The organism is Corynebacterium vitaeruminis DSM 20294 (genome assembly GCF_000550805.1).
GTDB lineage: Bacteria > Actinomycetota > Actinomycetes > Mycobacteriales > Mycobacteriaceae > Corynebacterium > Corynebacterium vitaeruminis.
Genome location: NZ_CP004353.1, coordinates 168,863 through 223,142 on the forward strand (window position 1 = coordinate 168,863; position 54,280 = coordinate 223,142).

Sequence of the window (54,280 nt, forward strand, 5' to 3'; positions counted from 1 at the left end):
CTCCCCGATCAACATCGACGACCTAGGCGCGGACATCCTCGCCCTCGACTGCGCCGCGATCGGCGGCCCGGACGTCTCGGCGCTGGTCTTCCGCGACACCACCATGTTCCCGCGCATCGACATGAGCGCCCTGCGCCTCGACGTCGCCCCGGGTCTGGCCGGCGGCGTCCCCGCGCTCGTCGACCACCTGGCCGGGCTCTCGGAGCAAAGCCGCGGCACCCGCTCGATGCGGCTGCACAGCTCGCTCGCCCAGACCGGCGCCTACCTCGAACGGCTCGGCGCCTACCTCGTCGACTCGCTGGGCGCCCTGCGCACCGTGCACATCTTCGGCGTCACCGGCGAGGCGGCGGCGGGCACGAGCGCGTCCCGCATCGCGCGCACGAGCTTCTGCATCGCCGGCGTGCCCGCGGCGACGATCTATCAGCGCTTGCTGTCGCACCGCCTCGTCACGTCGATCGCCGGTACAGATCCGCTTCTCGACGCCATGGGGGCCGCCGACACGGACGGAGTGATCACCATCGGGCTGTCGGCCTACAACACCACCAACGACGTCGATCAGCTCGTCCGGGCCGTGGCGTCGCTCGCCTAGGCGTCGATAAGCAAGACCACCTTGCCGGTGACCTCACCGGCCTTGAGCATGTCGTGGGCGCGCTGGGCGTCGGAAAGCGGCAGCGTGGCGTGGATCTGGTGTGTGATCGTGCCGTCCTCCAGCAGCGGCCAGATGTTCTCGACGGTGGAGGCGACGATGCGCGCCTTGTCCGCCCGGTCGCGCGAGCGCAGCGCCGTGGCCGAGATCGTGCCGCGCTTGGCCAGAAGCAGGCCGATGTTGAGCTCGCCCTTGACCCCGCCCTGCAGCCCGATGGTGACCTGGTGGCCGCCGGTGGCCAGCGCCTTGACGTTGCCCGGCAGGTACTTCGCGCCCATGATGTCGAGGATGCGGTCGCACTTGTTCTTCAGGATCTCCGCGAAGTCCTCCTCGCGGTAGTTGATGAGGATGTCCGCGCCGAGCGCCTTGCACGCTGCCAGCTTCTCCGCCGAGCCCGCCGTCACCGCGACGGTGGCGCCGACGTGCTTGGCCATCTGGATCGCGAACGTGCCGATCCCGCCCGCGCCGCCGTGGATGAGGATCGTCTGGCCCGCCTCGAGCCCGGTGAGCATGCCGATGTTCGACCACACCGTCGTGGCCACCTCCACCACGGCCGCGGCCTCGGCGAAGGAGTAGCCCTCGGGGATCGGCATGAGCTGGCCCTCCGGCACCGCCACGAACTCGGCGTAGCCGCCTCCGGCCAACAGGCAGGCGACCTTCTCGCCCGCCTTGCGCCCCGTGGTGCCCGGGTCCTCGATGACGCCCGCGCACTCGAGCCCCAGGATCTCCGACTCGCCCGCGGGCGGCGGGTAGTGGCCCGCGGCCTGGAGCAGGTCGGCGCGGTTGACGCCGGCGACGCGGACGCGGACGAGCACCTCGCCGTCCTTCAAGATGGGGGTGTCGGTCTCCTGCAGCTCGAGCGTGCGCTCGTCGGTTACGTGAATCGCCTTCATGACACCCTAGGTTAGAAGATTTTCACACCCGTCGGGTACAATTCCAAGCTGTTGCGCGCAGCGCCGAGGAGGTATGACAGAGCGGCCGAATGTACTGGTCTTGAAAACCAGCGTTGGGAAACCAACCCAGGGTTCAAATCCCTGTGCCTCCGCAATCAGCCCCGGACTTCACGGTCCGGGGTTTTCTCATTCTTCAGGCCTCCCTCGAGGCTTAGAAGGCCGCTCACGCCAGCGTCGGCAAGCAAGAAGCACGCCCGCGCCGAACGCACCCCGGCGGCGCAGTAGACGATCGCGCGGTCGGGGACGTCGCGGCGGCCCGACTCGATCTCGGACAGCGGCACGTTGCGCGCGCCGGGCAGGTGGCCCGCGGCGAACTCGTCGGCCTCGCGCACGTCGATGAGTGGGCGCGCCGGATCGATCACGTTCGTTGTCGCGACCGTCGCCGCAGGTGGTTGCGCTTTTAGCTTGTCGACGACTGCCTCACGGCCGCGGACCGGAATGTATTCCCACGTCCCGGCCAGCGAGTCGAAGTACCCGAGGCGGCCTACAAGCGGGGTGCCCAGCCCCGTCATCAGCTTGAGCGCCTCCATCGCCATCGCCGAGCCGACGATGCCCACGACGGGCCCGAGCACGCCGGCTTGGGCACAGCTGGGCACCGACCCGGGCGGCGGCGGGGCAGGGAAGAGGTCCTCGTAGACGGGGCCGTGGCCCGCCCAGAACACGCTCATCTGCGCCTCGAAGCCCAGGATGGAGCCCCACACGTGCGGGATGCCGAGCCGGGCGCAGGCGGTGGAGACGACGTGGCGGGTGTCGAAGTTGTCGGAGCCGTCGATGACCACGTCCGCGCCCTCAAGCAGCTCGAGCGCGTCGGGCCAGCGCAGCCGGGCGCGGACCGCGCGCACGGTGACCTCGGGGTTGAGCGCCCGGAGGGCGTCGGCGGCGGAGTCGACCTTGGGGCGCCCGACGGCGGCGTCGGCGTGGATGACCTGGCGGTGGAGGTTGGTGCGCTCGACCACGTCGTCGTCGATGACGGTGAGAGTGCCCACCCCCGCGGCGGCGAGGTAGAGCAGCGCGGGCGAGCCCAGCCCGCCGGCGCCGACGCAGCACACGTGGGCAGCCTCTAGCGCCGCCTGGCCTTGCTCGCCGAAGCCGGGCAGCCGTACCTGGCGGAGGTAGCGTTCGGAGACCACGGCGCTACTCCAGCCCGACCCACTGGGTGGATCCGTTAGCGAGCTCCTGCTCCTTCCAGATGGGCACCTCGGCCTTGACGGCGTCGGCGAGGGCGCAAGCCGCGGCGAAGGCGTGCGCGCGGTGCGCGGCGGCCGCGACCACCACGAACGCCGACTCGCCGATCGCGAGCGCGCCGGTGCGGTGGGCGGCCCACAGCCGCGCCTTGGGGTGTGCTGCGCTCACCCGCGCCGCGACCTCCTTGAGCACCTGGTCGGCGCTGGGGTGGCTGGAGTAGGTCAGTGAGGCCACGCGCTGCCCGCCGTCGTGATCGCGCACGACCCCGTTGAAGGTGACCACGGCCCCCATGGCAGGAGTCGTCGTCGCGGCGGTGCCGTCCGCGATGAGGTCCTCGAGCGGCTGGTCGGTCATGAACGCGTCGACCACCAGCCCCGTCTGGGCGTCGACGTAGTCCGGGTCCGGGGCATCCGAGTGGCAGCAGCCGTGCGCGGGGCCTGAGCAGGCGTCTCCCTCGCGCAGGCCGACGAGCGAGTCGAGGATCGGGTCGAGCACCGCGATCCCGTCCTTGCAGCCGCCGCGGGAGCCGGGCAGCGTCATCACGAAGCAGTTTCCGGCAAAGCCCGCCACGGCGCGGGAGGCCACCGCGAACGGCGTCGACTCCAGTCCCTTGGCCCAAAACGCGTGGGCGATCCCCGGCAAGGGGGTGTCGATGAGCGGGGCGATCGCGTCCACGGTGTTGTCGTCGGGGGCGGCGCCGGTGCCGCCGGTGGTCAGGAGCACCGAGGGCAGGTCGACAAGCCCCGCGACGTAGGCGGGGATGTCCCGGTCGGCCACGATGACCGCGTCCGGGGTGTCGAAGCCCTTGCCGCGGAGCCACTCGACCAGCAGCTTCCCGCTCGTGTCCTCGTACACGCCCGCCGCCGCGCGCGTCGATGCCACCACCACGAGTGCGCGTCGCGCCATGAGAGCCACCTTCCCGTCAGATTTTCACGACTTTTGCGAAGTTATTTTCCCCTCGAGGGTAGCGCGAAGACGGGGCCGCGGGGCATGCTGGGGGAGTGGAAATCCATTACTTTGCCGCGGCCCGGGCGGCGCGGGGCGTAGCCGTCGACAAGCGAGAAGAAGAATTCCCGACGCTCGGCGCGCTGCTGGAACGCCTCGCCAGCGAAAACGCCGGAACCACCGACGCCGGCATGAGCCTGGGGGAGGTGTTCGCGCGGTGCACCTTCTTGATCGACGGGCGCGCCGCGGCCCCGGAGGAATCGCTTGAGGGGGCAACCCGCGTCGACGTGCTGCCCCCGTTCGCCGGCGGTTAGGCGCCGAACGCGCGATCCCACGCCCGAAGCAGCGTCTGCGTCTCCGCGGCGTTGGTGATGGTGATGCGCACGCCCTCGGGGAAGGAGCGGACGATAACGCCCTCGGCGGCCATGGCGGCGGCGATCTCAGCGGAGCGCTCCGGCGTGGTCGGCAGCCAGATGAAGTTCGCCTGCGAGCGTGCGGCGCCGACGTGATCGGCCGCCTCATCGCGCACGGCGACGGTCTCCTCGGTGCGCGCCAGGAGCTCCTCGCGGGCGGCGAGCGAGGCGATGGCACCCGCCTGCGCCGCGACGTTGACGCCGAACGGCAGCGCCACCTTGTTGAGCGCGTCGATGACCTCCGCGTTGCCGAAGGCGTAGCCCACGCGCACGCCCGCCAGGCCGTACGCCTTGGAGAAGGTGCGCAGGCCGATCACGTTCGGGTGCGTGCGCACGTAGTCGGTGGACACGGGGCTATTCTCGTCGCGGTTGAACTCGAAGTAGGCCTCGTCGAAGGCCACAATGATGTGCGCCGGGACCTTCGCGAGGAACGCGTCGAAGGCGTCCCGGGACAGCGTGGTGCCGGTGGGGTTGTTGGGGTTGCAGACGAAGATGAGCTTGGTGTTGTCGTTGATCGCCGCCGCCATCGCGTCGAGGTCGTTGTAGCCGTTCTCGTCCAGCGGGATCGCGCGCGGGGTAGCACCCGTGACCTTGGTGAAGATCGGGTAGGCCTCGAAGCTGCGCCACGGGAAGACGACCTCGTCGCCTGCACCTGCGGTGATCTGCACCAGCTGCTGGCACAGCGCGGACGAGCCCACGCCGACCGCGACTTCCTCCAGCGACAGCCCGAGGTGCTCGCCGAGCTTGGTGCGCAGCTCCACCGCCGCCAGATCCGGGTAACGGTTCGCCTTCTCGGTCGCCTCGGCCATCGCCTGCTTGGCCGCCTCCAGCGGCTCGAAGGCCACCTCGTTGGAGGAGAGCTTGAGCGAGGTGTCGTCCCGCTTGCCGGGGACGTAGGAGGGAATGGTGGCCAGATCGGGTCGGATGTACACGGAGGAAGTCATTCCATCAGTGTAGACCTGACCTTTGCTTATGTTGCTTGTCGACGGCAAAAAGCGCCGCAACGTGTCGGTTTGTAGGAAACATCGGGCTGCCTGTAACATAGTCCGGGATTCTTGCAAGAGAATTGCTGGAGACGTGCCAGAGCGGCCGAATGGGGCTCCCTGCTAAGGAGTTGACTTGTTTACGCAGGTCCGGAGGTTCAAATCCTCTCGTCTCCGCCACAAAGAAAATCCCGGGTTTTGTGCCCGGGATTTTTTGCGTCTGGGGTCTTTTTGGGGGTTGAGGTGGGGAAATGCGAAAAGTTTTTAAGGTACGTTGCGTTCCTAAATGGCTCGGTGTACGGCAAGGTACGTTCCGTTCTTAAAAAGTGTATGAGGAGGGCATCATGCCAGCTTCTTCTGGCCCGTCTCGCCGGCCGCGCCGCACGCGCGCGGAGATCGATGCGGCCATTCTCGTCGCGGTGCGCCGGTGTCTGGTTGAGGGGGGCTACTCGCGATTGACCTTCGAGCGCGTCGCGGACTACGCGGAGGTCTCCAAGCACGTCATTTACCGCCGGCACACGACGCGGGCGGCGCTCGCCCTGACGGGCGTGAGCAGCTTCATGTTCGCGGCCATGGATCAGGATCCGGGCACAGGCAGCCTGCGATCGGACCTCATCGAGCTCTTCCGCCGCCGCGACGAGTCGCCGGTGGGGGACCCCTCCGAGGTGATTCGGGGGATCCTCGGGGAGGCGGGGCCGGAGGAGATGGCTCACATCGAGCGCATCGCACGTCATGGCCAAGAAAAGATGGACGCGAACATCCTCGCCCCCGCCCGCGAGCGCGGGGAAATCCCGGATACGCCTCCGCTTGTGCGCGATGCGGTGGGAAGGCTGTTCCGTGACACGGGGCTTTTTCCTTCGGAATCATTAAAGGTTTCGGAACTCATCGACGAAGTAATCCTCCCGATCCTCGGGTACGACAAGAAAGAAGATTAGAGAAATGTCAGCGATCAAGACTGAGGGGCTGGTGAAGAAGTTCGGCTCCTTCACTGCGCTCGACGGACTTAATTTGGACGTGGCAGAAGGGGAGGTGCACGGCTTCTTGGGCCCCAACGGTGCCGGAAAGTCCACGACCATCCGCGTGCTGCTCGGGCTTTTAAGGGCGAACGGCGGAAGCGTCGAGCTGCTCGGCGGCGACCCCTGGAAGGACACGATAGAGCTGCACAAGCGCCTGGCTTACGTGCCGGGCGATGTCACCCTGTGGCCCAGCCTCTCCGGCGGCGAGGCCATCGACCTGCTCGGCAACATGCGCGGCGGCCTCGACCGGACCCGCCGCAACGAGCTGATCGAGCGCTTCGAGCTCGACCCCACCAAGCGCGGGCGTCAGTACTCCAAGGGCAACCGTCAGAAAGTGGCCATCGTCGCCGCCCTAGCGTCCGACGTCGACCTTCTCATCCTCGACGAGCCCACCTCGGGCCTCGACCCGCTCATGGAGGCCATCTTCCAGGACGAGGTGGCCAAGCACAAGGCGCGCGGAACGACGATCCTGCTGTCCTCCCACATCCTCTCCGAGGTGGAGGCGTTGGGCGATCGGGTCTCCATCATCCGTGCCGGCCGCATCGTCGAGACCGGTACGCTCGACCAGCTGCGCGGCAAGTCTCGCTCCCACCTCGCGGTGACCCTTGAGCGGCCGCTGGCGGGGGCACAGATTCCGGGCCTTACCTCCGTGAGCGAGGACGGTGCGCGGATGACCGCCACCCTGGACCCGGCCAAGGTCGACGAGGCCCTCGCCGCCCTCCTTCCGCACGGCGTGTCCAACCTCTCGATCGAGCCCGCCTCGCTCGAGGAGCTGTTCCTCGATCTGTATGGGGAGGCATAATGCTCACCGGTGTCCGGCCACTGTTCGTGGCCACCATAAAGCACAATCGTTCGTTTATCGCCCCATGGGTGGGGATCGTCACGCTGCTGTCCGCCACCTCGATCATGGCCTATCGCTGGATCTTCCCCGATGTTGCTGATCGCCAGAGCCTGTCGATGGCAATGGGCACCAATCCGGCGCTCGACCTCGTGTTCGGCCCGGCAAGGAACCTGCTCACCAACGACGGGTTCAACTCCTGGCGTGCAGGACAGCTGGGCATGCTCTTCGCCGCGCTGCTAGGGATCATGCTCGTCGTGGGGGCTACCCGCGCGGACGAGGACTCGGGCAACGCCGAGCTCATCGCCTCCGGCGTTGTCTCGCGCCCCGCGCGGCTCGTCGTCCCGCTCCTCGTGTCGCTGGTTGCGGCAACGGCCGTCGCGATCGTCTGCTTCCTCGGCACGTGGGCGTTCGGAGGCGAGGTGGAGCCCACCGCGCTTCTCTCCCTCACCTTTGCCGGCTCGGTCCTCGTGTGGGCGGGCCTCGCCGCGGTCACCGCTCAGCTGGGTGCGGATGCCCGCACCGCGTCCTCGCTGGCCATGGGGCTCATGGGCATCTTCTACGTGATGAGGGGCTACTTCGATTCCGCGGACTACCCCGATTGGACCCAGTGGCTCACCCCCTTTGGCTGGGCCGAGCGCGTCGGGGCCGCCGTGGACAATAACTGGTGGCCGCTGCTCATCTTCGTCGCGGCATTTATCGTGCTCTCCGGCGTGGCCATCGCCTTGCAGCAGCGCCGCGACTTCGGGCAGGGGTTCATCGCCCCGCGCCCGGCGGCTCCGGAGGCGCCGAAGATCGGCGTCTTCGGCCTGGCCTGGCGTCTGCACCGCGGCGTGGTGATCACCTGGCTCGTGGCCTTCGCCGCCCTCGGATTCGTCTTCGGCGACCTGGCCACCTCGGTGGGATCGGTCTTCGCGGGCAACCCCGCTATCGCCTCCGTCATGGCGGCTGGCGCCACCACCGAAGACGAGCTGACCTTCGCCTTCGTCCGCATGATCTTGAGCATCGCGGGCATCATCGCCGCCATCGCGGGTGCCCAGATCATCCTGCGCCTGCACTCCGAGGAGACCGCGTACCGCGCCGAGCCGCTGCTTGCGGGCTCGCTGCGCCGCCGGAGCCTGTTCGGCAGCCACGTGCTGGTCGCCTACGGGCTCACCACGGTCGGCCTCTTGGTCCTCGGCACGGTCATGGGAATCGTCGCGCGCAACGACATCGCCACGTGGGACGTCATCCGCCAGGCCGCGGCGACGCTGCCTGCGGTGTGGGTGCTCAACGGAGTGGCCGTGGCGGTCGTGGGCGCGCGCCCTGCGGTTCGACTCGCATCGTGGGCGGTCATCGTGGCCACCTTCGGCATCACCCTGCTTGGCCCGACCTTCAACTTCCCCGACTGGGCCCTGGGCATCAGCCCGCTCTACCACGTGCCCACCGTGAACGCCGCGGATCCCGCGTGGACCCCGCTGGTGGTCCTAGTCGGAATCGCAGCCGTGTTCATCGCGATCGGCTTTGCCGGTTTCCGCCGTAGGGACGTCGGATAGCTGCTACCACCACATGCCCGTGGGCCGGACAACGAATCGTTGTCCGGCCCACGGGCATTTTTTTAAAGACGATCTTCGGGGAGCACGTGCTCGCCGGTCTTGTCCATCGTCAGCGCGAGGGAAGAGATGTAGCGCGGGGAGCCGTCGGGGTTGTCCACCGCGGAGCGGATGACGTCGGGGCGCTCGACCTCCTCGCCGGTGACGCAGCAGGTGAACAGCTCGTTGGAGGGGTTCTTCTCGCCGTCGAAAAGTGGGGTGTCGATGCCATCGCGGGTACGGCGGCGGTAGTACTTGCCCTTGGTGGCAACAGCGATGACCGGGGTGGCGACGACCGCGATGATGGCGGCAGCCAGGGCCGAGTACGGCTTCAGGGTGCTGCCGAAGGCTCCGAAGAACATGGCGACCGAGGTGACCGCGGACAGGGTGAGCGAGCCTAGGCCCACCGGGTTGAAGTTGTGGATCATGCCGCGTCGGAACTCCGGGTACATCGGAGAGACCTTGAGCAGCCACTTGTTGATGGCGATGTCCGCGGCGACGGTGAAGATCCAGGCGATGGCCAGGTTGGAGTAGAAGCCCAGGATGAAGCTCAAAACGGAGAACATGTTGAACTCCATGAGCGCCAGCGAGATCGCCAAGTTGACGAACACGAAGAAGGTGCGGCCGGGGTAGGACTTGGTGATGCGGGTGTAGGCGTTGGTCCAGGCCAGGGAGCCGGAGTAGGCGTTGGTGACGTTGATCTTGATCTGCGAGAGCACCACGAGGAGGACGGCTAGGGTGATGGCCAGCCAGCCCGGCATCATGGAGCCGTAGAGGGCGAAGAACTGCTGGACCGGCTCGGTGGCCTCGGCGGAGCTGCTTCCCAGATGTGCCATGACGTAGACGGCGAGGAAGACGCCTATGATCTGCTTGGCGGCGCCAAAGAGCACCCAGCCCGGGCCGGACATGATGACAGCTGCCCACCAGGAGCGGGAGTTCTCAGCGGTCTTGGGCGGCATGAAGCGGATGTAGTCGATGTTCTCGGCGATCTGCGCGGTCAGCGACAGGCACACGCCGGCGGAGAGCATCATGGCGGCGAAGCTGGTGGCTTCGCCCGACTCGCCCGCGTAGTTGAGGAAGTTGGACACGGAGTCCGGCTCCTGGGAAATGAGCACGATGAGCGGCAAGACGATGAGGAACAGCCACAGCGGGTTGGTCCACGACTGGAGCTTGGCCAGGATCTTCATACCTCGGATGACCAGCGGGATGATGATGACCGTGGTGATGAAGTACCCGAGCCACAGCGGAACCCCCAGCCCGAGCTTGAGGCCCTGCGCCATGATGGAGCCCTCGGTGGCGAAGAAGATGAAGGTGAAGCTGGCGAAGATGACGTTGGTGACGATCGATCCGTAGTAACCGAAGCCGGAGCCGCGGGTGAGCAGGTCGAGGTCGAGGTTGAACTTCGCCGCGTACACCGCGAGCGGCAGCGAGGAGAGGAAGATCAAGACCGCGGCGATGAGGATTCCGCCGACCGCGTTCGTGGTGCCGTGGGAGACGCCGATGCCCGCGCCGATGGAGAAGTCGGCAAGGTAGGCCATGCCGCCCAGCGCGGAACCTGCGACGGCCAGGGGCGTCCACTTGCGGTAGCTGCGCGGGGCGAAGCGCAGCGGGTAGTCGTCGCTGAGCTTTTGGGGTGAGTGGACTTCGGCGGTGGGGAGGGCGTCGACCCCCGGGCGGATTTGCACGCTCATGGCAATCTTGTTCCTTCTGTTGTCGCGCGCGGAATACCCAGCGCGCGAGGACGGGCGAAAGAGGCAGAATGTTTTTATCTGTCGACCGATAGGTTAATAGGCGCGCATGAAAATATCAATTGGCTGATAGAAATTAAGCTCGGGAATGAATTTTAACCCGACCATAAGAAGGGAAACGCCCAGCTCACCGAGTGAACTGGGCGCCAAGTTGAGCCGTTATCGCCGGAGCCCCGTCAGCGCGACGACGGCGTCGATGATCCACATGGCAATCGCCATGACGATCGCTCCGATGAACGCCGCGCCGAAACCCTCGACGCTCAGGCCGAGGCCTAGCGCGGTGGATACCTTGTCTGTGAGGAGGAAGAGGAGGGCGTTGATGACCAGCCCGAAGAGTCCGAGGGTAAGGAAGGTGATAGGGAAGCTGAAGAATCGAGCGATGGGCCCCACGACGGTGTTGATGGCGATGAAGACCAGCGCGACCCAGATGAACGCCCACGGGTTATCTGCCGGGGTGATACTCACGCCGGGGACGATAAGTGTGACCGCGTAGAGCGCCACGGCGGTGAGGACGACGTTGAGCGCGAGACGAAGGAAACCAGTCATGCCGCCATCCTACGTTCGTCAGCTGTGAGAAACCCGTTTATGGCAATTGAGCAGGGGATTTGTGAAGAATTAGGGCCGGGTGTATCGTTACTTTCCGTTGCAAGGCAACATGCGCCCGTAGCTCAACGGATAGAGCATCTGACTACGGATCAGAAGGTTGGGAGTTCGAATCTCTTCGGGCGCACAAGGTGAATCCCCAGCTAGGAAGCTATGAACGGCAGACTAGCTGGGGATTTTTCATGTTTACCCCGTCGGAAAAGTAGACCCATGTTTCCCAAGGTGGATATAGGTGGGTACGAACGTGGAACGAACAAACTGCGAACGGATTACGAACACGAGGGGGAAATACTTCCCCGCTGGATTGAACCGTTATTGAGAGCGATTGGTCATCAGGCCATCCGATAGGATTTATCGTTATGGGAGATCTAAACGCAGCCGAGAAAAGCACTTCATCGACTGAGGACGCAGTCGCTGAACGACTGATCGCTAAGAGCAAAGAGGCATTTGCCTTGGCAGTGGAACTCTACAATCGTCCAACACTCCGGTACCATGCGGAGGCCTGTTCGATCTTCTTATGCAATGCGTGGGAACTAATGCTGAAGGCCTACCTAGTTCAAACGGAAGGCATCAGCGCAATCTACTACAGCGATAATCCGGATCGGACGATCTCTCTCGAAGACTGCCTAAAGAAGATTTTTTCCAATGAAAAGTCTCCTCTACGGGTTAACATGCGAGAACTAATCGCATTCAGGAATACAAATACGCACTTCATAACCGACGAGTACGAATTGTTTTACGGGCCTTTCCTTCAAGCGGCCGTGACTAACTATGCGGAACAGCTAGAAAATCTTCATGAGCAGTCCGTAAGCGACATCATGCCAGAAAACCACCTGGCCCTTGCCGTACGACGGGGCTCCATTGAACCAGAAGTCATCCGAGCGAAATACGACCCAGCCGTCGCGGAAAAGCTCCTCCAAAGCCGACAAAATCTTGCAAAAACAGTGGGGGGAGAAGGAAACGGAGCAATTGCCGCTATTTTTGAGACGAACTTCCGCATCGTCAAGAAGGAAAAAGACGCGGACTTCAACGTCTTTGTCACTCCAGACGCGAGCGCCGGTGTGACTATCGTGAAGGACGTCAAAGACGCCATTAGTTATTATCCATTCCGAGTGAGTGCATGCGTTGATAAGGTAAACGGGAAGCTCAAAGGAAAAGGAACGAAAATTAGGTTCCGCGGAGACGAAGTTCCGCAATTCAATAAATTTCACTTTGATCTATTCGCGAAAGGCCATCACTTCAAAGGCGATCAGAGGTTCAGCTACAACCGTAACGGCCCAGACGAGACGCCATACTATGTCTACAGTCAACACACAGTAGAGTTCATCGTTCAGAGACTACGGGAAGAACCCGAGACATATCTCGATAAGCTCAGCCACCAGATACAAAACGAAAGATAGGAACACGGCTAGGCGCGCCACAGCACCGCAGAAAATGGTGTTGAAAGGGCATATGCTCCAAAACGAAAAACACCAACCCCCGGAGCAAAGGAATTCTCGGCCTTAAGCCTTACTCCCGTTCGGGAACCCAGCTTTATCCTTCTCGGGTTGGTGCCTCTACTAAAAACGATAACGCCTGGGGTAACAAGAAACAACCAGGAACAGTAAAAAAGAGCAAAAGCACAGGATAATGAGGTTTTACACGGGGGTAGGCTCTCACCTCACCACCCGGAGATGCCGCACCCCACTGTCCTTCTCCGCCTGCGCGCGCCGGGCTTGCTGCGCCTCGATCCGCTTGCGTTCGCGCTCTAGGTGTTCCTCGATGGCTTCTGCGGCCTGGTCGAGTCCTTGATCCCAGAGGTGGCCGTAGTGTTTGAGGGTCGTCGCGGCGCTCGCGTGCCCGCACATGCGCATGACGACGTAGACGTCGGCTCCGCCAGCGATGGCCATGGAGACGGCGGTGTGCCGTAGTTCGTGGGTTTTGAGGCTTTGGTCGATGCCGGTGAAGATGAGGAGGTTGCTCCAGACGACGCGCCATCGCGCGGTTGTCCAGACGCGGCCGTGCTCATCGGGTAGGAGCCATTCTTCGGGGTCTTTGCCCTCGGTAGCCTCGTTGAGGGCGAGGGCGATTACTTGGGAGATCGGGACTTCGCGGTGGTGTCGACTTTTCGTCTCATCGATGTGGCCGAGGTCGTCGACGTCGCGGCGGATCATGAGGCGCTTGCGGGTTAGGTCGAGGTCTTTGACTTTGAGGCCTTTCGCTTCTCCTATGCGTAGGCCGGTGCGGAGCAGGACTTCGAGCATGAGCTTTGCCTGTGGGTGCGGGGCCGCGGCGAGTAGGGCGTCGACTTCCTCGATGGTGAGGTAGCGGCGTTCGGCGGCCTTCTGCCGCGGCGCGGGTGCGGTGAGGGGGTTCGCATTGACGACTTTTAGTCGGACTGCGAGGTCGAGCATGGAGTGGAGAACTAGCGCGATCTTGCGACGCTGCGACGACCCAAGTGGCTCGCCCGCGTGCGCGCCTTTCTTGTTCTTGAGGTTGGCTAGCCATGCGACGACTTGGTGCTCTTGGATCTCGGAGACGCGGCGCCGTCCCCACTGGGGGCGGATATGCACTCGCCAGTTGGATAGGTAGTCTTTGCGGGTCTTCTCGGCGATCTCGGCTTTGGAATCGTACCACGGCTCCCAAAGCTCCTCGAGGGTGACCTCGGCCTTGTTCTTGGAGATGAGGACGCCCGCGTCTTTGTCGACGCGCACGCGCGCATCGAAGAGTTCGGCGGTCTCTTTGTTGTCGAAGCTCTTGGCGGTGCGGCGGCCTTCGAGGTCGGTGTAGGGGACTTGCCATCTGGAGCCGATGCCCCATCGTTTTGTCCGGATTCGTTTTCCGGGGTGATCGGGATCGGCTTTTGTCCAGAGATCGCGGACAGACATTGCTAGACTTCTTCCTTGTCAGGGCGAATAGTTTCCTAAAAGGAAAGTGTTCACCTGTCTGGGGCCCCTCTTCACGATCTGCCTGCAAGTTGAACGTGAAGAGGGGTCGTATTCTTTTATTCCTTCCTTCAACCCGACCTAGTGGATTGGCTACGGAACTAGGATCTATGGTTGGGCGGATTCTGCTTGTTGGATTTTCAGGCTCTCGCGGTATTGTTCAGCTTCGGGTTCATCGACGTACTCGAGGATGTTGCCAGCCACTTTGAGTAGCTCTTGCTTGACTTCTGCTGGCGTCACGTAGAAGAATTCGCGCCTGGAATTGATGCGGTTAACTTTGCGATCAGCAAAAATCCTGTGGAGCTCCGCTTCGATTCCGACGGCGTCTTCCGAGAAGTGCATGGCGTGGACATCGAAGTTGAATGGTACGGATGCATCGCTTAGTTCAGAGACGCGGTCATAAGGGTCGAGTCGACGCGTCATGCCGATCTTGACCATCCGCTCCCCAAACGAACCGATATTGGAGATTACATACACGTATCCAGTACGGACATTAGCTGCACGGTAGTCAACATCTTCAATCCCCTTGTTTACCTCGGCTAGTTTTGACTCGAGTTCCGTGAGCTCATCTAGCCGGCCCTGTTCGCGCAAGGAGGAAATCGCATTTTGATAGTGGGCTTGCTCCTTGAGCAGTCGCTTGCGTTCACGTTCCATTTCAGCCTGAGCTTTTGCTTCTTCGCGGAGCTTAGCTCTTTCTTCACGTTCGGCTTCTTTTGCAGCAGCCTTGGCTTGGAGATGCAGTGCTGCAAGTTCGAGCTCGCGTATGCGCAGTTGGTGGTATTCATAGGAGACTCGGAGACTGATCATTGAACCGAGCTTTTCGATTTGGTCTTTCGTCTTCGTGAGCCGCTCACGAGCCGTCTGTAGGTTTCCAGCTTTGACTCGGAGGATCGCATTCTCAGCTTCAGCGTTGTATGCGCGGAGCATCATTCGGGACATGCGGGATACAAACTTCTTTCCTTCCGCAGTGGAGTTGTTGAAGGTGAAATTTGTCGTTGCTTGGACAGCTGTCTTGTCTTTCACCATGTATTTGATCTGCTGGCGCACTTCCTTGAGCGCTGCTTCAAATTGCACAGAATCGTCCGCGGGATGCTCAAAATAGTAGAGCCCGGAAGCCTGGAGTGTCTCAACCTCGGAAAGGTCTACGACCTTCTGCTGAAGAGCTTGGAGTTCAGAGTTTTTCTGAAGGATGGCCTGGTCAAAATTTGCTATCTGTGCGCGCCGAGACTCGGAGAAGTTTTCAAATTCTTGAAGTGCGCGTTGATGTGCTTCCTTAACGGCCAAGACATCCTTTCCGCCAATGTCATTGATAACTTCCTCAAGAGAGGCAGCGTGTTGGCGGAGGGCTGCGTTTTCTTGTTCGAGGCGTTGGTTTTCCTGCTTTGCTTTTTTTCCAAACATTCTGACCTTCTATCAAATTGACTTTTACTGCAGCTGCTCTTGCTTTGGCTCAAGAGCTGAGTTCCATTAGGCAGTTACTTGATGGTGCACCATTCAGATGGTTTTTAATTCGTCCTTGCTCGTACATCGACATCCATAGATCGAGAAGTCCTGGTGTGACTCCAAGCTCGGCAGACATCGCCGACCGTGCGCCGTCGCATTCCCAGCCAGCTGCTTCTACTTCATCGATCTTTAGCAGTTTGCAAGCTGCCCATTCGTCAGCTTCTCGTTCGGCCCGTTGCGTGGAGCAGGAGTGGCCGTAGTGGGCGTGGCCGAGTTCGTGGGCAATGGCGCATGTGCGGGTGACTGGGTCGAGTCCGAGACGAACGAAGACGGTGCGGGTTGATGGGTGAAAGCAGGCGTTGAGGGAGCTTCCCAGCTTGCTCGTCTCGATGACCGTGATTCCCATGTCTTGGGCGAGGGCGTCGAGGTTTGCTTCCACACTGCTCATGGGGCCTCCTAGGTGAAGTTTTCGTCGAGGGGATCGGTTGCCTCCTGGGCGGCAACCTGTTCGGTGCCGGCATTGATTCCGGCGATGATGGCATCGTAGTCAGGCTCTTCGACATCGGGGGTAGTCTTTTCTGACTTTCTTGGTCTGCGCACTTCGCCGATCATGCGCGCATCTAGCTCGTTAAAGCGCGGGAAGTGTCCGATAAATAGACGTTGGCCATCGATGTCATCTGCGAGGGAGTCCCATTTTTCTGCGATTGTCGCTCCCTTGAGTGCTTGGCGAATCGCGAGACGCTCTGATGTCGCTTCCTCGGGCGTGAGGAAGCCCAGCTCAACGAGGGCGTCAACAGGCTTTACTCCGTAGGCGCGCGCAATTGCAATTACATTTTCAGCGGTCGTCTCCCCGCGCTCGATGTGGCGGAACAATGTGGCTTTCGAGAGGTGGGCCCTTTGAGCCACCTCAGTGGGGACGGGCGCGCCGGGCAGGGTCTCGAGCCAATCTGAGATGTTCATAGTCTCATTATGAGACTTCGAGATAGTTCGCGCAAGTCAATTTGAAACAACATGTTGACAGCTTGGCATGGATGTTTCATAATGGAACCTACAGGCCAGAATGAAACATGGAGGCGAAATGAAGTACCACCGGATTAGGCCAGGAGCAATCGAAGAGCTCGCCGCAGAGCTCGGAGCCAAGTCCAGCAAAGACACAGCACTCATGCTCGGCATCACGCCCGAGCAGCTCGAGGAACTCCGCTATGGAGACGTCACCAACGCGACCGCAATCGCGCTCGCAAACAGGGCGCAGCAGCTACGCCGCGCCGCGGAAATCATTGGCGACACGGCTGCCTAACGCGGAATGCCGTAGGCATCTACTGCCAGGAAGGAAGCGATCTAATGGGATGGATCAGGAAAAACGACCCCTTCGTAGGGGTTGATACGCCGCGCGCTGGCAATCAAGTCTATTGCGCGGCCAGCAAGAAGTACCGGCTTGTCCTGGGCGTCGAGAACGATGCAGCCATCAGTTTCATGCATGACCTCAAGGAGCTTCTCAACAAGCACGTCGTCAACGGGGAACTCAACATCGCCAGTAGTGATGCCGCGAACCCAAGTGAGGTTGTGGTCATCGATGAGATTCTCGCCTTCATCACCTCGGATCTCGGGCACGAAAACACTCACATCAACTTGGAGATAACCCCCGTTATCTCCGTCGAGAGCCGCGAGGGAAACGAACATCCCTTCATCCGAGCTCTGACGGACGACCTTCTCAACCGAGTGAACGTACTCGTCCGGAATTCCAAGCTCAAAACCGACGAACGGGCCGAAACGCAAAACACCCATCAAGAACCTCCAGGATCTGGAAAACAGTGACAACTGCAGTATCTCACCAGTAGCGGTGCTGGTGCTCGCAAATTAGGTACATCAGCTCGAGGTTTGGCGAGCAAACACAAGCGAAAGGAAGACACCAATGGAGAAGAAGATCGATCAGGTTATCAGGGCATTGAAGGAGGAGATCAGTCGCCTGGATCTCTCGATTCTCGATGAGATCGAAGATCAGACGGATCCTACCCGGATCGCGCTCTATTACGGACGGCAGCGCGCATATACGCATGCTCTTGAGCTTGTGATGGAGGCGTCGCGATGAAGATCAAGCAGATTTCAGCACCGAGGCCGGCCACCGTCATGGGCGGGACGGTCGAGGAGTACCGGGTCGGCTATTTGAAAGGGGACTTCGCGGTTGTCGTGTATCACCTGGGGCCGCAGAAGAAGCGCTCCTTCATGATCCACAACTGGCGGACGCGCCAGGAAGTCCGGGAAGGCCTGCTTCTCTTCGAGAAGATCGCTGAGGGGATGAACGCCTACCTCGACGGGGATGACCGGAACGCGGTCGCGTAAGACTTTCGCTCCTGTGCTCGGGGAAGGTGCAGGAGCTGTGAAAAGAAAAAAGCGCCTAGACGGCGGCCACCGTCTAGGCGGAGATCAAAAGAAAAGGTTCGATCTGAGATGAATACTACACCGAAGCTTCCAGCTTTCATCAGAGTCGCTGAGTTCGCCCACGAGTCGGGCTTCTCGAAGAAGAAGACGATCAGCATGATCCTTTCCGGGGAGCTGCGGGCACGCAAGCTCAAGCCGGGCGTGAGGAATAGCCCGTGGATGATCCCTGCCTCTGAGCTCACCCGGATTTATGAGGAGGTGGCAGCATGAGCCGCCGCAACAACCACATCCCGGAGATCATCGGCGTCCTCCTCGGCCTAGTCCTCGCCATCGGCCTGGTGTTCACGGGCAACGTCGAGCAGGTCTCGCCGGAGCAGGCGAGGATCCATGAGATGCAGAGGAGCATTCAAAATGAGTTCGAGTAAGCGCGACGAGCATATCCGCCTTTTCGACGCGACTGCCCGTGCTCTCGGGACAGCGGTCGGGGAGGCCTTCCAGCGCCGCGCCGCCGAGGTATTCGACTTCGATACGCGCCTGATCGCAAGCCAGCAGGCGGAGATCGCCAAGCTGCGCCAAGAAAAGCGCGCGCTCGAGGACATGCTCCGCCGCGACCGCGGCGACCACTCCGAGGCCGCCCGCCAGCTCGCCGACGCTCGCCGCATGACAAGCACCTACATCGACGCTGCACTCGAAGCGCTCATCGATGGGGAGCTGCGCCAGGCACGACGCAAGCTCCTCGCCATCAAGACCGGATTTTGCAAGGAAGGAAACGAAGAAGATGAATGACAACCAGCTGAATTACTGCAGGGTAGAAGGCGAAGAAGGCCTCATGTCCATTCAGCCGATCGACCAGCTCAAAACCGAGCACTCAAACATGGCGCTTTCCGACCTCCTCGAGGATCTCCTCAACGGCATCGACAGGCTCCTGGTCGACGAAGGCATCTGGTTCGGACTGACCCAATCAGCCGCATCACAGATGAAGCTCGCCATGAGCGGCATCATCGGCGCCTTCTGGAAAGACGCAGTCGAGACCGCACTCACCTGCCAGGAGAGGACACGACGATGATCATCAGACGCCAGTACCGCGGCCACCTCACATCACTGGCCATCGACCACCAGACCACCATGATCTCCATCGGAGACCTCGCCTCCCCAAACCTCGTCCCCCAATTCCACTACACGGAGAAGATGCACCGCCGCCCGCGCATCACGCGCGCCGGGGAGCAGTTCGTGAGTCTCCCGGTGTTGAGGGCGTGGATTCAGGATCTTGTCGAGCGGGATCGCACCGAGCAGGCGAAGGCGATGCAGCAGGTTTGCGAGTGGGCAGAAAGGACGGCGGAGAATGTACAGCTCCAGCGAGTCTCTGCGTGAGCATGAGAGCTATGAGGACATCAACGTCCTGGGCATGATCGGCCTCGCCTTGTTCGCGATCGCCATTTTCTTCGCCTTGATCCAGATCAGCGTCTTGGCTGGAGTGGGGGCATCGCTATGAAAACCGGGGCAAATCAGCTGCTTGCCGAGCGCAAGTGCCCGTTCTGCGAGCGTCTCGCGCGCACCGGCGTCTGCCAGCAGTGCAACGTGTATCTTCCATGGCCGGATGGTCAGCTGCGTGCGCTCGAGGCCTTGAGCCTGCGCCTTGCGCCGGCCGCGAAGGACGTCGTGGTGCAGACGACGACGCAGAGCGTGTACATGACCATTGACCAGGCGGAGGTGCTCGCGAATCAGCTTCTCTCATTGCTCACGATCGCGCGGGAAACGGATTTCCGACCGGAGACACCGTACGGCGGCGCTGGGCCGCTGCCGCAATTCCTTTCGCCGTCGGAGGAGGTGTATCGCGGTGAAGCGCAGGAAAGCGTTTTGTAAGCGCTGCGGAGATCCAATCCAGTGGGTGCCGCTGGCTGGCGGGCCGTCGATGGTTCCGCTGATGGATTCCCCGGATCCAGCAGGGAATTGGGAGATCATCGGCGGCGTTGCCCACCGGATCCCGCCGCACGTGGCCGAGGCCGTCATCCACGAGGGAGGCCTGCTTTTCAAGCAGCATCCGATGGACTGCGCGACGAAGGGCGTGCCATGCCCGGATCACCTGCGGGAAAAGCTCGGCTTGAAGCCGCGGGGTGAGCGTGGGGCCTGACGAGTGGTGGGCTGGCCTGCCGCCCAGGCGCCGCGAGCAGATTTATCACTGGATCCAGGGCCGCGAGGCCCATGTCCCGGAGGTACCGGGGCAGCTAGAAATTTTTGGAGAGGATGAAGGAAATGAGCGCATTGCGAGCGCCACGGTCGATGCCGCAGACGTCGAAGATCATCGTGTACCAGGAGGAATTCGTGCACGCTTTGAAAGCTGCGGGGAAGGTGTCCAAGAACGAATCCCCCTATGACGTCGTACAGATCCGGTGGGATGCGGAGGCTGAGACCCTGCAGGTCTGCGCGGTCAACGCGAAGGCAACGTTCGTCGCGTACATGTCGGTCGAAATGGGCGACGTCCTTGATCGCGATCAAGTCTTTGAGATCGAGAAGCGCCGAATCGCGGGAATCGCAGCTATGCGCTTCCCAAAGGCGAAGGATGAGGAGCCGCTCTTGGGCTTGATCGTCGCGGAGTCCTGGATTGAGATCACCGACGAGTCGGGGCTCGGTATCGGCGTTCATAAGCTGCGGATTCCGCGCTCGTCGGAGATCGCGCTACCAGGGGATCCGAGCCGCACAATCCAGGACGCGGCGGCCTCATCAAACCTAGAGTCGTGGGCTGTAAAGCCGTATCCTGACCAGTTGGGCCTCATCTCTGCGGTAGCAAAGGAGATCGGCGGCCGCGTGCGACTGCAGCAGCTCGCCCCTCCGAAGAACGCCGAGACGAACCCGAACCGTCTTCTCGCGTCGTCCGTCTCGTGGTCGATGACCGTAACGGCGCTTCCATCCGGTGATGAGGAAGACGATTCGCCAACGATCACCGTTGTGGATCAAGGCGACCTCGGCTTCGACGACGATCGAGACCAGGGCGAGGAGGCCACCACTCCAACAACGAGGATCGTCTCCGCCGAGCCGCCGGACGGTGCTGCATGATCGGCGACAAAATCGGCATTTGCCACGGCGCCACGGGCGACGAGAACGTCTGGTCGCATGCGCAATCGAAGCTGGATCCGGAGGTCAGAGAGCAGCGCTGGCAGGAAGCCAGACTACTCTGCGTGCAGTGCCCAGTCCTCGATGCCTGCGAGGCTTACGTCTCTGACCTAGAGGAGCAGGGGATCTACATCGACGGCGTCGTCGCCGGACGCTTCTCTGACGTCGACGCTGCGCACGTCATCAACGACTACCGCCAGGATCGCTGCTGTGGCTGCGGCCAACGCATGCTGCCGCGGCGCCGCCGCGGATCCTCAGACTTAGCGAAGCACGAGGGGATCGAGCGAGTCCACGTCGGTGAGGGGCTCTGCGATCAGTGCTGGCCAATCATGAGTAGGAAGGCCCGCGGACATGGGCAAGCAGCCTGAGCTACCTCGCCCAAGTGTCGGAGATCTCCTCCGCCATCGCACGGATGGAAGACTCGCCGAGGTCGTCAGAGAAGACGCCGACGGGATCGACCTCACAATCGTGGAGCCAGCAGATGAGGACAGCACCAGCGGCATCTTCGCGCCGACGTGGCACAAGAGCTGGGAGCCGATCGAGGTTCACGCCTCGATTGACGCCCTGGATCTCGGAGCCTGGATCGGCTTCAAAGTCTGGTCAAACGGCCAGGGCCACTCCCACAAGGACTACGGCTATCACGAGCTCCTCGACGTCTGGATCGAAGAGGACAAGTACGGCTACGAGCACGTCATCGGCACCATCCAGATGCACCAGGGGCAAGCACGCCACGAGTTCCCGAAAGGCGCATTCCTCATGGGAGTGCCAATCGACGAGGTCGAGGTCAACGACCTAGGAGGCGGGTACATCATCTACGACATACGAGGCCGGCCGAGGAAGAACCTCGAAAAGCGGGCAAAGAAACTCCCCGCATTCCCCACCGTAAAGAAAGGGGAGCAGGAATGGTACGCACTATTCGCGGTCTAAAACACTCAGGTAAGGAGCAAGGACAATGGCTTGGACGAGAACGGGCGACAACATCGTCACCCACCCGCTCATGTCGCGCCTGCTCACCGCCTGCGACTTCGACCACTCCCTCAAAAACGAGGCCTACGGCGTCCTCAGCCTCGCCGCGACCGTCGCCGGAGCACACCTGACGGACTACATCGTCGAATACGGCCTCATCGCCCAGCTCGCGCCGGGCCGCGAGAAGACGGTTATCGACGTATTAGTAGCCGCGGGAATGCTTTTCCGTGATGATGCCGACGGGCGCCAGGTACTCCGCATCGTCGATGATCCGGAGCTGATCCATAATCGCTCGCGCGAGGAGGTCGAGATCGACCGTAGGCGCGCCTCTGACAAGCGGAACCCCGAGCTTTACCCTGCTGTCCGGTACCGCGACGGCGACGTATGCCGCTGGTGCGGCCGCACGGTCAGCTGGGTTGATCGGAAAAGCTGGCGCTCTGCAACGATTGATTCACTGACCGCCCACAAAGACTCGACCGTCGACACGCTGGTCGTGGCCTGCAAGCACTGCAATTCCAAGCGCGGAGCTGGCGAGGAGCTGGAACTTCGCCCTGCGCCTTCGAGAGAGGACATTTTCTACACAAAGCATTCCATCGAGTACATCAATCGCTCGTCCTGGGCGAAAGAGCAAGGAATCCACATCGAGCCTAGACAGACCGAGCTTGACCTCGGGGATCGTGGGGCCGTGGCAGCGCCGTCGAGGCAGCAGCAGGTGGAGACGGGAGCAGCGCCTGAGATGGCAGCAGCGTCGTCACATCGAGCAGCGCCGGACGTTGAAGCGCCGGGCAACGACGATCCCCTGGAGGACGCTCCTGACTGGGTGAGAGAATCCCTTGCCGATCTTTCAGATCGTGGGGCCGTGGCAGCGCCGTCGAGGCAGCAGGTGGAGACGGGAGCAGCGCCTGAGATGGCAGCAGCGTCGTCGCATCGAGCAGCGCCGGATGTTGAAGCGCCGGGCAACGACGATCACGTTTATAACGAAACGGTAAAACCTAGTACGGATCTAGGTCGAATCACAGATCGGAGGGGTGACGGATCTAGATTCGTCGGGTCGGGACGGGACGGGAATGGTCTTGTCGGGAATGGCCGGGACGAGTCTGTAAAGCGTCGTCGCAGGCGGCGTGGTCGAAGAAGCGGGAAGAAGGGGTAGTCATGGATGATTTCTTGTTGCATTCTTTGGGGAAGTCTCTTCGTAGCCTTGAGCTTTGTGGGGATTCTCTTGATGAGCTGCTTTTGCCGCGTTCTGCTCCTGGAGCTGATGGCGCGGGGGTTGCTCCGTCACAGATGGGTTCGCGTCCTCCGTTGTCGATCCCAATCGTTGATCTCAAGGTAGAGACTGAGCGTGTGCTCTGCTTTTGGTCTGGGCTTTTGGCGCAGACGTTGGGGGTGCGCTGTGTGGAATCGCGGGCGGTGGCCGCGCGCGCGGAGTTTCTTTCTCATTGGCTTCTGGAACTAGAGCAGATGCCGTGGGCGGAGCGCTGCGCTTCGGAGGTGATAGCCCAGTCGCGGTTGGTCGTGGCCACGGTGGAGGATGCGGGCAGTGAGCCGGTTCGTGAGCCGATTGAGCTTGGCTCGGTGAGAGAAGTCGTTTCATGGGCACGGCTGCTTGGGTATCGGGTCTCGGTGAGGTCGGCGTATCGGTGGATCTCCGAGGGGAGGCTCGCATCCATCGGAGAGGAGGGCGCTGCCGCAGTGATTAGGCTGGACGATCTGCTCGAATGCTGCGGGAGACTTGGGAAGATAGACGTGGCACAGCGGGTTTGCTAGGCTGACGCACGAGGGAATTGGGGCTCAGACGCATGCAGCGTCTGGGCCTTTTCGCATGCCGAGGGGAGGTGCAGGCGTGGACACAACGCCGGGTGATCTTCGGGGTGAGAAGTTGAAGCTCTACTGGACGAAGGGCGAGGGGCTCGCTCGCTGGGCTGAGTCGCCGCATCCATGGACGACGCTGCGCGACTTGCTGTCGAAGCACATGTCACCGGCCCAGGCGGCGGGGCTCGCATCGGAGTACTTCCACTCGGTCTTTGGGATCTGGCCGGGCGAGCGCAAGGGCAAGAACCCAGTAGGAAAGGGGTGAGCGGGCATGGCTTGGAGCAACGGCAGCAGCCGAACATCCTCAAAGCACTGGCAGGCGCTGCGCGCATCGGCGAAGAAACAGTTGGGCTACTACTGCTGCGCGGTGTGCGGAATAACTCCAGCGGGCGGCGCGCGCCTGGAGCTCGACCACATCATTCCAGTCGCGGAGGGAGGATCGGACGAGATGGCCAATCTTCAATGGCTCTGTGCTCGACATCATGCGATCAAGACGCGGGCCGAGTCGAGACGGGGAGCGCAGCGGCGTGCCGCACGTCGGAGGCTGCCGCAGCGACCCCACCCGGGGCTCAGATGACGGCGACCGGGTACCGCAGGGGTGGGGGGTACCCCACGATCGACGCTTTCCCACCACGGCACCCATAGGGCCTCAAAGACTGTACGGGTTTCAGGTTTTTGCAGGTCAGAATATGTTTTGCTGAGTGGGGCGGCATTGGATAGGCCGGTGACCTGCAGGAATGCGGGACGGCGCAAGGGCCTCTAAGGGGCAAGCAGGAAAGTGGGATATAAAATGGGGAATTAGCGCAGGTAATAGGCACTAACCCATAACACATTTGATAGACTGTGGGCATGTACGGACGATGCGAGCAGTGCGGTGAGCGCGTGGAGATGAAGGCCTCGGGGCCTTCGGCGCGTTACTGCTCTGCGCGTTGCCGCCAGCGCGCTTACCGCGCACGCTGCAAGAAGCAGCTGCCAGCCCGCATGCGTGAGCTGCCGCGCTGGACGGCGGCGGCAGGGAAGCGGCCAGTCACCACGGACGGCGCGCCAGCCTCCTCGACGGACGCGCAGACATGGACTAGCCACGAAGAAGTCGTCGGTGGCCCACACGGGGTCATGCTCGGCGGCGGACTCGCCTGCATCGACCTCGACCACTGCCTGAGCGCGAGAGGGAAGCTCGCCCCCTGGGCGCGAGAGATCATCGACGCGGTTCCTGGAGCCGTGGTCGAGCGTTCTGTCAGCAAGCGGGGGATTCATATCTTTGGGCTTCTCCCAGAAGCGCCAGGGCGTCGCCGAGGCCGCGCCGAGGTCTACTCGCGTGCCCGCTTCATCAGAACGACAGAAGACATTTACCGAGTCGGAAAGATCATCGATCTACAGCCGGCCGTGACAAAGCTGAACTCCCTTGAACGAAGGGGGGAAATTCCAACCTAGGGGGTGAGCCATGCCAGGGCCGGTACCTAAGCGCAGCGATCAGCGCCGCCGTCGGAACAAGGACTCGGACGGAGTCCCCACGCTGCACGCCAGCGGGCAAGCCGTCGTGAAGCCACCGACCGAAGATAAGACGTGGCACATCTACGCGAAAAATTGGTTCCGCAGTCTCAAGAGGTCAGGGCAGGCCCAGTTCTACCAGGACTCAGACTGGCAGGAAGCGCGCCTAGTCGCCTACCTCATCTCCACCGAGATGAAGCGTGAAACCGGCCCGCGCGCCGGGATGATGGACGTGATCTTCTCTCGCGCAGACAACCTCATGACAACGGAGGGTGCGCGCAGGCGACTTCGAGTCGAGCTTCATGCGACGAAGGAGATCTCCGAGGGGGAGAACGCCACCGTCTCGATCCTGGCGGCTTACAGGGAGGAGATGAAGGGAGAGTAGAGGCAATGCCTAAGATCGCACCAGCGGACATGCTGGACACACTCCCGGCTGGAATCCCGGAGCGCACCTTAGGGTGGGAAGCATTAGCGTGGGCAGCCAAGTACCTTGTGCACCCGAACGGGATTCGCGCCGGGCTGCCTTGGAAGTTCACGAAGAGGCAGGCGCGATTTGTCTTGTGGTTTTATGCCGTAGATGACCGCGGGAGGTGGCTCTATGGCGTCGCACATCGGAGGCTTGCGAAGGGGTCGGGGAAGACTCCGTTCGCTGCAGCGATGTGTCTTATTGAGCTCTTGGCGCCGGTGAGATTGGATCGCTTCGACGATTCCCTTCCGGGTGGGTGCATCGGAAAGCCTGTGCCTATGGCGTGGGTGCAAATTGCAGCGGTATCTGAGGCGCAGACGAAGAACACGATGCGCATGGTGCGCGCGATGATCAACAAGTCCAGAAACAAGAAGATCCACCAGGACTACGCGCTTGATGTCGGAAAGACGCAGATCAACGCCGACATGGATCGCAAGCTCGAGGTCATTACCTCGTCCGCGGAAACCGCTGAGGGTGGCGAGGCGACGTTCATCATTGGCGATGAGCTCGAGCACTGGACAACATCGAACGGGGGTGCGGACTTGTATGCGACTTTGATGGATAACTTGGCTAAGACGGGTTCGCGGATCCTCTGCACGCTCAATGCTTGGAGGCCGGGGGTCGGATCCGTGGCCGAAAAGGTCTTTGGATCGTGGTCAGATCAGGCGCTCGGACGCTCAAAAGCTGAGCAAGAGATCCTAATGGATGTCGTTCAGGCGCCGGCCGACACAGACATGTCTGATCCACAGTCACTGCGCACTGCACTGGAGTACGTCTACGCGGATTGTCCTTGGGCAGATCTGGACTCGATCATGTCGCGAATTTGGACGTCGGATGCGGAGCCGGATGCCTCGAAACGCAAGTACCTGAATTGGCCGACGGCGGATATCCACGCTTGGGCTGATCCCAAGGATTGGGCACAGATGGCGCGCCCAGGACTCCAGCCGGCCGTTGGCGCCGAGATCGTCATGTTCTTCGACGGATCGCTGTCTCGCGATACGACGGCGCTGATCGGCTGCGAAGTCGCCAGCGGGCATATCTTCGAGATTGGGGCCTGGGATCCGGGTAATAGCCATGATGGTGATGGCCGAGTCGACGTAATGGACGTGGACGCAGTAGTCGCGCGGGCATTTGAGCGGTGGACGGTCGTCGGTTTCTTCGGCGATGTCCGCGAGTGGGAGAGTTTCACGAAGATCACGTGGCCGGAGCGCTACCGAGATCAGCTCGATATTTGGGCAGTGCCCTCGGGGGCGCACAAGGAGCCTATCGCTTGGGATATGCGCTCGAAGCTCTTCGACTTCACACGTGCATGCGAGCTGACCGAGCGCGAGATCCTCGAGCATTCATTCACCCATGACGGATCGGCCGTGCTGAGCGAGCAGGTCGCGAACGCGATGCGATCGCAGAACCGCTATGGCGTCTCGATCCGCAAAGAGTCTCCTTCCTCGGCGAGGAAGATAGACGCTGCGGTCTGCATGATCGGTGCCAGGATGGTGCGACGGTTGTACCTCGACGCGAGCGTAGACAGGACGAGGTTCGACGGGAAGGCGGTGTTTGTATGAACGAGCAGAAGGTCATCGAGGCCACCCGCGAGCTGCTTGCGCAGCACGCCCTGGAGCGGCCGCGCTTCGACAAGATCGATGCTGCCATGCGCCCGTGGTCGGACGAGCAAGCGCAGCGCCGCTTCGACATTGAGAATTACACGGGAAAGACGACGAAGCTCACCCGCCGGTTCACACAAATCGCGAGGGACTCACAGGCACTCTTCCTCCCGCTGGTGCTCGATACTTTTTCGCAGTCGATGAAGATCGACAACTACTTCGCGGGAGATCGGAAGACGGCGAGGTCGTGGGCGCACTGGCAGCGGAACTCTATGGATGCTGCACAGACGGGCATCACCCGCGCCGCGATGCAGTACGGCGTCTCCTACGCGGTCGTCACTTCGACGAATGCCAAGGGGGAGGATATCTCCCCACTTATCACGGGAGTCTCGCCGCGGAATTTCTCAGCTTTCTACGGTGAGGCCTATTCGTGGCCTGGAGAAGAGGGCGTATCGGCAGAGTGGCCGATCATCGCGCTAGAGGTCAAGCGGAACCGCCTTCGACTCTTCGACGAGGAGTTCGTCTACTACCTCGGCGCCGAGCATGTGCCGAAGGATCCGACAGCATGGAGGACTAGCGAGTACAACGGAGCCGCGAACTTGAAGCTGATCGATCGGCGCGAGCACCATGCTGGTGTTCCCCCGATCGTCCGATTCCGGGATCGGTGGGTCCTAGGCGGCGAGTACCACGGCGGTATGATTGAGCCCCTCCTGAGCCTTCAAGCCCGCATCGATAGGACGGCTTTCGAAATGGGAACCGTCCAGTACGTCGCAGCTTTCAAGCAGCGATATGTGATCGGTTGGACGCCAGATGATGAGCTAGAGGGCGCCAGGATGAAGGCCACCGATACCTGGTTCATCAACGCAGATGGGGCGAAAACAAAGGTCGGTCAGTTCGACGAATCGGATCTCACCCGATACATCGAGTCGCGCCAGGCAAGCGTCCGCGACCTGGCGGCCATCGCCCAGGTACCCGCGCAGTCGCTGGGAGCGAATGCGATCTCGAACATCTCTGCAGAAGGTCTTGCGGCCATGGAGTCCGCCAAGGACAGAAAGTCCGCGGAGATCCAAACCTCTCTGGGTGAGAGCTACGAGCAGCTGCTGCGGCTCTGCGCTCATGTCACCGGAGACGAGGAGGAGGCAAGCGACTTCGGCGGCGAGGTCAAGTGGCGCGACGCGACCGCTCGGAACTTCTCTCAGACCATCGACGCGCTCGGGAAGCTCGCAACGATGCTAAACGTCCCCGCGGACGCTCTCCTCGAAGACATCCCGGGATTCACTTCGGAGCGCATCGAGCGAATCAAGGCACAGTACAGTACGCAGATCCAAGCAGGCCAAGACTCCGCGGCTGCGCCCGCGCCGGGGACGTTCTGACCAGCGATTATTTGGGGGTGGTTAGGTGAGCATCGAGCAGTACTACAGCGATGACCAGGCAGCGAAGCTGCAGCTTATTGCTGCTGTCGAAGCTTTGATAGCCAAGTTCGGGGTGCCGGACTCTTTCGAGGCGATGTGGCGGCTGGTGAATTTGCTGCACCCGGAGATTAATGCAGCCAGGAAGGTCTTTTATGCGAACGCGGTGAGGTCAATGGGGCGGGCGATGCTCGCCCATGGGCTCGAGGTGTCTCCGGCTCCGATCCGCTCCTATAAGCCGAATGCGACGTGGAAGCTCATCGCCCGCGCGCTTGGATGGGACAAGAACGAATTCCCGATCCCTACGCCAATCACCGACCTAGCTGAGGAAGCGCAGCGCGAGATCGTCGAGAAAGTAATTCCTTTCCCCGATGATCCGTTTGATGAGCAGATCATGGAGCAGGTCTCGCGGAGAATTGCCGCGGCGGCAGCAACGCACGCCCAGCAGGCCGGCCGTGATGCAGTCAGCGATACGGCTAGGCGGAACAAGGTGAGGACGGCCGGATCCAAGACCATTGTGTCGAAGCCGTCGGGCGCGGCAGCAGAGCAGGGGCCGACGAGTGAGGCCACGGATGCCGTGAGTTTTAGCCAGCTTCCAAATCCGACTGATGAGGACTACATCCGCAGCGCAAAGGTTGGAAGGGGAGTAGAAATTGGGTGGGCGCGAGTCCTCACCGGTGAAGAGAACTGCCCGTTCTGTGCGATGCTAGCCAGCCGTGGCCCGGTCTACTCTGAGGACACAGTTCTCGCGCGAGAAGGCGACCGCGGCCGATATCACGATCACTGCGATTGCGTCGCCGTCCTGGTCATCAAGGGGAGACCGTGGGAGGGGGAAGAGCAGTTCAAATTGCTCCAGGATCTCTGGGATGACGCGAGGGACAACCCCACAGACGAAGAGCTTGACCGCGGCTTGGAAGAGCCGCAGCAGCGCTTCTCAGATAGGTACCGGAGCCTCGTCGAATCGGAGCCGGAGAAGTTTGCTATTGATGTCCACGAATCTGGAGTACCGGGTGTGCGCTTGCCAGATCTCGTGGACGATGAAGGAAACAAAGTCTCGTCGATTACCTACTTCGGCGGGAACGACAAAGCTCCATCCTTACGGGCGCTGGTAAAGCACTCTGCATGGGGGTGGAACCGCGGTGACGCTCCGATTGATCAAGACACCACAGAAAGAAAGGGCCATCACTTCGACTCGATCCGCAGAAAGGGAACGTTCTTCCCGGAGGATTGGGACGACCAGAAGATCGCAGATGCGATCGCTTCCACGCTCGCAGACCCAGAGAAGATTTTTGAAGAAGAGAACCTAGGAGAAAGGAAATTCCTTAAACGAATTGCGGCCAAGGAAGTAGATGGGGTTTGGATCAAGGTAGAATGGAAGCAATACCCGGATGGCCTAACACAGGCAACGTCTGCTTACCCTCTTGGCGGCCGCGGGGTCACCCAGTGGAGTAGGAAGCTAGGTAAGAGAATCGATGCTCCGGATCCAAAACCGCAAGAAATGTCCAAGCTAAAAGCCAGAAAGTGAGGAAGCCATGATCACCGACGAGGAAGCCACAGATATCGCGGAGAAGATCGCAACTTACCTCACAATTGAGAGTGAGCGAACCCATGTAGAGAATCTCATCTCCGCGGGTGAGGACGAATGGGCATGCAACTACGCAATCATCTACTTGGAATCAACTAAGACACCGATCCCAGCAAAGGATCTGCAGGACGCCTTCGACGTCGCCATGCTTGCCTTCGCCAAAGATCCATTCGAGCGCTCGAGCCTAGAAGAGGCCATGGCGACGATCCCAACCATCTGATCAAACAGCGTAATCGAAACCCGGCACCGGTCACTTGACCGCGCCGGGTTTTCTCATGCACGGGAAAGTACGGCTCATGGTGAGCAGGCGGCCTCGAAAGCCGCCGCGTGCGCAAGCACGGGGGTTCGATCCCTCTACTTTCCGCAGACCCCGCACCCAGGCTGGTGGCGGGGTTCATCCATAGACAGACACGGAAGACCCAGGAGGTACACATGTCTACGCCAATCACCAATGCCACCGGTGAGCAGGAACCGACTCCCACGCCACCAGCATCGCAGGAAGCGACGCCGACTCCAGGAGAGAAGGCGCCGGAGCAGCAGAAGCCAGAACCGTCGAAGGAGCTTAGCCCCGAGGACATGAAGGCAGAGATCAAGAAGCTGCGTGAGGAGAACGCGAAGCGCCGCGTCGAGTCGAAGGAGCTTCAAGCTCGAGCCCAGAAGTGGGACGAGTACGAGCAGTCGCAGAAGACGGAGCTCGAGAAGGCTCAAGATGAGCGCTTGAAGCTCGAGCAGGAGCTGGCTCAGACCAAGATCGAGAACACCCAGCTCTCGCTGGCGGCGGCCTATGGAATCAAGGCTGACGATATCAACCTACTCGGTACGGGGACGGCCGAGGAGATGGAGACGCGGGCGAAGCGGATCCAGGAGCTGTATGCCGGTGCCCAGGCGGCCCAGCAGACGCCACCTCCATCGCAGCGCCCACATGAGGGATTCATCCCCGGCAGCGGGCAGCGCCAGGAGCTCAATGACTCCGCCTACCCAACCTCATGGATGCCATCGGCGCTTCGTCAGAAGAACAAGTAACAGGAAGGAACGAAAATGAACATCACGAAGGTTCACTACAACCCTGCACAGCAGGTGACAGCCAAGGCGAAGAATGCGCTCGCCGCTGGCCAGTTCGTCGTCATCGCTGGCGCCATGGACGGCCGCAACCCAGTCGTTGATGTCGCTGGAGCAAACGCGACTCCGTTCGGCGTCATCGCCCACGACGTCGCAGCTGGCGACTACGCCGTCGTCTACCGCGCAGGCCACATCCTCGAGGCCACTGCATCCGCTTCGATCACTGCGGGAGCCCAGCTGTCGACCGCAGCATCCGGAAAGGTCGCTACCGCAAGCGACGGCCCCGCCGTTGCGCTCGCTCTGACCGACGCGACCGCAAACAACCCTGTCACCGTAGCCCTCCTCTAGGAAAGGATCTAGACAATGCTCAACACGGGATTTTTCCCTGGTGAGGCGCCGAAGGTAACCGCGGACGGCATCACCGTCTCGCTGATGCTCAAGGAGCCCACCCGAATCGCTCGGTACATCTCCGACATAACTGCGCTCGGCATGTTCACCGACCGGATCTTCGCCCACGGTACCGCTGAGGGCGGCGCCATCCTCTACGATGTGGCGACCAAGAACGCCATGCTCGCCGACGACCACATGGGCATCATCGCGCCGGGTGGCAACTACCCGATCGTCGATGCCTCGGATGGTGAGCCGAAGGTCACGAAGACCAAGAAGCTCGGCGGAAAGTTCGGCATCACCGATGAGGCGGCCTCGCGCAATGACATGGCGTACATGCAGCGCCGCGCTCAGCGGGTCGCGAACACGATGGTCTATGACACCGACTCCCAGGGCCTGGCGGCGATCACCGCCGCCTTGGCTGAGTACGACTCCGACATCATCAAGGTCGAGTCTGGTGGATGGGAGTCCATCAACAAGACCGCCAAGTCGGCGCAGACTGCTGAGAAGTCGATCCGCGCGGACATCAACAAGGCACTCGCGGAGGGGCAGAAGACCCTGATGGGGTACCAGTACGATGTGCTTGTCCTCCACACCGACGACAAGCTGCAGTACGACAACGCCTTTGAAGATGACGTGAAGGCAGCGGCCCTGGCAGCTTCGAAGGGGATCGAGATCATCGGCTCCCCGCTTGCGACGAAGGGCGAGGGCTGGCTGATCGCATCCAACTCGGTCGGCACCATGGGCGTCGAATCGCCTGTGACCTCGACGCCGTACCGCGATGAGGATCATGATCTGACGTGGGTCAAGACCCGCGCGATCATGGCTCACGCGATCACGGATCCTCTGGCAGTCATCCGTATCCAGAACCTCGGAGCGTAGGCCAATGGCTGGGTATGCGACGGCGACGGATCTGCGGAATCGGTGGCAGCGCTATCCAGCTGGCCTATCAAATGAGGCGGCGGAGGTGCTCCTTGAGGACGCGAGCACGTGGTTGGCGACGACCTTCCCGGAGATTCCAGAGGTCGCGAGCGGGCGGCTTGCGAGCGTCCTGAGGATCGTCGTGTGCGCGATGGTCAAGCGCTCGCTGATCGCCGACCGCACCGACAACGCGGAGCAAGTCAGCGATGCGGGCGGCCCTTTCACGACCTCAATGACGTTCAGGAATGCTGAGGGAAATTTCTTCATCACCGGCCAGGAGCGGGAGATGATCGAGAAGGCCCTCAACCCTGGAACAACCGCGTTCAAGAACGTTTCTTGCGGTGGGTGGTAGGCATGGCCACCGTCATCGTGGAGCGCTCAGCGGCAAAGGACAGGCACGGGGATACGACGGCGGCGGCATCAGAGCATGAGGAGCCAGGCGCTCGGATTGCATGGGCTGGCGCTCAGGAGAACCTCGACCACATGTCGGTTCTGACGACTGCCCCGACCGTCTACTTCAAGCGCCGCGCCCCGGACATCGTGCGCGGCGACGTCCTCATCGCCTGGGGGCGCCGTCTGCGGGTGAAGGACGTCCAGCCTTGGGAGCATCCTCGCATTGAGGATGAACTCATGGGCACAGTCGTGATCTGCGAGGAGGTGCGCTAATGGACGACGTGAGGATCCACGACATGAAGGGCTATCTGACAGGCCCAGAGGTCGAAGCCATGATGTACGCGGCGGGATATGAAGCGGAGGCGCTTTACAAAGCGATCGCACCTGTCTCTTCGACCGCACTCGTGGATTCGACGGTCGTCGACGTGGAGGTTACCAAGCCATATGGGCGCGGCGCCCCACGTCTAACTGCGACTCTGCTGGTGGAGGCTCCACATGCCGCCGCGGTCGAGTTCGGATACACGACGAAGTCCGGGGTCAAAGTACCTGGACAGCACCCGCTCTTGAAGGTGCTGCGAGCCATGTCGATCTAAGGAGGATCATGCAGATTCCAACGGACATCACCCCGCGACCGGACATCGAGGACATTCTCTGTGACCTTCTAGAGCAGAAGGTCACCCAGATCGTGCCGATGCCAAAGGTCGTGACAGAGCTGCCAGCGGATTATGAGCAGTACCTGGAGCAGACCCCTTTCCTCACCGTCAGGAAGACCACAGGGGCTGGTGCTGTAGAAGCGCAGGTAGATGTGTCCTTCATTGAGATCACGGTGATCTACCGATCTCGACGTGAGGCGTGGCAGCTGCTGAACTACCTCACGGCGTGGCTGACGTCTCTAGATGGGGCGGCGGATCTGGGGCCTGCGCGCCTGGTCTCGATCGAGGAGGTGCGCTCGCCGGTAATGCCGCAGTGGCTCAACCCAGAGCATCGTCGAGTGCAGGCGGATTTCAGAGTGGAGATTCGCCGCCCACGGTAGATGCCAATGACTTTTCGCGACCTCGCTACACGCGGGGTCTTTTGACTATCAACCTCTCTTGGAGAAAGGAACTCCAGTGGAAAACACCGATTTTTACACGCTCAAGGACAAGAATGACAAGCTTCTCCTTGCAGCGATCAACATCGCCGTTCTGATGAAGCCGTATGACGGCAAGCACCTCGAGCTCGATGACATCGTTGCCACCGACGGCTCTCTCAAGCAGCTGCCGGAAGGCTGGTTCTCGATGGGAGAGATCGAGAAGAAGGCCGGCGTTGACCTCGCCCCGGACATGAAGGTGGAAGGCCCCGAGGGCTACGGATCCCGTGGCCGCCGCCGCGACTTCATCACGGACGAGTCCTTCACGATCGACTTCACCGGCCAGGAGGCGCGCCTTAACACGATGGCCGCGTTCTACGATCTTGACGTCGACTCCATGCTCGCCAGCCAGGGCCGCTTCTTCGCGAAGAAGCGCCGCGCAGCGAAGGTACCTGAGTACTCCACCCTGCTCATCGGGTACGACGGCGCGCCGGGTAACGAGATCTACCCGATCTGGTACTACCCGAAGACCTCCATGGAGAAGAAGGGCAAGCAGTCCCTGGCTGACTCCTCGAGCATCACGTGGCCGATGACCCTCGCGGCGAAGGACGATGCTGCCTACGGATCGCTCTTCGGCTTCGGCATTGCTGGCAAGGGCTTCACCGCGGAGCTGGCTACTGAGATGGGCATTAGCATGACCTCCGATGCCGCCGCGGCGACCAAGAAGATCACCCTTCCCTCCGGAACCTCCGGCGGTACGTGGACTCTGACCGTCGACGGAAAGACCACGGAAGCAATCCAGTGGAATGCCACCGGCGAGGATGTCACCTCCGCGCTCTCCACCGTGGGCTCGACCGCAACCGCAGCCGGTACTGCGGGCGGCCCGTTCACGATCTCCGGTGCTACCAACGTCTCCGCCAACGGCTCCAGCCTTACTGGCGGCGACACCGCAATCGAAATCGCCTAGCGCTCTCCGCGCCGGGCCGGGGGAGTTCTTGGCAGGTCGCCTCCGGCCCTTCTACGGCTTGATCTGACCTGCCTACCTAGACTTTTGAAAGGATCTGCCAAATGTCCACTAAGAAGAACAAGACCGACAAGTTCGAGGAGTTCCGCTCCCGCGCTATGAAGATCGCGGAGAAGTCTGGTCAGAAGTCCAAGTCGACTGTCACCGATGAGCCTTTCATCCTCGGCGAGGAGTATGGCTTTGAGCCGCCGATCGAGATCGACAAGCCCGTCTACACGGATCGGCTTGCGCTCATGCAGGCTACTCAGCGCCAGGACGTCGTCTCTTGCTTGAAGATCTTCTTCAAGGCTGACTTCCCGCGCTTCTTGTCCGTCATGAACACAACTGGCGATGATGCTGAGCTGATCACCCTCGGCATCTCACAGGCCATCTTCGAGCACTTCTACGGCATCGACGTTGACCAGTTCGACGGGGGTTTTCCTATGCTGTCGATCTAGTCAATCGTGCTGGATCGCAAATAAGGTTCGATCTGCATCACTACCTGCAGATCGACCTAGATGACTTTTTCCTGGGACGCAGGTCGTGGGCGACTCTCGTGGAGCTTGTGCAGATGCTCCCGCAGGGAAGCGCCTACTGGGCGGCCGTCGCCGACGATGAGGAGCTCGCTGCTGCGGTGATCGACGACCTCAAGCCAAATGCTCGGCCGCCGCTGCACGGCTGGACGCAGCTGCAGGAAACTCTCACGGCCTTAGTCGACTATGCCGATGCAATTCTCATAGCCGTAGCGCGCCAGGACAGGACGTTCTCGCCGTCGCCGAGGCCAGAGAAAGCGATCGACAGAATCAAGGCAAGACGCTTGAAGAAGAAGGGCGATTCGCTGCTCAAGAGGCTACTCGGGGATCGCCAAGACCTGTGAAAGGGGGCTGTCCATGGCTGAGTACTCGGCAGGCACCGCGAAGATTGAGATCCGCCCGAATCTCAAGGACTTCGGCAAGCGCGCCAAGGCGGAGCTTGAGCAGATCAAGATCACCTATGGCGTCGATATTGAGCCAGAGCTGGAGCGTTTCCGCGCTGAGCTTGACGCCGAGCTCGCTAACCTCGAGTCCGCGCAGATCGAGGTCGATGCGGACACCACGCAGGCGCGCGCCGAGCTCGCCGCGGTCGGCAGGGATCAGCGCGCTACGATCGAGGTCGACGCTGACACAGCAGCAGCTCAAGCGAAGATCGACGCGGTAGACAATGACCGCACTCTCACCTTGGAGGCTGACGCGGATACTGCGGCCGCGCAGGCGCAGCTATCGGCCGCCGCGCGCGACCGCACGGTTGAGCTTGAGGCGAAGGTCGACACGGGGTCGCTGGCGTCGGCATCGAGCGAGATCGCAGCAGTGGGTACAACCGCCCAGGCCGCATCTGGCTCCGTCGGTATGCTCGGCGCCCAGGCCGCGGGCATCGGCATCCTCGGCGTCGCTGCGATGGGAGCCGTCGGCCCCCTCGCCGCGCTCGCCTCCACGGCCGTAACCGCCTCAGGCGCGCTGCTCGTCCTCCCCTCGGCTGCAGCCGCGGCCACCGCAGGAATCGCAGCCCTCGGGATCGGACTCTCTGGAATAACGAAGGCCTTCTCTTCCATGGGGCAAAGCGCCGGCGGTGCCGGAGCCGACACCTCCAAGGCCATGAAGGCCGCGCAGCGAGGGGTCGAAGACGCGCAGCGAGGCATCGTTCAAGCGCAGCGCCGCGTCGAAGACGCAGAACGCGCCGTCGCAGACGCCCAAAAGGCATCGCAGAAAGCCCAAGACGACCTCAACCGAGCGCGCCGGGATGCGGTTGATGACCTTCGTGACATGAATCAGCAGCTGCGGGATGCGGCGATGGATGAGGAGGAGGCGACGCTTGCGGTTGCTCGCGCGCGCCAGAATCTCATTGACACTCAGCAAGATCCGAAGTCCTCGGCGTTGGATCAGGCTGAGGCGGATCTTGCTTACCGGAAGGCCGTGAAGAACCTTGAGGACACCCGCGAGAAGAACAATGAGCTCGCGCGGGATGTTGATGCGGCGAATCGTGCAGGCGTTGAGGGGTCGGACAAGGTCGTTTCTGCGAAGGAGAAAGTCGAGCAGGCTACACGCCGTGAGGAGGACGCGCAGCGCTCACTCGCGGATGCGAATGAGAGCGTCGCCCTCGCCCAGGAGCGGCTTGCTGATGCGATGGATAATCTCGCTTCGGCAGGAGCAGGAGCTGCGGGCGGTGTCGATGCCTTCGCCGAGGCGATGGCGAATCTCTCCCCGAATGCGCAGGAGTTCGTTCTTGCGATGCAGGCGCTGGGCCCAGCCTGGGAGGATCTGCGCTTTGCCGTTCAGGACAACCTTTTTGAGGGGCTCGGCCAGTCGGTTACGGACTTGGCGAACGTGCAGCTGCCGGTGCTGCAGTCGGGGCTGTCGGGGATCGCGTCTGAGATCAACGGTGGGTTCCGGGACTCTCTGTCGGCATTGGGGTCGCAGGCCTCGGTGGTCGACATGGGGTCGATGCTGGAGAACTCGCGGCTGGGGTTCGCTGGTCTGAATCAGGCGGCCGCTCCGGTGACGCAGGCACTGATGGATATCGGCGCCGCGGGGTCGGAGTATCTCCCGCAGCTTGGCCAATATCTGGGAGATGCGGGCGAGCGCTTCGGAAACTTCTTGTCGCAGTCCACGCAGAACGGCCAGTTCGACCAGTGGGTATCCAACGGGATCTCCGCAATGCAGACTCTGGGGGATATGGCTTCGTCCGCGGGCGGAATCATCTCTGGCGTCTTTGGGGCTGCTGCTGCCTCGGGTCAGAGCTCGATCGGGCCGATGGCCCAGGTGCTGAGCATGATGGATCAGTTCGTCAACTCGGCCCAGGGGCAGGAGGCGCTGCAGGGGTTCTTCTCGTCGATGTCCTCGGCGTTGTCTGCACTGATGCCGATCTTGTCGACGGCACTGCAGTCGATTGGGTCGACGATTCTGCCTGCGATCTCCGAGTTCATTCAGGCAGCGGCGCCTGGCACTGAGGCGCTGATTCAGGGGCTTGCTGATGGTCTTTCAGCTCTAGCCCCTGCCATGGCTCCACTCGGGGAGGCCATCGGCGCAGTATTCGGCGCGATCGCGCCGCTGCTTGAGCCGATCGGTGCACTGCTCACGGCGGTCATCACACCCGCAGCGCAGGGTATCTCTAGTCTGGCTGGCGCCCTCGCGCCGGTCATCTCGATGCTTGCTGCTCAGCTGATGCCGGTCATCGCGCAGCTTGCACCGGTCTTGTCTCAGACGGTTGGAATCCTAACCAATGGACTGGTGCAGGTGATCTCTGCGATTACGCCGTTCCTGCCGATGATCGTCCAGGCGATCGGGCAGGTGTTGCAGGCGATCATTCCACTGCTGCCTCTGCTCGCGCAGCTAGTAGTCAACATCATCACTCCGCTTCTGCCCGCGGTGGTCGCGTTGATTCCAGCGATCATTTCTGTGGTGCAGGTGTTCGCGCAGATCGTCGTCGCGGTGATGCCGGTCATCACGGTGCTCGGGCAGTTGATCGGAATCGTTGCTCAAGTGCTGGCCACGGTGATCGGATTCGTGGCCACGGTGATCGGGCAGTTCCTGTCGCTGGTAGCGGGGATTATCGCCGCGGTCGGGAATATCGTCTCCGGCGTCGTCGGCGGGTTCAACGGCCTCATCGGCACCGTGGTCAGCGCGGTGCTGAATTTCGTCTCTGACGTGATCAACCGCTTCAACGAGCTTTGGTCGGGCGCATCGCAGGCTTTCAGCAGCGGCATCGACACTGTGCTGCGGATTACCTCGGAGATCCAGTCGAAGATCCTTAAGGTCTTTGACGGGGCGGGCGACTGGCTCAAGGACATCGGCCGCTCGATCATGTCCGGTCTTCACCAGGGCATGAAGGACAAGTGGGAGGACGTCAAGAACTTCTTCTCCAATGCCATCGGCTCGATCCGGAACCCGTTCTCGAAGCACGCAGAAGGCTCATACACCGCGAATGCGATGGGGTCGATCAAGCGCTTCGCTGGCGGCGGAGAAAACCACGAGCCGCAGTTTGCACCCGCGGGGTCGTGGCGAGTATTCGGTGAGGATGAGACAGGCGGAGAGCTGTACATTCCGCTGGCTGACGACTACCGGCGTAGTCGCGCCGAGGCTCTTCTCGTCGCTGGCGCGCACCACTTCGGCCTTGAGGTTATTGACCCTGCGACTGGGCAGCTTTTCAGCTCTCGGTACCAGGGCGACCTCGGGCCGCAGTCGGCTTCCTTCTTCGCAGAGGGCGGCGTGACGATCAAGGATCTGGACGACTTCGCCAGCGGCGTCGACGGCCAGCCTTACGCGCTCGGCGGCCCTTACTGGGGCGACTGCTCACAGACTGTCTCGATCGTCACCAGGTACGGAAAATTCGGCGAGAAGCTGATGCAGCGCGCTTTCTCGACGGTCAACGAGGGCCAAGTGCTGATCAATGAGTGGGATTTCTACCCAGGACTTGGCGACCCCGGCGACCTGCAGGTCGGCTGGTGGGATCAAGGCGGTGGAGTCAACGGGCATACGGCCATGACGCTGCCGTCGGGCACCAACGTCGAGATGGGCGGGTCGCCGTCGCAGGGCCACTTCGGTGGCTCCGGTGTGGGTGCTGCAGACTCGCAGTTCACCGTCCACGCGCACCTGCCGCGGTCGTTCTTCGAGCCGATCACTATCCCGGATATGGGAGACCTTGGGGACTTCCCGACGGATCTCAGCCCGGAGACGCAGGCATCTGCGCAGTCGCTGCAAACCTATCGAGCATCCCAAGCTTCCGACCCGAACGCCTACGTCAATACCGCGGGTTCGAATTCTCCGAAGACGATTTCGGAGTTCGCCGGATCCGTGGCCAAGGACTTCGCAGAGGGCCAGACTAAGGACTTCCTCGGGGTCATTGGAATCTCTGACGACATCCCACTCGTCAAGGCGTACACCACGTGGATGGAGGCGCAGAGCAAGGTCGGATCCGGATCGTCGCGCGCGTCCGCGGTCAATGACATTCAGACCGTCAAGTCTGGTGCGGCCGCCGCGATCGCCGCAGATCCGACGATTCCCACGACCACGGTCACTGGAGCGGACGTCGTGGGCTTCAACGACGGATTCGACGACATTCCCGCTCCGCAGGTGCAGGGAAACATCGGCCAGGTGTGGGATCCGTCCGGCGGCGCAGAGCAGTGGCGCGGCCTGGCCACGGAGGCGCTGAACCGCCATGGTTACTCGTCTGCCGCCGAGATCGACGCCACCGTCCAGCAGATCGACATCGAGTCCTCGGGTAATCCGAACGCCCAGAACGACTGGGACGTCAACGCAGCAAACGGCGACCCATCGGGTGGCCTGCTGCAGGTGATACAGGGGACGTACGACTGGATGCGCCAGCTGTACCCGGAGGCCTTCGACGGCACCCCATGGGACAAGATGGATCCGCTCTCCAACCTCATCGCGGGCGTCGCCTGGGCGCGCCACCAGTACGGTGGCCCGCTCAACGTCTGGCCGACCCGCGCCGGGTACTGGGCTGGCGGATCGGTTGTTGGCCCAGGCGGCCCAACCGAGGACATCATTCCTGCGCTCCTGTCGAACGGGGAGTTTGTTGTTCGTGAGGCCGCGGCTCGTTATGCGCGGCCGCTGCTGGAGCGCATCAACGCCGATCCGGGTTTTGCCCGCAGCATGGCCAGCTCGGCCGCTGCGCCGCTGCCGGATATGCAGCCGTCGAAGTCGGTCGAGGTTCACTACCACATCGAGACCAACAGCCTTGATGAGGGCATGCGCCGCGCTGAGCTGCACTCGCGCCAGCAGGTGATCGCCATGTCCGGCGCATAGGAGAGAAAGGAGCATGATGAGAGTATCCAGCGCGGGCGAGCCAGCCCGCATCGAGATCATCGGAGTCACCGGAGAGAGGTTCGTCGTCTCCGGCCAGGGGATGGGAGAGCAAGGCGTTGAGCTCTCGAAGTCCCCGGAGGGCATCCATGATGAGGCTCCGATCAAGACGATCTGGCAGCAGTCGGCCTTCCAGGAAGGCGCGACGTACATCGACTACACGATCGAGCCTCTCGACCTGGTGCTCGCCTTCGACATCGTTGGCGACGAGGACAACTGGGAAGACATCGAAGCCCGCTTCTATGCGTGCTTCGACCCGGAAAGACCGGCGACGATCGTCATTTCGACGCAGACGGAATCCCGCAGCCTCAAGGTCACGAAGCTCGAGCAGTCCAAGACCACAGCCGAGCGGGATCCCCGCATCCTCGGATGGTCGAAGATCACCTTCACCCTCCGCGCAGCGTGGCCATTCTGGGAGGGAAAGACGATCGTCAAGAACGTAGCCATCGATACTGCTGGCCTCGCCTACGTGGAGATCTCCAACCCCACCGACCGCCCGCTGTGGCCGCAATGGGCTCTCACCGCCCCCGGACGGTGGACGCTTCCGGACTTCTCCTTCGCCGACGACCAGAATGCCACCCGCACCGTCACTACCCCGACGCTCGCGGAAGGCCAAGACCTGACGATTGATACCTACCCGCTGCGCGAAAGCTACGTCGCCGCGGACGGGTCAAATATCGCCGGCCGCTTCGGAGGGATCGAATTCCAATTCCCCATCCCTCCACACACCCCAACAACGCGCCTACCGATCAAGCTCGAAGCAGGCGCCGCGCAATCAGGGGCACAGCTACGTCTGACGCAATTCTGGCAACGCCCATGGGGAGGTAGACGATGACCACACCAACGATCGACAACTCGGTCTTCGTGAGACTCGACGAGATCTGGGAAAACGGCCAGGAGACCCGGGACGCACGCAACCGCGCGCGCCGGGCTAAGCCGCGGATCAGGCTGTGGGATGGGGACTGGAAGTTCGTCGGCACGATCCACGGAGCAATCGAGGGAAAATTCCAGTGGAAGCTCAACGACACCGGCGAGGGAACGATCAAGATTCCTACGGGGATCTGGATCTCGACGTGGATCCGGGACGCTCCGAAGCGGAAGGCCCGGAATATTCACGTCACGATGGACAAGGATGGCGCTCGCTGGGGCGGACGACTTAAGCGAAGTGAACTCGTCAAGGACTCGGACGGCAAGACCTATATGCTGCTGACGTTCCTGCATGATTTCGAGGAGCTCAAGCATATCTATTGCTGGCCTAACCCGTTCCTCCCCGCGGCCGTCCAATTTCCGCGTTCGTTCGTTCTTGCAGGCCCGACCGCTTGGGTGCTCAAGATGATGCTGCACGTGAATCTTTTGCGGCTCAACGGGAATCTCTGGGCGCTGCCGGATGATCCTCTCGATCTCAAGCAGTGGGGCGCGGCCTTCGACCAAAGCCAATGGCCGATTGTCGTCGCCCCTGGCGCTCTCATCGGGGACTCATCGCCCTGGACTGTCGTGTCCTCGAGGATGAAGCTCTGGTCAGACGTCGCCGCACCTGGGCTTGCAGATGCGCAGCTGAGCGTGGAATGCCGTCGATGGCTAGAAGGCGATCCTCCGCCGTGGGAGGGCGCGAACCTGCGCTCTGGGACGCTAGTCGTCGACATCGTCGATAAGTCCGGCTGGTGGTCGCCAGAGGGAACATCTCGCTGGGGGTCGGTGTGGACGGGACTTGTCCGCAGCGTTCAGTCGGTGGTCGGCGAGGTCGACGTGCGCGAGACTGTGATTGACGAGCCCGTGGAGGTTCCGGAGTATCGGGACAAAGACTGGCTGGGGACTAACCCACATGCTCCCTACGTGATTTACCGCGAGGGGCATTTGACGGGTGTGAAGTCCTCGGACTTCTCGTGGGATCCGGCGACAAGCGTCCAAGAGATAGCAGGTGGACATTCGATGCCTGGCGTCAACGAGGGAATCTCGGCAGCCGTGCAGCTAGCAGGAAACTACCTTGGCACGATGGTCATGGTGCCAGGAGCAGGCGAGATCGCAGACACCTTCCTGTCCCCGATCTACTCGGACACGATCCTCGCGTGGATGACGATCAAGTCTCTACAGAGAGCGGAAGCCGCGGGCTGGTCGCGGTATCAGGAGCATTTCGCCCAGGGCGCCGACCGCGGTTACACGCTCTCTGCGTTGGTTGCCTTGCGCCAGGGGTTCTGGGAGACACGCGAGAGGTTCTCCCACAAGCTAGAGATCAACGACGGCGCACCCTGGTTTATCGGCGATAAGGGGCACGGGCACTTCTTCATCGGAGACCGCATCGGCGGGGCGATCAAGAACCTGCCATCGGGTGAGATCGTGGTCGAGCAGGTGACAGACCTCACCTACGCCTTCGATCGATCTTCCCGCGGGTGGTCAGCAACCTGCGGAGACCCGACGAGCCAGCATTCCCCATTAGAAATCATCCTGTCGGAGGTCAAGGGGCTTTCGGCAGTCATTCACGATTTAGGACTGGTCTAAATGACAGGAATCCCACTGCAATCAAATACCAACCCAGCAGATCCAGAAGAGCATGCCCTGTGGGCGCTCGTGGGGCTTCCAGGCCCCGGGAGTCACGCGCCGCTCATCCTCCCCGGAGCGATCATGCGGCAGTGGTCGGCGCATCTTTTCAAGGCGGGCTTCCGACATCACCCGGAGCTCCAGGAGATCAAGTACGTACCGCCCTCCGGTGAGACCAACTGGATCTCCGGCAACGCCGGGCGGTGGGCGCCGATCGACGAAGTACTTCCGCCGGAGGTTACAGCGCCCGCGGTCGATCACCTTTCGCTCGATGAGAAGCGAATCCTGCTTGAGAAGCTGCGAGAAGAGATCGAACCTCCTGCGCTGCCTTACCCAGGCGACCTCGCGCGCGAGGGGACGTTAGGAGGCGAGGATGCCTGATTACTCACACGTCGGAGAGATCCCGAGCAGCGCGTACACGGCTGGATCTGGCGCGAACTCGGTGAAGGCTTTAGCCAGCATGACCGAGCAGGATGCGAAGGCGAAGATGCGGCTTGCCCCGGACTTGATCTACCGGGGCGCCCAGGGTTCGCTCATCACGAATGTCCTCGGCGGCATCGCGAACGCGATCACGATGGGACTCCAAGGAATTTTCACGGGGCTCACCTCTGGATTCAGCTCGATCGCTGGGTCTGTGAAGCCGATCGTCGATGGGCAGCTCAGCCTGGACAGTAGGATCGATCTGCTATCGCCGTTGCTGGACTATGGGGCGGTCACGATGCCAGATGGCCAGCCATTCACAGGAACGGGAAAACTGCCGTTCAGCGTGCAGATTGGGCCTATGCGCAATGTCGAGAAGTCCGGGACGGACGGCCTCAAGCTGCTCGACGCGGGGCTATGGGATATCCGACTGCATGCCCAAGCATCATGGGTGGCGGCGCAGTCCGCGCGCTGTGAGGTCGACCTCGTAGTCACTGCCCCGGATGGGTCGGAGTTCTCGCGGCAGTCCTCTATCGACGTGCGCGAAGCGACCGCGAATCTCGTCAATCCAATCAGCAACTCGGGTGAGCATGTGCACACGATCGTCTCGACCGTCGTGGTGCCCGCAGCTGGGTATACCGTCCATGCCCATGTGGTGGCTAACGCGCCGACGCGCCGCTTCTACGGCGGCCCTCGATGGTCACGCCTAGTCGCACAGCACATAAGCCGAGAGGTCAATGGAAACTGGGCAGATGGCTCCGGAACCTCCGATACAGCATAAGCAGCCCCCCTAGGGGGCAGAAAAAACCTAAGAAAAAAGGAGGATAGAGGATAAATGACAGTTAAACTTTCAATCGACATCACCAGCATCGGAATCGAATCCGCGCCGGGAGACGCAGTTGTGCTGTCATCCCCGGTTATCCGCGAATCTTTGTCCCGCCCTGGTGGATTGGTCTCTACAGCGCCGTTTGTCGCCGAGCTCACTGACGGAAAGACAACAGTCGAAGTGGAGCCAGGACCAGTGGTGGTGAGCTTTCGGTGTAGGAATATCAGGGACTCCACGTCGAAGGAGGTGAACATCCCTCAGGAGGACTGTAGCCTAGCCGACGTCCTAGCAGATCATTTCACTTATTCGCCGTCGGTGGAAAGTCGCATTACAAAAGCGATTACAGATTTTTGGTCTGGCCTGGCAGGAGTGAATGAGCTTGTTACTTCCGCAGCAAGCTCTGCACAAAAAGCAATTGGGTCAGAAGCGAATGTAGAGAAGCTTGCTAGTGAAGTGGACTCTGATGCGCAGTCTGCCCAAGAAGCGGGAGCTGCCGCGAATGAGGCAATGGAGACAGCACAGTCGGCGGCCAAGACGGCAGTAGAGAAAGCCGCTGCTGCAGGAATATCGCAGGAGGAGGCAGCCAAGTCTGCAAAGGAGGCATTGGATGCTGAGTCGAGGATCGGTCAAGCAGATAAGGACGCCACTGCGGCCGCTGAGCTGGCGACGGAAAAGGCCACTGAATCATCGAATTCCGCTGCGGCGGCAGATAAGTCGGCGCAGGATGCACGCGCTGCAGCTGATGATGCAACCTCAGGGGTCGCTGATGCAACCTCGACGGTGAAAGGAAAAATCCGGCTAGGCGGGGATCTCGGGGGGACAGCGTCTGAGCCCCGCGTGATTGGCCTTACTCAAAAGGCAGATCTGGTGGGTGGGTTGGTGCCCACTTCCCAGCTGCCTGCGGTTGCTCTGACTAAACCGCAGGTGGTGGGCGATCGCGCCGGGATGCTTGGGCTGACGGCCCAGGAAGGCGATGTTGCGATCATTACGTCCGGCGAGGACAAGGGTACGTACATGCTCGGCAGTGGTGAATCGTCGGCCTTCTCGTCGTGGGTGCTCCTTACTCCTCCGTCCGGCGCGGTATCCTCGGTTAACGGGCAGACCGGTATGGTCAACCTGGCCGCGGCTGATGTGGGGGCTGCACCCACATCTCACACGCATACGTCGGCGCAGATCAGTGACGCGGTGTCTACAGCTACGGCCAGCATGGTGATCAGACGCGATAGTGCAGGGCGGGCGCAGGTCGCGGGCCCAGCGGCGTCGGCGGATATCGCGACGAAGGCGTATGTGGATACCGGATTGTCTGGGAAGGCGGCCGCGTCTCACACGCATACGTCGGCGCAGATCAGTGACGCGGTGTCTACAGCTACGGCCAGCATGGTGATCAGACGCGATAGTGCAGGGCGGGCGCAGGTCGCGGGCCCAGCGGCGTCGGCGGATATCGCGACGAAGGCGTATGTGGATACCGGATTGTCTGGGAAGGCGGCCGCGTCTCACACGCATACGTCGGCGCAGATCACTGATATTCACATCGTGTCAGCGCTTCCAGCTTCGCCTACTGCTGGCCATGTCTACATCGTGACGGGGTAGCAGCATGGGATTAAGCATTGGGTCGACCCCAGCCTCGGGGCTGTATGTGGGGGCTGCGCCCGCGCAGGGCATGTATGTTGGATCGCAGCTGGTGTACCCACCTCAGATGACCGGCTACACGGATTTCAGCTACGGGCAGACCGGCACTGTTGATTTGGCTTCGGTATCGGGCGGTGAGTGGACGCAAAGCAACGATAGCGTCGGTATCAAGGTCACCAAAGACGGGGTGATCACCACCTCGACAACGATGACTGACCGTACGTATCTGCCGCTTGCTCAGTGGGCGCAGCCGATGAATAAGTACGAAATCGAGGTCGCCGGGTATCTAGCAGAGGCCCTTACCGGCGAAGCGATTTGTCTGTTCGCAGGTAAGCCTCTGACCGCGGCGAACTTTATCGCGCTATCCATGTCATCTACGGCAGTGAAGCTCATGGTCTGCAATCAGCGGTTCACCCAAGTGTCCGCCATCGACATAACCTCATCGGTTTCCCCACAGCCCGGGGCGTGGGTGCAGCTGCGGCGGTCGCGAATCGCCGGGTCAAGCAACATCCAGGCTGAGGTGCTCGTAGATGGGGTCTCGAAGGTCTCAACGCAATTGTCCGGGCTACCGGCGCCTGGCCTAGCTGATCAAAACGTCGGTGGCGTGTGCTTGGCTTTCCGGAGTGCGAACTGGTTTGTCTACTACGCAGCAAAGCTCGATGCGTTCAAAATCGAAACATTCTAAGCCTCACCACACGGTGGGGCTTCAATCATGAAAGGAGGCGTTTCATGACCAGCATGCCTATCGAATCAGACATGTTTGTCACCAGCCCATACGGCCCGCGCGCCGGAGGTGTCCACCAGGGAACCGACTTCGGGGCTACGGGTGGATCAGCGAACCGTGCGGTCTACGCCATCCGTGCTGGCACGGTCATTCACGCTGGTGCCGCGAGCGGATACGGTGGCCCTGACCCCGCGGGCTGGATCGTTATCGACCACCCAGCAGAGGTCGGCGGTGGCACAAGCGAGTACGGGCATATCATCCGCGAGGTCAGCGTTGGCGACCGTGTGGAAGAGGGGCAGCGGATCGGGAGGATCAACCCGGACTGGGCCACGAATGGGGGCGTAGCCCCGCATGTGCATGTGTCGTGGATGCCGCGGGAATATGACCCGTCAGCTAAGCGTGATCCGATGACCGTGCTAGATGGAGCGAGCTACCCAGATCAGAAACGAAAGGACCCAACGCCTATGACCGAACCTATCTTCGGTATTGATGTAGCCAGCTACCAGGCTGGAATCGATATGGCACAAGTCGCAGCAGAAGGATTTGCCTTCGCAGTTGTGAAGCAAACCCAAGGGTCGTGGTACCTGAATCCAGCCCGCAATCAGCAGCTCGATGGCGCTATCGCCGCGGGCCTGGAGGTGGTCCAGTATCACTTCATGGAGGCTGGTGATGCCCAGGCGCAGATCGCGTACATCAAGGCACATCATCGCCCGGGTATCCCCATTGCGCTCGACTGGGAGAAGTACAAGGCAGACACGGGGATGGAGATCGCCCCGTGGGAGACCGTCCGCGCCGTCCGTGATGGGCTTGCTGGATTTGCTCCTTCGGTTGGCTTGTACCTCAACCCCGAGGATCACCGTGCACATGCGGGCGGAGCTGATCTTTCTGATTGGGATTGGGTGTGGAAAGCCGCCTACCCATACGACCGCCGCGGGTACGCGAGCGTACTCTACGACCTCGCTCCTGACTGGGGGTGGGGCGCGGTCGGCAATCACACCCCGGAGATTTGGCAGTTCACGTCGACGGCGACGGTCGCTGGACTATCTGAGGTCGATGCGAACGCTTTCCGCGGGACACGCGAGCAGCTACATCAGCTTCTTTACAAGGCAGCCACTCTAGAGGAGGGATTCACTATGGCTGATATCCAGGAAATCAAGGACTACATCGACCTTCGGCTCACCGGCCCGGTGGGATCGGATGTCAAGGACATTCGTCAGCAGCTCACGGGTGGCCGTGACGCTGGCGAGTACCCGGGCTGGCCGCAGCTCGGTCAGGATGCCCAAGGGCGCGACCTCACGCTGGTCGATGCCGTGGCAGCACTCCGCGTCCAGATGACGGAGGTCGCGCGCGAGCAGCAGGAAATCAAGATGCTTTTGAAGGGAACCAAGTAATGAGTAATCACGCAAAGCCCACGGTACAGCCGTGGATGATCCGCAAGACCGCATACCTCATCATCGGCGCAGTCTGCATCATCCTCGGATACTTCGGATTCATTGACGAGCAGCAGGTCAACGCCGTAACCGCATCCCCGGTCCTCGGCACGCTCGTTGCGTGGGTAGCAGCGGCTTTCACCCACGAGGGCTCGGACTCTAAGGCCACAGATGCTGATGTGGCAAAAGCACGCGATGGGTCAGCGGTAGACGTAGAAAAGCTCGCGACGGAGGTCGCTGGAAAGCTCTTGCCGTCGCTACCGATTCCGTTGCCTGTAAGCTCGTCGCTCCCCGTCTATTCCGGCCCGACCAGCCAGCCGCAAGGGTAGAAGCATGCCTATCGAGAGGCTTCCACCACGCCTCATCCCATTCGCGCGACGCCTCCGGGCCTGGGCGATGACCGATTCATTCGCGATCCTCATTCTCGGAATCGGGATCATTTTCCGTGGAGTCTCGTATCTTCCCGGAGTGCTGGGATCCCCTCCGCCGCCTGGCTCGCACCCGGCAGAGTCGTCACTTCCCATGCCAGTCTGGGGAGTCATCTGGCTGGTGGTCGGCGTCATCTGTATCATCTCCTCGATCACCCGCTCGACGATTGTCGACGTCATCGCCCTGTGCTCTGGCGTCATGCTCAATGCGGGATGGGGGATGAGCTTCGTCTTTGCTTCGCTTGAGGGGGTGAGTCATCGCAGCTGGGTCAGTTCAGTCGGCTATTTCTCGGTGGTCATCCTTGTCGTGTGGGCTGTATGGAGGGGCAAGCGCGGTGATATCCCGAAGGAGGATCGTGAATGAATTTCGATTTCTCACAGTTCGGGGAGTCATTGACGGCGCTAATTGTTGCACTGACGGGGCTGCTCGCAGGATCCGCGAAGTTGCGCTCTGATAAGCAGGCTGCGCAGGGTGACCGTTTTAAGCAGCTCGAGGAGAAGGTCGACAAGATCGGAGCAAAGCTCGATGCGGAGCGTGCTGCGCGTCGGCGTTCTGAGGATCGTGCTCATCGATTGAGCTTGGGCTTGGCGTCGGCGCTTTCTCGGCTTGAGGATATCTATGACTGGATTCGCACCGGGATGCGTCCGCCTCCCCCTGACACTCATGACCTATCCGATCTGCGGAAGCTGATTGAGTCGGACAGTTAGGTTTTGCCCCCACTGGCTTAGTGCTGGTGGGGGCTTTTTCTTGTTCTTGGTGGTGTTAGGTGGTTACTCGAAAATAGGTGGTCTCCTGGTCGAAGACAGCTGCAGCGAGTTTGGCTAGCTGGCTTGCACTTGGCTCCGCGGGGAGCATCATCACTAGCATCTCGCGCAACGTCTTACGGTCGCCGATCAAGTCCTTTTTCGTGGTGTTCTTTAATTTCCTGGTGACAGGGTTAAAACGGGGCTTCGTCGGGGTTAGTCGGGGTAGGTAAATACGGTTGCACATCACCTCCGGTGGCGTAGACGGTCCTGTTGTGCCAGCCGGCTTCTGGGTCGAGGAAATCCTGCGGCCAAGACACGGGGTTCCCGTCGGGGCCGAACCATCCGGTGTCCTCACCCTGCTCGATCCACGCCAGGTCCTGGCCCAGGCCCCGCCCGAACGGGTGGAAACGTCCGTCGGTATGCTCCATGGTCCTTTGCTCTTCCTTGTCGTGGTGTGGTGGTTGCCTAGGCAGTCAGTGGCAGCATCGTTGATGATGCGTTGATCGGTGGTTGGAGCATGCTCGCCAGCTTCGTCATCGATGACTCCGACAGGTAGCGGCGTTCCCCGTACTGCCATTCCTCATGCTGTTCTTGCAATACCGCCCCAATCAGCCGGGTGACGCTGGCGTTGTCGGGAAAGACCTGGACGACATCGGCACGGCGTTTGATTTCCCGGTTGAGCCGCTCGATCGGGTTATTCGACCAGATCTTTTGCCAGTGCTCCCGGGGAAAAGACGCGAACGCTGTCAGGTCTGCTTCGGCCTCGTCTAACATCGCGGTGATCTCCGGGTATGAGGTGGTGAGACTGTCGGCGACCAGCCGGTGCTGGCCCATGGTGGATGCTGTATCGGTTTGGGCGAAGATCGCGCCGATCAAGGCGTTGACGGGTTTGGAGTTGCGTGAGCCGAGTTTCTGGGTGACGTTGCGGGCAAAATGCACCCGGCAGCGTTGCCAACTCGCCCCCGGCAGGATCGCTTTGACGGCGGCTTTGAGTCCACTGTGGGCATCACTGACCACCAGGGCAACTCCAAGGGGGTTCGATGGGCCAGATACCGCCAGTCCACGGGCACGCAGGCTACGGAGGAACTCGGTCCAGAAGTCGGCGGTTTCCGCGTCCCCGAGTGCCATGCCGAGGATTTCACGGCGGCCCTGGGCAGAGACCCCGGTGGCCACGACCAGGGCACGGGAGACAACACGACCGTGGTAGCGGACATCGAGGTAGGTCGCATCCAACCAGAGGTAGGGAAACCAGGTGTGATCCAGTGGCCGGTCGGTGAATTCTGCGACGACCTCGTCAAGGTCCTTGCAGATCCGGGACACGCTGGATCGGCTGATGCCGTGGTCATTGCCGAGGGCTTTGACGATCTCGTCGACTTTGCGGGTGGAGACCCCGTCGATCCAGGCCTGGCAGATCACCGCGTAGAGGGCTTTGTCGATGCGTTTACGGGGGTTGAGCAGGGAGGGGAAAAACGATCCTTTCCGCATCTTCGGGATCGCCAGGTCGAGTTCGCCGGCTGGGGTGGCCACCGTTTTAGGACGGGTGCCGTTGCGGGTGGTGGTGCGCTCCTGGTTGCGTTCGTAGCGGTCGGCACCGATGTGGGCGGCGTCTTCGGCGTTGATGGCGTCTTGCATTGCTGCTTCGAGCATGCGGCGCAGGATGTCACCGGCGGTGTCTGGATCACCCAGGACTTCCGTGATGAGTGTGGATAGGGCAGACTGGTGGTGAGTCATTGCAGGGTCGCTTTCTGGAATTTCTTGGAGGAAATTAAAGGATAGGCCTCACCCCGCAATGACTCCTCGTTTTTTTCGAGGTAGCCACGCGGGGGAAGTTTCACACCACGCTACGGGACGCAGCCCGGTCGCCTTGTAGGCACCAGTTATCCGTTTGGATTCGCATATTTAGGCAGACTGGATTGCCTGCGCTACGGTTCCATGAATACCGACGAACGCATCCCGAACACGAACACCATCAAGGCAGGTAGAGCACGATTATGTTCTGACTACGGATCAGAAGGTTGGGAGTTCGAATCTCTTCGGGCGCACGGTAAAAGGGCTCAGGAAACACACCGTTTCCTGAGCCCTTTCTCGTTTAGTACTGCAGCGAGGTCATCATGCCGGTGGACATGTGGTAGCCGTTGTGGCAGTGGAACGCCCACTCGCCGGGGTTGTTGGCGACGAGGTCGGCGTTGACGGACTCGCCGGGCAGGACCAGGATGGTGTCCTTGCGCAGGCCGCCGCTGTCGGGAAGCGACCACGTGTGCCCGTGCAGGTGCATGGGATGTGCCATCGCGGTGGCGTTGTGGATGGTCATCCGCAGGTTCTGGCCCTGAGCGGCGGTGACGGGACCTGATTCGCCGTCGACGGTGATGCCCCACTTATAGGGCATCATCTGCCCGGTGAGCTCGATGTCGGAGGTGCGGGAGATCGTGCCCACGTCGAGCAGGGAGCTTTCGGCGGGGCGCCGGTCGATAAGGAACGTGCCCGCCGTCGCGAGCTCGTCGAAGGTGGTTGTCGCGGACGGCGCCTCACCGGAGCCGGTGCGCACGACGGCGAAGGCGCGGTCGTCCTTGCCCGCGGCGATGGCCGCGAGGGGGAAGGCACCGTCGTCAAGGGTGACGATCGCATCGGCGCGCTCACCCATGGCGAGGTAGAAGGAGCTGACCTCGGTCGGCTCGACCGCGTAGCCGTCGGTGTGGGTGAGCGTAAGGGTGTGGCCTCCGAGGGCGATCTTGAAGATCGTGTCCGCGGCGGCGTTGATGAACCGCAGCTTGGCCTTCTGCCCGGGCTTGGCCGTAAAGGTCCGGCAGGCGCTCGGGATGCGCTGGTTGAGCAGGTAATAGGGGTAAGGCACATCGCCGGTGTCGCCGCCGAGCATGTAGTCGCCGCTGCCATGCGACATCATCATGCCGGAGCCCATGGCGGACATGGATGACATGGAGCCCATGCTCTGCAGCATCTTCAGCTCGGCCTCGGGGGTCTGGCCGTCCACGCCGTCCATCCAGTCGTCGAGCAGGATCGTCCACTCCACGTCGTAGTCGCCGGGGTCGTTGGGGTCGCGGACGATGAGCGGCGCGTGCAGCCCCTTGTCCAGCTGGATGCCGCTGTGGGAGTGGTAGAAGTAGGTTCCCGGCTGATTGACCTGGAACTCGTAGGTGAACGAGGACCCCGGCTCGATCGGGTCCTGGGTCATGCCCGGCACGCCGTCCATGTCGTTGGGCACGGCGAGCCCGTGCCAATGCACCGAGGTGGACTCCGGCAGGTTGTTGGTTACCTCCACCCGCAGGGTGTCGCCGGCGGTGATGTCGATCGCGGGGGAGCCGCCCTCCAGGGAATATCCCCAGGTCTTCGCCTCGATGCCGCCGATATCCAGGGAGATGGGCTCGGCGGAAAGCTGCTTCGCCGCCTTGGCGTCGGAAAGCGAACTCGTTGTAGGGGTGCTGCGCGAGCTGACGGGCGTGGTATCGGGCCTGCCGCAGGCGGCGAGCGCGGCCGAACCGCCCAGCGCGAGGCCTCCGAGGAGGAACTGCCGACGCGAGAGGGGCAATGCCATGGCTGGAATCCTTAGCGATCTATATACGGGTAGGGGGTATCTTCCCCCAGTTGTACCACCGCGGGAGAGCTACGCTCAACCAGCCTAGTATTTTCGCAAGTTTATATTTGGCCGTTCGAAAAACCGCGTGCGCGCGGTGTTCGCGATCGCCCGGTGCAGCGCGTCGATCTCCCCGGTGCCGCGCCCCAGCGAGCGCACGACGAGGCACCGCGGGGCGGGCCCGCCGTCGGCGCAGGTGAACTCCGCACCGGTGAGCGTCACTCCCACCTCGGCGGGGCACTTCTCCGCCAGCGCGAGGACCTCGTCCATGAAGGCCTCGTCGAGGCGCCGGTCGATGATGAGCAGCTGCCCGCAGTGGCTGTGGCCTTCGAGCACGCCGATGCCGGTCACGGACTCGGGCGGGCAGATGCGCAAGAAATCCACCAGCAGGGGCCGCCGCTCGCCCGACTCGTCGCACACCCACACCGAGCTGCGCAGGCGGATCTCCTCGTATTCGAAGGGCTCGCTCGTCGGCGACCAGCCGGGCGTGATCACCTCGCCCACAAGGAGGTGGGCGGTGGGGGAAAGCTCGAAGTCCCCCAGCTGCTCGTAGCACCCGTCGCGGTACACGATGAGCTGGTCGGGCAGGTATTCCATGACCCCGCGGTCGGCCACGCGCACGGACATCGTCTGGCATGCTGGCAGCCCGGTGGTGCGGTAGACCTTGGTCGCAGACTGGGTCGTCAGGAGGAGCTCGGCGCCCTCCTCGACCTCGACGGAAAGGTCGTAGACGTCGCCGCTGACGTAGCCGCCGCCGGGGTTGAGGATGAACACGGTGACCTGGCCCGAGTCCTCCAGATACAGCGGGCGCATCGTCGACAGCGCGCCGCGGTGGAACTGCGAGCGCGGCGTCGACCTTCCCGCCTCCACGCCGACGCGGAGGCGCAGCTCCCCGCGGGTGGTGAATTCCCTACGCAAGGTCGGAAAGGAGCACATCGCGGCGAAGCCACCCGAGCACTGCGTCGAGGCCCTCGTCGGTCTTGAGGTTGGTAAACGCGAAGGCGCGGTCCTTGCGGAAGACCTTGGAGTCGGCCTCCATGACCGACAGATCCGCGCCAACGTACGGCGCGAGGTCGGTCTTGTTGATGACGAAGAGGTCGGACTTGATCATGCCCTGGCCGGCCTTGCGCGGGATCTTCTCACCCTGGGCCACGTCGATGACGTAGATGGAGACGTCGAC

67 protein-coding genes and 4 tRNA genes (2 of these 71 cut by a window edge) are annotated in these 54,280 nt (G+C 61.8%); 55 read left to right on the forward strand and 16 right to left on the reverse strand.

Annotation, left to right across the window (positions count from 1 at the left end; all coding sequences use genetic code 11):
- Window positions 1-589: the final stretch of an aminotransferase class V-fold PLP-dependent enzyme gene (locus B843_RS00815; protein ID WP_025251630.1), read on the forward strand. Its footprint begins 626 nt before the window's first position; the window shows 589 of its 1,215 coding nt (coding positions 627-1,215); its start codon lies beyond the left edge, outside the window; its stop codon occupies window positions 587-589.
- Here the strand turns inward: B843_RS00815 and B843_RS00820 are convergent.
- A complete protein-coding gene (locus B843_RS00820) occupies window positions 586-1,539 on the reverse strand; it encodes an NAD(P)H-quinone oxidoreductase (RefSeq protein WP_025251631.1) in 954 nt (317 codons plus the stop codon). The two genes, B843_RS00815 and B843_RS00820, sit on opposite strands and share 4 nt — an antisense overlap.
- A 67-nt stretch (window positions 1,540-1,606) precedes the next feature.
- Here B843_RS00820 and B843_RS00825 point away from each other — a divergent pair.
- Window positions 1,607-1,691 (forward strand) — tRNA-Ser (locus B843_RS00825).
- 3 nt (window positions 1,692-1,694) lie between these two features.
- Here the strand turns inward: B843_RS00825 and B843_RS00830 are convergent.
- Together B843_RS00830 and B843_RS14240 are read right to left on the reverse strand one after the other, a co-directional pair.
- Entirely contained in the window at window positions 1,695-2,729 is a 1,035-nt protein-coding gene (locus B843_RS00830) for a ThiF family adenylyltransferase (RefSeq protein ID WP_025251632.1), read from the reverse strand.
- A 4-nt stretch (window positions 2,730-2,733) separates the two neighbouring features.
- Window positions 2,734-3,690, reverse strand: a complete 957-nt coding sequence (locus B843_RS14240; protein WP_025251633.1) for a molybdenum cofactor biosynthesis protein MoaE — start codon at window positions 3,688-3,690, stop codon at window positions 2,734-2,736.
- 95 nt (window positions 3,691-3,785) lie between these two features.
- Between B843_RS14240 and B843_RS00840 the strand changes: the two genes are divergently transcribed.
- On the forward strand, window positions 3,786-4,043 hold the full coding sequence (locus B843_RS00840; protein ID WP_025251634.1) for a MoaD/ThiS family protein: 258 nt from the start codon (window positions 3,786-3,788) through the stop codon (window positions 4,041-4,043).
- Here the strand turns inward: B843_RS00840 and B843_RS00845 are convergent.
- The gene (locus tag B843_RS00845; RefSeq protein ID WP_034648709.1) at window positions 4,040-5,086 is read right to left on the reverse strand and encodes a pyridoxal phosphate-dependent aminotransferase; all 1,047 of its coding nucleotides are present in this window, start codon (window positions 5,084-5,086) and stop codon (window positions 4,040-4,042) included. The two genes, B843_RS00840 and B843_RS00845, sit on opposite strands and share 4 nt — an antisense overlap.
- Before the next feature lie 127 nt (window positions 5,087-5,213).
- On the opposite strand from B843_RS00845, the gene B843_RS00850 reads away from it, so the two are divergent.
- The 4 genes from B843_RS00850 (at window position 5,214) to B843_RS00865 (ending at window position 8,514) form a co-directional block, all read left to right on the forward strand.
- Window positions 5,214-5,305 (forward strand) — tRNA-Ser (locus tag B843_RS00850).
- Between the two features lie 164 nt (window positions 5,306-5,469).
- Window positions 5,470-6,060 (forward strand): TetR/AcrR family transcriptional regulator, encoded by a 591-nt coding sequence (locus tag B843_RS13125; RefSeq protein WP_155895052.1) that lies wholly within the window; start codon window positions 5,470-5,472, stop codon window positions 6,058-6,060.
- Window positions 6,061-6,064: 4 nt separating this feature from the next.
- Window positions 6,065-6,943, forward strand: coding sequence for an ABC transporter ATP-binding protein (locus B843_RS00860; RefSeq protein WP_034648712.1), 879 nt, complete (start codon window positions 6,065-6,067; stop codon window positions 6,941-6,943).
- Window positions 6,943-8,514 carry an ABC transporter permease gene (locus B843_RS00865; protein WP_025251638.1) on the forward strand — a complete coding sequence of 524 codons (1,572 nt, stop codon included), beginning with the start codon at window positions 6,943-6,945 and terminating at the stop codon, window positions 8,512-8,514. Before B843_RS00860 ends, B843_RS00865 begins: the two co-directional genes overlap by 1 nt.
- Before the next feature lie 62 nt (window positions 8,515-8,576).
- Here B843_RS00865 and B843_RS00870 read toward each other — a convergent pair whose 3' ends face one another.
- The gene (locus B843_RS00870) at window positions 8,577-10,241 is read right to left on the reverse strand and encodes a purine-cytosine permease family protein (RefSeq protein ID WP_025251639.1); all 1,665 of its coding nucleotides are present in this window, start codon (window positions 10,239-10,241) and stop codon (window positions 8,577-8,579) included.
- Window positions 10,242-10,457: 216 nt separating this feature from the next.
- Entirely contained in the window at window positions 10,458-10,844 is a 387-nt protein-coding gene (locus B843_RS00875; protein WP_025251640.1) for a phage holin family protein, read from the reverse strand.
- Between the two features lie 111 nt (window positions 10,845-10,955).
- Between B843_RS00875 and B843_RS00880 the strand changes: the two genes are divergently transcribed.
- Window positions 10,956-11,028, forward strand: a tRNA-Arg gene (locus tag B843_RS00880).
- 232 nt (window positions 11,029-11,260) lie between these two features.
- Window positions 11,261-12,301 (forward strand): DUF3644 domain-containing protein, encoded by a 1,041-nt coding sequence (locus tag B843_RS00885; RefSeq protein WP_025251641.1) that lies wholly within the window; start codon window positions 11,261-11,263, stop codon window positions 12,299-12,301.
- A 255-nt stretch (window positions 12,302-12,556) separates the two neighbouring features.
- Here B843_RS00885 and B843_RS13370 read toward each other — a convergent pair whose 3' ends face one another.
- From B843_RS13370 to B843_RS00900, 4 genes are all read right to left on the reverse strand, one after another.
- On the reverse strand, window positions 12,557-13,768 hold the full coding sequence (locus B843_RS13370; RefSeq protein ID WP_025251642.1) for a tyrosine-type recombinase/integrase: 1,212 nt from the start codon (window positions 13,766-13,768) through the stop codon (window positions 12,557-12,559).
- A 165-nt stretch (window positions 13,769-13,933) separates the two neighbouring features.
- Complete coding sequence (locus B843_RS14070; protein WP_038595099.1) at window positions 13,934-15,226, reverse strand: DUF4041 domain-containing protein; 1,293 nt, start codon at window positions 15,224-15,226, stop codon at window positions 13,934-13,936.
- Between the two features lie 49 nt (window positions 15,227-15,275).
- On the reverse strand, window positions 15,276-15,716 hold the full coding sequence (locus B843_RS13375; protein ID WP_081751452.1) for an ImmA/IrrE family metallo-endopeptidase: 441 nt from the start codon (window positions 15,714-15,716) through the stop codon (window positions 15,276-15,278).
- 8 nt (window positions 15,717-15,724) lie between these two features.
- Complete coding sequence (locus B843_RS00900) at window positions 15,725-16,228, reverse strand: helix-turn-helix domain-containing protein (RefSeq protein WP_025251645.1); 504 nt, start codon at window positions 16,226-16,228, stop codon at window positions 15,725-15,727.
- 118 nt (window positions 16,229-16,346) lie between these two features.
- Here B843_RS00900 and B843_RS00905 point away from each other — a divergent pair, with 118 nt between their 5' ends.
- A complete protein-coding gene (locus B843_RS00905; RefSeq protein WP_025251646.1) occupies window positions 16,347-16,565 on the forward strand; it encodes a hypothetical protein in 219 nt (72 codons plus the stop codon).
- Between the two features lie 41 nt (window positions 16,566-16,606).
- On the opposite strand, the gene B843_RS13665 is transcribed toward B843_RS00905, so the two are convergent.
- Window positions 16,607-17,086 (reverse strand): hypothetical protein, encoded by a 480-nt coding sequence (locus B843_RS13665; protein ID WP_155895053.1) that lies wholly within the window; start codon window positions 17,084-17,086, stop codon window positions 16,607-16,609.
- 94 nt (window positions 17,087-17,180) lie between these two features.
- On the opposite strand from B843_RS13665, the gene B843_RS13670 reads away from it, so the two are divergent.
- The 45 genes from B843_RS13670 (at window position 17,181) to B843_RS01115 (ending at window position 49,472) form a co-directional block, all read left to right on the forward strand.
- Window positions 17,181-17,357, forward strand: coding sequence for a hypothetical protein (locus B843_RS13670; RefSeq protein ID WP_155895054.1), 177 nt, complete (start codon window positions 17,181-17,183; stop codon window positions 17,355-17,357).
- Window positions 17,354-17,608: a hypothetical protein gene (locus tag B843_RS00915; protein ID WP_025251648.1), complete on the forward strand. Its 255-nt coding sequence runs from the start codon at window positions 17,354-17,356 to the stop codon at window positions 17,606-17,608. Before B843_RS13670 ends, B843_RS00915 begins: the two co-directional genes overlap by 4 nt.
- Window positions 17,609-17,716: 108 nt before the next feature.
- Window positions 17,717-17,917, forward strand: a complete 201-nt coding sequence (locus tag B843_RS00920) for a hypothetical protein (RefSeq protein ID WP_025251649.1) — start codon at window positions 17,717-17,719, stop codon at window positions 17,915-17,917.
- Window positions 17,914-18,072 carry a hypothetical protein gene (locus B843_RS13675; RefSeq protein WP_155895055.1) on the forward strand — a complete coding sequence of 53 codons (159 nt, stop codon included), beginning with the start codon at window positions 17,914-17,916 and terminating at the stop codon, window positions 18,070-18,072. The genes B843_RS00920 and B843_RS13675 overlap by 4 nt, the downstream gene beginning before the upstream one ends.
- Window positions 18,059-18,433, forward strand: a complete 375-nt coding sequence (locus B843_RS00925; RefSeq protein ID WP_025251650.1) for a hypothetical protein — start codon at window positions 18,059-18,061, stop codon at window positions 18,431-18,433. The genes B843_RS13675 and B843_RS00925 overlap by 14 nt, the downstream gene beginning before the upstream one ends.
- A gap of 43 nt (window positions 18,434-18,476) precedes the next feature.
- A complete protein-coding gene (locus tag B843_RS00930; RefSeq protein WP_155895056.1) occupies window positions 18,477-18,713 on the forward strand; it encodes a hypothetical protein in 237 nt (78 codons plus the stop codon).
- Window positions 18,710-19,018: a hypothetical protein gene (locus B843_RS00935; RefSeq protein ID WP_025251652.1), complete on the forward strand. Its 309-nt coding sequence runs from the start codon at window positions 18,710-18,712 to the stop codon at window positions 19,016-19,018. Before B843_RS00930 ends, B843_RS00935 begins: the two co-directional genes overlap by 4 nt.
- Window positions 18,990-19,139 (forward strand): hypothetical protein, encoded by a 150-nt coding sequence (locus tag B843_RS13680; RefSeq protein WP_155895057.1) that lies wholly within the window; start codon window positions 18,990-18,992, stop codon window positions 19,137-19,139. Before B843_RS00935 ends, B843_RS13680 begins: the two co-directional genes overlap by 29 nt.
- Window positions 19,136-19,510 (forward strand): hypothetical protein, encoded by a 375-nt coding sequence (locus tag B843_RS00940; RefSeq protein ID WP_025251653.1) that lies wholly within the window; start codon window positions 19,136-19,138, stop codon window positions 19,508-19,510. The genes B843_RS13680 and B843_RS00940 overlap by 4 nt, the downstream gene beginning before the upstream one ends.
- A gap of 61 nt (window positions 19,511-19,571) precedes the next feature.
- Complete coding sequence (locus tag B843_RS00945) at window positions 19,572-19,778, forward strand: hypothetical protein (protein ID WP_025251654.1); 207 nt, start codon at window positions 19,572-19,574, stop codon at window positions 19,776-19,778.
- A gap of 122 nt (window positions 19,779-19,900) precedes the next feature.
- Window positions 19,901-20,701 carry a hypothetical protein gene (locus B843_RS00950; RefSeq protein ID WP_155895058.1) on the forward strand — a complete coding sequence of 267 codons (801 nt, stop codon included), beginning with the start codon at window positions 19,901-19,903 and terminating at the stop codon, window positions 20,699-20,701.
- A gap of 122 nt (window positions 20,702-20,823) precedes the next feature.
- The gene (locus tag B843_RS00955; protein WP_155895059.1) at window positions 20,824-21,126 is read left to right on the forward strand and encodes a hypothetical protein; all 303 of its coding nucleotides are present in this window, start codon (window positions 20,824-20,826) and stop codon (window positions 21,124-21,126) included.
- Window positions 21,110-21,685: a hypothetical protein gene (locus B843_RS00960; RefSeq protein ID WP_025251657.1), complete on the forward strand. Its 576-nt coding sequence runs from the start codon at window positions 21,110-21,112 to the stop codon at window positions 21,683-21,685. Before B843_RS00955 ends, B843_RS00960 begins: the two co-directional genes overlap by 17 nt.
- A gap of 25 nt (window positions 21,686-21,710) precedes the next feature.
- Window positions 21,711-22,874, forward strand: coding sequence for an HNH endonuclease (locus B843_RS00965; protein ID WP_025251658.1), 1,164 nt, complete (start codon window positions 21,711-21,713; stop codon window positions 22,872-22,874).
- A 260-nt stretch (window positions 22,875-23,134) separates the two neighbouring features.
- Window positions 23,135-23,491 (forward strand): hypothetical protein, encoded by a 357-nt coding sequence (locus B843_RS13685; protein ID WP_155895060.1) that lies wholly within the window; start codon window positions 23,135-23,137, stop codon window positions 23,489-23,491.
- Window positions 23,492-23,567: 76 nt separating this feature from the next.
- The gene (locus tag B843_RS00975; protein ID WP_025251660.1) at window positions 23,568-23,801 is read left to right on the forward strand and encodes a hypothetical protein; all 234 of its coding nucleotides are present in this window, start codon (window positions 23,568-23,570) and stop codon (window positions 23,799-23,801) included.
- A 6-nt stretch (window positions 23,802-23,807) separates the two neighbouring features.
- Complete coding sequence (locus B843_RS14250; RefSeq protein ID WP_025251661.1) at window positions 23,808-24,113, forward strand: HNH endonuclease; 306 nt, start codon at window positions 23,808-23,810, stop codon at window positions 24,111-24,113.
- A 404-nt stretch (window positions 24,114-24,517) separates the two neighbouring features.
- Entirely contained in the window at window positions 24,518-24,967 is a 450-nt protein-coding gene (locus B843_RS13140; RefSeq protein WP_051483421.1) for a hypothetical protein, read from the forward strand.
- Window positions 24,968-24,977: 10 nt separating this feature from the next.
- A complete protein-coding gene (locus B843_RS00990; RefSeq protein ID WP_025251663.1) occupies window positions 24,978-25,409 on the forward strand; it encodes a phage terminase small subunit in 432 nt (143 codons plus the stop codon).
- A 359-nt stretch (window positions 25,410-25,768) separates the two neighbouring features.
- A complete protein-coding gene (locus B843_RS00995) occupies window positions 25,769-27,052 on the forward strand; it encodes a terminase (protein ID WP_244877336.1) in 1,284 nt (427 codons plus the stop codon).
- Window positions 27,049-28,464 (forward strand): phage portal protein, encoded by a 1,416-nt coding sequence (locus tag B843_RS01000; RefSeq protein ID WP_025251665.1) that lies wholly within the window; start codon window positions 27,049-27,051, stop codon window positions 28,462-28,464. The genes B843_RS00995 and B843_RS01000 overlap by 4 nt, the downstream gene beginning before the upstream one ends.
- A gap of 25 nt (window positions 28,465-28,489) precedes the next feature.
- Window positions 28,490-30,025, forward strand: a complete 1,536-nt coding sequence (locus B843_RS01005) for a VG15 protein (protein WP_025251666.1) — start codon at window positions 28,490-28,492, stop codon at window positions 30,023-30,025.
- 7 nt (window positions 30,026-30,032) lie between these two features.
- Window positions 30,033-30,305, forward strand: coding sequence for a hypothetical protein (locus B843_RS01010; protein ID WP_025251667.1), 273 nt, complete (start codon window positions 30,033-30,035; stop codon window positions 30,303-30,305).
- A 62-nt stretch (window positions 30,306-30,367) separates the two neighbouring features.
- Window positions 30,368-30,449: transfer RNA gene (locus B843_RS13690), tRNA-Ser, on the forward strand.
- A 68-nt stretch (window positions 30,450-30,517) separates the two neighbouring features.
- Complete coding sequence (locus B843_RS01015) at window positions 30,518-31,108, forward strand: hypothetical protein (protein ID WP_155895061.1); 591 nt, start codon at window positions 30,518-30,520, stop codon at window positions 31,106-31,108.
- A gap of 15 nt (window positions 31,109-31,123) precedes the next feature.
- Complete coding sequence (locus B843_RS01020; RefSeq protein ID WP_025251669.1) at window positions 31,124-31,492, forward strand: capsid cement protein; 369 nt, start codon at window positions 31,124-31,126, stop codon at window positions 31,490-31,492.
- 15 nt (window positions 31,493-31,507) lie between these two features.
- Window positions 31,508-32,413, forward strand: a complete 906-nt coding sequence (locus B843_RS01025; RefSeq protein WP_025251670.1) for a major capsid protein — start codon at window positions 31,508-31,510, stop codon at window positions 32,411-32,413.
- 112 nt (window positions 32,414-32,525) lie between these two features.
- Window positions 32,526-32,804, forward strand: coding sequence for a hypothetical protein (locus tag B843_RS01030; protein WP_155895062.1), 279 nt, complete (start codon window positions 32,526-32,528; stop codon window positions 32,802-32,804).
- Window positions 32,789-33,118: a hypothetical protein gene (locus B843_RS01035; RefSeq protein WP_155895063.1), complete on the forward strand. Its 330-nt coding sequence runs from the start codon at window positions 32,789-32,791 to the stop codon at window positions 33,116-33,118. Before B843_RS01030 ends, B843_RS01035 begins: the two co-directional genes overlap by 16 nt.
- Window positions 33,118-33,438, forward strand: coding sequence for a hypothetical protein (locus B843_RS01040; RefSeq protein WP_025251673.1), 321 nt, complete (start codon window positions 33,118-33,120; stop codon window positions 33,436-33,438). Before B843_RS01035 ends, B843_RS01040 begins: the two co-directional genes overlap by 1 nt.
- 8 nt (window positions 33,439-33,446) lie before the next feature.
- Window positions 33,447-33,878 carry a phage tail termination protein gene (locus B843_RS01045; RefSeq protein ID WP_025251674.1) on the forward strand — a complete coding sequence of 144 codons (432 nt, stop codon included), beginning with the start codon at window positions 33,447-33,449 and terminating at the stop codon, window positions 33,876-33,878.
- A gap of 76 nt (window positions 33,879-33,954) precedes the next feature.
- Window positions 33,955-34,881 carry a hypothetical protein gene (locus B843_RS01050; protein WP_025251675.1) on the forward strand — a complete coding sequence of 309 codons (927 nt, stop codon included), beginning with the start codon at window positions 33,955-33,957 and terminating at the stop codon, window positions 34,879-34,881.
- Window positions 34,882-34,982: 101 nt separating this feature from the next.
- Entirely contained in the window at window positions 34,983-35,375 is a 393-nt protein-coding gene (locus B843_RS01055; protein ID WP_025251676.1) for a hypothetical protein, read from the forward strand.
- A 98-nt stretch (window positions 35,376-35,473) separates the two neighbouring features.
- Window positions 35,474-35,794: a hypothetical protein gene (locus tag B843_RS01060; RefSeq protein WP_155895064.1), complete on the forward strand. Its 321-nt coding sequence runs from the start codon at window positions 35,474-35,476 to the stop codon at window positions 35,792-35,794.
- Window positions 35,795-35,807: 13 nt separating this feature from the next.
- A complete protein-coding gene (locus B843_RS01065) occupies window positions 35,808-40,715 on the forward strand; it encodes a hypothetical protein (protein ID WP_025251678.1) in 4,908 nt (1,635 codons plus the stop codon).
- A 13-nt stretch (window positions 40,716-40,728) separates the two neighbouring features.
- The gene (locus tag B843_RS01070; RefSeq protein WP_025251679.1) at window positions 40,729-41,607 is read left to right on the forward strand and encodes a minor tail protein Gp27; all 879 of its coding nucleotides are present in this window, start codon (window positions 40,729-40,731) and stop codon (window positions 41,605-41,607) included.
- The gene (locus tag B843_RS01075; protein ID WP_025251680.1) at window positions 41,604-43,268 is read left to right on the forward strand and encodes a Gp37-like protein; all 1,665 of its coding nucleotides are present in this window, start codon (window positions 41,604-41,606) and stop codon (window positions 43,266-43,268) included. Before B843_RS01070 ends, B843_RS01075 begins: the two co-directional genes overlap by 4 nt.
- A complete protein-coding gene (locus B843_RS01080; protein WP_025251681.1) occupies window positions 43,269-43,688 on the forward strand; it encodes a phage gene 29 protein family protein in 420 nt (139 codons plus the stop codon).
- A gap of 79 nt (window positions 43,689-43,767) precedes the next feature.
- Window positions 43,768-44,508, forward strand: a complete 741-nt coding sequence (locus B843_RS01085) for a hypothetical protein (RefSeq protein WP_155895065.1) — start codon at window positions 43,768-43,770, stop codon at window positions 44,506-44,508.
- A 54-nt stretch (window positions 44,509-44,562) separates the two neighbouring features.
- Complete coding sequence (locus tag B843_RS01090) at window positions 44,563-46,143, forward strand: hypothetical protein (protein ID WP_155895066.1); 1,581 nt, start codon at window positions 44,563-44,565, stop codon at window positions 46,141-46,143.
- 106 nt (window positions 46,144-46,249) lie between these two features.
- Window positions 46,250-46,867: a hypothetical protein gene (locus B843_RS01095; RefSeq protein WP_025251684.1), complete on the forward strand. Its 618-nt coding sequence runs from the start codon at window positions 46,250-46,252 to the stop codon at window positions 46,865-46,867.
- A gap of 44 nt (window positions 46,868-46,911) precedes the next feature.
- The gene (locus tag B843_RS01100) at window positions 46,912-48,297 is read left to right on the forward strand and encodes a GH25 family lysozyme (RefSeq protein WP_025251685.1); all 1,386 of its coding nucleotides are present in this window, start codon (window positions 46,912-46,914) and stop codon (window positions 48,295-48,297) included.
- Window positions 48,297-48,665, forward strand: a complete 369-nt coding sequence (locus B843_RS01105; protein ID WP_025251686.1) for a hypothetical protein — start codon at window positions 48,297-48,299, stop codon at window positions 48,663-48,665. The genes B843_RS01100 and B843_RS01105 overlap by 1 nt, the downstream gene beginning before the upstream one ends.
- 193 nt (window positions 48,666-48,858) lie before the next feature.
- Window positions 48,859-49,128, forward strand: coding sequence for a hypothetical protein (locus tag B843_RS14075; RefSeq protein WP_244877337.1), 270 nt, complete (start codon window positions 48,859-48,861; stop codon window positions 49,126-49,128).
- Window positions 49,125-49,472 carry a hypothetical protein gene (locus B843_RS01115; RefSeq protein ID WP_025251688.1) on the forward strand — a complete coding sequence of 116 codons (348 nt, stop codon included), beginning with the start codon at window positions 49,125-49,127 and terminating at the stop codon, window positions 49,470-49,472. The genes B843_RS14075 and B843_RS01115 overlap by 4 nt, the downstream gene beginning before the upstream one ends.
- Window positions 49,473-49,702: 230 nt before the next feature.
- Here B843_RS01115 and B843_RS01120 read toward each other — a convergent pair whose 3' ends face one another.
- The 5 genes from B843_RS01120 to ureG form a co-directional block, all read right to left on the reverse strand.
- Window positions 49,703-49,939, reverse strand: coding sequence for a hypothetical protein (locus B843_RS01120; protein ID WP_025251689.1), 237 nt, complete (start codon window positions 49,937-49,939; stop codon window positions 49,703-49,705).
- A 37-nt stretch (window positions 49,940-49,976) separates the two neighbouring features.
- Window positions 49,977-51,242: an IS256 family transposase gene (locus tag B843_RS01125; RefSeq protein ID WP_025251690.1), complete on the reverse strand. Its 1,266-nt coding sequence runs from the start codon at window positions 51,240-51,242 to the stop codon at window positions 49,977-49,979.
- Between the two features lie 358 nt (window positions 51,243-51,600).
- Entirely contained in the window at window positions 51,601-53,061 is a 1,461-nt protein-coding gene (locus B843_RS01130; RefSeq protein WP_025251691.1) for a multicopper oxidase family protein, read from the reverse strand.
- An 84-nt stretch (window positions 53,062-53,145) separates the two neighbouring features.
- Window positions 53,146-54,018 carry an urease accessory protein UreD gene (locus B843_RS01135; RefSeq protein ID WP_034648888.1) on the reverse strand — a complete coding sequence of 291 codons (873 nt, stop codon included), beginning with the start codon at window positions 54,016-54,018 and terminating at the stop codon, window positions 53,146-53,148.
- Window positions 54,011-54,280: the 3' portion of an urease accessory protein UreG gene (gene ureG / locus B843_RS01140; protein ID WP_025251693.1), read on the reverse strand. It continues 354 nt past the right edge of the window; the window shows 270 of its 624 coding nt (coding positions 355-624); its start codon lies beyond the right edge, outside the window; the stop codon is at window positions 54,011-54,013. Before ureG ends, B843_RS01135 begins: the two co-directional genes overlap by 8 nt.

Bases quoted from the DNA above. Each gene is read 5' to 3' on its own strand.
- B843_RS01075 (WP_025251680.1), top strand. From the start codon at position 41,604: ATGACCACACCAACGATCGACAACTCGGTCTTCGTGAGACTCGACGAG.
- B843_RS14070 (WP_038595099.1), bottom strand. From the start codon at position 15,226: ATGTTTGGAAAAAAAGCAAAGCAGGAAAACCAACGCCTCGAACAAGAA.
- B843_RS00995 (WP_244877336.1), top strand. From the start codon at position 25,769: ATGGCGTGGGTGCAAATTGCAGCGGTATCTGAGGCGCAGACGAAGAAC.
- B843_RS14240 (WP_025251633.1), bottom strand. From the start codon at position 3,690: ATGGCGCGACGCGCACTCGTGGTGGTGGCATCGACGCGCGCGGCGGCG.
- B843_RS01085 (WP_155895065.1), top strand. From the start codon at position 43,768: ATGACCGAGCAGGATGCGAAGGCGAAGATGCGGCTTGCCCCGGACTTG.
- B843_RS00935 (WP_025251652.1), top strand. From the start codon at position 18,710: ATGATCATCAGACGCCAGTACCGCGGCCACCTCACATCACTGGCCATC.
- B843_RS01040 (WP_025251673.1), top strand. From the start codon at position 33,118: ATGGACGACGTGAGGATCCACGACATGAAGGGCTATCTGACAGGCCCA.
- B843_RS00945 (WP_025251654.1), top strand. From the start codon at position 19,572: ATGGATTCCCCGGATCCAGCAGGGAATTGGGAGATCATCGGCGGCGTT.
- B843_RS01120 (WP_025251689.1), bottom strand. From the start codon at position 49,939: ATGGAGCATACCGACGGACGTTTCCACCCGTTCGGGCGGGGCCTGGGC.
- B843_RS01115 (WP_025251688.1), top strand. From the start codon at position 49,125: ATGAATTTCGATTTCTCACAGTTCGGGGAGTCATTGACGGCGCTAATT.
- B843_RS00860 (WP_034648712.1), top strand. From the start codon at position 6,065: ATGTCAGCGATCAAGACTGAGGGGCTGGTGAAGAAGTTCGGCTCCTTC.
- B843_RS00875 (WP_025251640.1), bottom strand. From the start codon at position 10,844: ATGACTGGTTTCCTTCGTCTCGCGCTCAACGTCGTCCTCACCGCCGTG.
- B843_RS13675 (WP_155895055.1), top strand. From the start codon at position 17,914: ATGAGCCGCCGCAACAACCACATCCCGGAGATCATCGGCGTCCTCCTC.
- B843_RS00885 (WP_025251641.1), top strand. From the start codon at position 11,261: ATGGGAGATCTAAACGCAGCCGAGAAAAGCACTTCATCGACTGAGGAC.
- B843_RS01000 (WP_025251665.1), top strand. From the start codon at position 27,049: ATGAACGAGCAGAAGGTCATCGAGGCCACCCGCGAGCTGCTTGCGCAG.
- B843_RS01020 (WP_025251669.1), top strand. From the start codon at position 31,124: ATGAACATCACGAAGGTTCACTACAACCCTGCACAGCAGGTGACAGCC.
- B843_RS00820 (WP_025251631.1), bottom strand. From the start codon at position 1,539: ATGAAGGCGATTCACGTAACCGACGAGCGCACGCTCGAGCTGCAGGAG.
- B843_RS00925 (WP_025251650.1), top strand. From the start codon at position 18,059: ATGAGTTCGAGTAAGCGCGACGAGCATATCCGCCTTTTCGACGCGACT.
- B843_RS13140 (WP_051483421.1), top strand. From the start codon at position 24,518: ATGCGTGAGCTGCCGCGCTGGACGGCGGCGGCAGGGAAGCGGCCAGTC.
- B843_RS13670 (WP_155895054.1), top strand. From the start codon at position 17,181: ATGGAGAAGAAGATCGATCAGGTTATCAGGGCATTGAAGGAGGAGATC.
- B843_RS00990 (WP_025251663.1), top strand. From the start codon at position 24,978: ATGCCAGGGCCGGTACCTAAGCGCAGCGATCAGCGCCGCCGTCGGAAC.
- B843_RS01130 (WP_025251691.1), bottom strand. From the start codon at position 53,061: ATGGCATTGCCCCTCTCGCGTCGGCAGTTCCTCCTCGGAGGCCTCGCG.
- B843_RS00915 (WP_025251648.1), top strand. From the start codon at position 17,354: ATGAAGATCAAGCAGATTTCAGCACCGAGGCCGGCCACCGTCATGGGC.
- B843_RS01070 (WP_025251679.1), top strand. From the start codon at position 40,729: ATGATGAGAGTATCCAGCGCGGGCGAGCCAGCCCGCATCGAGATCATC.
- B843_RS01045 (WP_025251674.1), top strand. From the start codon at position 33,447: ATGCAGATTCCAACGGACATCACCCCGCGACCGGACATCGAGGACATT.
- B843_RS01095 (WP_025251684.1), top strand. From the start codon at position 46,250: ATGACCGGCTACACGGATTTCAGCTACGGGCAGACCGGCACTGTTGAT.
- B843_RS14250 (WP_025251661.1), top strand. From the start codon at position 23,808: ATGGCTTGGAGCAACGGCAGCAGCCGAACATCCTCAAAGCACTGGCAG.
- B843_RS00960 (WP_025251657.1), top strand. From the start codon at position 21,110: ATGGGCAAGCAGCCTGAGCTACCTCGCCCAAGTGTCGGAGATCTCCTC.
- B843_RS00965 (WP_025251658.1), top strand. From the start codon at position 21,711: ATGGCTTGGACGAGAACGGGCGACAACATCGTCACCCACCCGCTCATG.
- B843_RS00950 (WP_155895058.1), top strand. From the start codon at position 19,901: ATGAGCGCATTGCGAGCGCCACGGTCGATGCCGCAGACGTCGAAGATC.
- B843_RS01125 (WP_025251690.1), bottom strand. From the start codon at position 51,242: ATGACTCACCACCAGTCTGCCCTATCCACACTCATCACGGAAGTCCTG.
- B843_RS13125 (WP_155895052.1), top strand. From the start codon at position 5,470: ATGCCAGCTTCTTCTGGCCCGTCTCGCCGGCCGCGCCGCACGCGCGCG.
- B843_RS13680 (WP_155895057.1), top strand. From the start codon at position 18,990: ATGTACAGCTCCAGCGAGTCTCTGCGTGAGCATGAGAGCTATGAGGAC.
- B843_RS01080 (WP_025251681.1), top strand. From the start codon at position 43,269: ATGACAGGAATCCCACTGCAATCAAATACCAACCCAGCAGATCCAGAA.
- B843_RS00905 (WP_025251646.1), top strand. From the start codon at position 16,347: ATGAAGTACCACCGGATTAGGCCAGGAGCAATCGAAGAGCTCGCCGCA.
- B843_RS01010 (WP_025251667.1), top strand. From the start codon at position 30,033: ATGATCACCGACGAGGAAGCCACAGATATCGCGGAGAAGATCGCAACT.
- B843_RS01090 (WP_155895066.1), top strand. From the start codon at position 44,563: ATGACAGTTAAACTTTCAATCGACATCACCAGCATCGGAATCGAATCC.
- B843_RS00940 (WP_025251653.1), top strand. From the start codon at position 19,136: ATGAAAACCGGGGCAAATCAGCTGCTTGCCGAGCGCAAGTGCCCGTTC.
- B843_RS01105 (WP_025251686.1), top strand. From the start codon at position 48,297: ATGAGTAATCACGCAAAGCCCACGGTACAGCCGTGGATGATCCGCAAG.
- B843_RS00865 (WP_025251638.1), top strand. From the start codon at position 6,943: ATGCTCACCGGTGTCCGGCCACTGTTCGTGGCCACCATAAAGCACAAT.
- B843_RS01025 (WP_025251670.1), top strand. From the start codon at position 31,508: ATGCTCAACACGGGATTTTTCCCTGGTGAGGCGCCGAAGGTAACCGCG.
- B843_RS14075 (WP_244877337.1), top strand. From the start codon at position 48,859: ATGCCAGTCTGGGGAGTCATCTGGCTGGTGGTCGGCGTCATCTGTATC.
- B843_RS00920 (WP_025251649.1), top strand. From the start codon at position 17,717: ATGAATACTACACCGAAGCTTCCAGCTTTCATCAGAGTCGCTGAGTTC.
- B843_RS13370 (WP_025251642.1), bottom strand. From the start codon at position 13,768: ATGTCTGTCCGCGATCTCTGGACAAAAGCCGATCCCGATCACCCCGGA.
- B843_RS00930 (WP_155895056.1), top strand. From the start codon at position 18,477: ATGTCCATTCAGCCGATCGACCAGCTCAAAACCGAGCACTCAAACATG.
- B843_RS01055 (WP_025251676.1), top strand. From the start codon at position 34,983: ATGTCCACTAAGAAGAACAAGACCGACAAGTTCGAGGAGTTCCGCTCC.
- B843_RS00870 (WP_025251639.1), bottom strand. From the start codon at position 10,241: ATGAGCGTGCAAATCCGCCCGGGGGTCGACGCCCTCCCCACCGCCGAA.
- B843_RS13375 (WP_081751452.1), bottom strand. From the start codon at position 15,716: ATGAGCAGTGTGGAAGCAAACCTCGACGCCCTCGCCCAAGACATGGGA.
- B843_RS00900 (WP_025251645.1), bottom strand. From the start codon at position 16,228: ATGAACATCTCAGATTGGCTCGAGACCCTGCCCGGCGCGCCCGTCCCC.
- B843_RS01065 (WP_025251678.1), top strand. From the start codon at position 35,808: ATGGCTGAGTACTCGGCAGGCACCGCGAAGATTGAGATCCGCCCGAAT.
- B843_RS01015 (WP_155895061.1), top strand. From the start codon at position 30,518: ATGTCTACGCCAATCACCAATGCCACCGGTGAGCAGGAACCGACTCCC.
- B843_RS00845 (WP_034648709.1), bottom strand. From the start codon at position 5,086: ATGACTTCCTCCGTGTACATCCGACCCGATCTGGCCACCATTCCCTCC.
- B843_RS01100 (WP_025251685.1), top strand. From the start codon at position 46,912: ATGACCAGCATGCCTATCGAATCAGACATGTTTGTCACCAGCCCATAC.